Genomic DNA, 42,193 nt, shown 5'->3' with positions numbered 1-42,193 from the left:
TGGGGCCGTGTCCCTTTTTCTCCTCGTCCCTCTGGGAGGGGGGGTGCGCCCTGTTCGGCACCCGTGGGGCACCCGCCCCCCCCCTGCCTGACGGACCCGGCCCGGGTCCTGCTCGCCAGGGGCGGCGGGCGTCCGCGCCGCCCCTGGGTGGTGCCCTCGAACTGCCCTTTGGGCCCTCGTGGGCAACCGCGCTGGGACCGTAGTCTCGGCTCCTCGGGTCCGGGCAACGACACGGGAGGGCAGGAAAGAGTGCGAAAGACCGTGACACCTTCGGCGCCGCAGACGCCTGAGGCCGCACCGAGGAGGCGCCCGGTGCAGGGCACGGCTCCGGTGCCGGCCGGCCCGGGAAGGGCCCCGCACCCTGCCGAACTCCTGGCCCTCCAGCGGACGGTGGGCAACGCGGCCGTGACACGCCGGCTGCAACGACAGGAGGACCCCGGGGTCAGGGAGCAGGCGCGGCGCGACGCGGCCGACCCCACCGCGCACGGCGAGTGGGACACCTTCCGCGAGGACATGGCCCGGGCGGGCTTTCCCGCGGACGTCACGGAGATCGCCTGGCAGCTCGTCCTCGGCGGCATCGCCGAACAGGGGCAGCTCAACGACGAGGCCACGGCGCGGTTCACCGAGCGCCAGGCCCAGCGCGACCACCGCGCGTCGAACAGCTGGTACCAGGAGCTGGTGAAGGTCGTCGGCGACTACCTGGAGATCGACACGCCGACGCTGGCCCTGTGGTCGGGCGGCCGGGAGGTCAGCGACTACGCCCGCGGCAAGGGTCACACACCGCTGGAGTCCACCCCCTTCGGCGGCGTTGTCGACAAGCTGACGCTGACCTCGGACTGGAAGCTCAAGACGCCGATGTGGAACGTCCTGTCCAAGGCCTTCGTGAGCCGTGCCCGGGGCCCCGTCCACATCTTCCTGCGGGCCTACGATCCGGACAGCGTCCTCATCGCCCAGGAGGTACCGCAGTTGCGCGTGGTCATGGCACTCAATCCCGCGGTGCGGCTCATCTGGCACCCGGTGTACGCCGCGGCCGACGGGAGGCTGATGGAGATCACCAAGGGCCTGGAACTGACCGCCGACGCCCCCTGCAACACCCGGGACGAGTGCGTACGAATCCTCTATGACTACCTGCGCCTCATCCACGACCCGGCCAACGCCCACTCCGAGCGTGCTCACGCGGAGATGACCGCCCGTCTCGCCGCCAACAGCCGCCCCCAGTAGCGCCCGCTGGGTAACCCGGACTCTGAGCTTCGCTTGCGCTCAGGACGTGGTCTTCGGTGCGTGAACATTTGCCGGGTGGCGGCGACGGGCGGGTAGGTCCGTCGCCGCCACCCGGCAGCTGTTCGTCACCGGCGCGACTTCTAGCTCAGGCGGGCGTCGGCATAGGCAGCCATGGCGTCGCGCTGGTACTCGGCCAGGCCCGGTGCGATCCGTTCGTAGTTCACCTTGAACCGCTCGTCGTCGACATACATCCGGCCGAGGTTGCGGTAGGCCGCCGCGTCCGGGGTCCAGAAGTTGCAGACCCAGCGGTACTGCTGGTCGACCTCGTCCAGAACGGCCGGGTCGTCCGCCGGAACGCCGGCGACCATGAACTCGGCCATCCGGATCATCGCAGCGGTGCTCTCCTTCTGCATCCGCTCGGTGTCCTCCGGGGTCAGCGTCGCGGCGAACTTCTGGGCCTTGTCGTAGTCCTGCGGCCAGCGTTCGCGAGCCTCGGCGTCGTACTGCGTGGCGTCGAAACCCTCGAACAGGTTCTCGGGACGGTTGATGGTGGCCATGGTCGGTCCTCCTCGCGTCGTTTCGAGCTCGGAGATGGTGCGCGTGACCGTCGCGATGACCGCGCCGAGCCGGTCCTGCTCGACGAGCAGCCGCTCGAGGTGACCACGCAACGCCTCGACCTGGTCGGTCTGCCGGCCGAGGATCTCGATGATCTGGGGCAGTCCGAGGTCGAGCCTGCGCAGGACCAGGATCTGCTGAAGCCGCAACAGCTGGTCCATCTCGTAGTAGCGGTAGCCGTTCGTCCCGACACGGGCGGGGGCGAGCAGGCCGATCTCGTCGTAGTGCCGCAACGTCCGGGAGGTGACCCCGGACATCCGGGCGACTTCTGCGATCGACCAGGCCATGGCGCCTTCCATCTTCGCTCTTGCAGGCCGGTCCCTCCGGCCCGCGTCTTCGACGGTAGAAGTTGACGTTACGGCAAGGTCAAGCCGGTAACCCCCCATGACCGGGACCACAACGGCTCTCAGACGACGGTGCCGGCCTTCACCACGTGCCTGAGGTGCTTCTCCGGGCGGGTCAGCACGGTGAGGTCGGCCAGCGGGTCGCCGTCCACGACGAGCAGGTCGGCGTGCGCGCCGGGGGCGAGGGTGCCGATCTCCCCCTCCAGGCCGAGCAGGCGGGCCGCCGTGGTGGTCGCCGAGCGGAGCACGTCGGCGGCCGGCTGGACCTGGGCGCGCAGGGTGAACTCCTCCAGCTGGGCCGGGTGCAGTGGGCCCAGCAGGTCGCTGCCGTAGACCAGGTTGACGCCCGCGCGGTGGGCGCGTTCCAGCGCCTCCAGGCCCCGGTCGCGGACCTCGGCGAGCTTGCCGACGGAGGCCGGCGGCAGGCCCGAGGCGGCGCCGAGCCGGGCGGTCTGCTCGTAGGCGACCAGGGTGGGGACCAGGAAGGCGTCCTTCTCCAGCAGCAGCGCGACCGTGGTGTCGTCCAGCAGGTTTCCGTGCTCGACGCAGCGCACCCCGGCCCGCAGGGCGCGGTCGATCGCCCGCGGGTGGTAGGCGTGCACGGTGACGTAGCGGTTGTGGTTCTCCGCCTCCTCGACGGCCGCCCGGATCTCCTCCTCGCTGTACTGGACGGCGGCGATCTCGTCGTGCGGGGAGGCGACGCCGCCGGAGAGCAGCACCTTGAGGTGTTTGGCGCCCTTGCGGAACTCGTCCCGGGCGGCGGCGCGCACGGCATCCACACCGTCGGCGATCCGGCCGAAGTTCGGGCGGGCCTCGCAGCAGGGCAGCGCGTCGTCGCCGAGCGGGCGCAGGTCGCCGTGCCCGCCGGTCTGGGAGAGCGCCTTGCCTCCGTGCAGCAGACGGGGGCCGGGCACCAGGCCCTCGGCCAGGGCGCGGGCCATGCCGTGGTCGGCGCCGCCGACGTCGCGGACGGTGGTGAAGCCGCGGCGCAGCATGCGTTCGGCCTCGGCGAGGGCGCGGACGGTGGCGTAGCCCGGGGTCCAGTTCGCGAAGTCGTGCAGGTCGAGGGAGGTGACCAGCAGGTGGACGTGGGCGTCGATCAGGCCGGGCAGGACGGTGCCGCCCTGCGCGTCGACGACGCGGACCCCGTCGGTGGCGGCGGGCGGGCGGCCGGTGCCGGAGGCGGCGATCCGGCCGTCGGCGGTCTCCAGCCAGCCCGGGTCGGTGCGGGTGCCGTCCTCGGGGTGGAGCAGGTGGGCGTTGGTGATCAGCAGTCGGTTCATGCCGTGGTCCCTCCGGTTCAGTACGGGCCGTATTGAATACGGCTCGTACTGAATACACCATGTATCGTTCTCCTGTGAACCCACCCCCCACCGATCCCGCCGCGCCCCGGCCGCCCCGCCGCCGCGTCCACACCCGGGCCCGGCTGCTCGCCGCGGCGAGCGAACTGTTCCTCACCGTCGGCTTCGCGCGGACGAGCATCGAGGACGTCTGCGCCGCCGCCGGGTACACCCGCGGGGCGTTCTACTCGAACTTCGGCAGCAAGGAGGACCTGCTGCTGGCGCTCTTCGACGCCCGGGCCGTCGAACGGACGGCCGAGCTGGAGCGGCTCGCCGCCGCGTGCGAGGCGCTGGCGCCGCGGGAGCGGGCCCGGCTGCTGGTCGAGGCGCTGCTGCGGGTCGAGCCCGCGGAGACCGGGTGGATCCTGCTGTTCCTGGAGTTCCGGCTGGTCGCGGCCCGTTCCCCGGCGCTGGCCGAACAGGTCGCCGAGCACGACCGGACGCTGGCGCGGGCGGTGGCGGACGTCCTGGAGCGGGCCCTGCCCGAGCTGGTGCCCGCGGGGGCGGACGCCCGTCAGGCGGCGGCGGTGATCCTGGCGGCGCGCGAGGGGCTGCTGGCCCGGACGGCGGCGGGCGGCGCGGTCGCCGAGGAACTGCTGGCGGCGACGGCGGCGGTGCTGTCGGGTCTGCTGGGACACTGACCTGAAACGGTGCCGACCGCACCGGCACGCGCCCGGAACGTTCCGGCACCGCCTGGCACCGCCTGGCACTGCGCCTGGCACCGCACCGCCCGGCGCACCCCGACCGTCGGGCTCACCCGATCGAGCGATACCGCCAACCGCCGTTCCGACAGGCCCTGGTGACAGCATGGCGCCTCATGAACTACCAGCAGTGCACGGACCACCTCTGCGACCTGTACCGGCTCCCGCGGACGGAGCGCGACGCGAGACGCGACAACCTGCCCGCGCTACTGGCGGCGCTCGGCCGCCCGCAGGACGGGCTGCGTGGGGCCATGGTGGTCGGGACCAACGGCAAGGGCTCCACCGCCGCGTTCGCCGTCGCGGCGCTGTCCGCGTCCGGGCACCGCGTGGGCAGCATGCCGAGCCCGCACCTGCAGGAGCCGCGTGAGCGGGTCCGGATCGACGGACGGCCGGTCAGCCGGGCCGAGTTCACGACAGCCTTCACCGAGGTGGTGGCGGCGATCGAGGAGCACCGCCTGCCGCTGTCCGCCGCCGGCATGTGCACCGCGGTCGCCGTCGCCCACTTCCGGCGGGCCGGCGTCACCCATGTCGTGGCCGAGGCATCCATCGGCGGGAGCAGGTCCGCAGTCCGGGCCCTGGACCTCGACGTCAAGGTGATCACCGGCGTCGGACTCGACCACACCGACGTCCTCGGCGACACCTTGGCCGAGATCGCCAAAGCCAAGGCCGGGGCGGTGACCGACGGCGACCACGTCGTACTCGGCCGCCTTCACCCACAGGCCCAAACGGCCGTCGAAGAAGTCCTGGCCGGCCGAACCGGCCTCACGATCTGGCAAGTCGACCGGCACATCCACTGCACGACCCGCCCCGGCGCCACGGCCGACGCCATCGTGCTCGACGTCGCAACGCCGCGCGGCGAGCACCGCGCCCTGCCCTGCCCCCTGCCCGGCACCCACCAGCACCACAACCTCGCCCTCGGCCTCGCCACAGCGGCCGCGCTCGCCGAACGCGGCCACGCCCGCACTCCGACGGACGAACTCCTGCGCCCGGCACTGGCCGCCACCCGCTGGCCCGGACGGCTCGAACTGCTCACCGACGCCCGGCTGGACGGCTGGCACGGCCGGGTCCTCCTGGACGGAGCCCACAACCCGCAGGGCGTCGCCACCGTGATGCCCGAGATCGAACGCATCGCCGGAGCGACCCGCCGCCCCGACATCCCGCCGGCCGCCGTCGTCTTCGCCGTGACGCACAGCAAGGACGCGCCCGCCATGCTCGCCCTGCTGCCCGACCCGTGGCCGCTGGTCCTCACCCGCACCAGCTCACCCGACGCCACCGATCCCGCCACGCTGCACGCCCACCTGCCCCCCGCCCGGCGTGCCGGCGCCGTCACCGCCCCCGACACCGCCACCGCGCTGCGCCGGGCAGCCGACCTGGTGGGCCACGGCGGCCTGGTCGTGGTGCTGGGATCGCTGCGGCTGGTGGGCGAGAGCCGTACCGCACTCGGCCTGCCCCCGGTGTGACGGCCCGGATCGAAGCGGGCGTCGGCAGCCTGGACGGGTGGGGCGGCGCCGGGGGAGATCTCCCGGCCGCAGGCCCCGGCGGGGCCCCGCCGTCGCGGGTCGGGGCCCCGTCGTGACGCGGCGGTCAGAAGTGTGACGGCACGTACGTGTAGCAGTAGTTCGTGCCCCCGTAGTACGAGTCGCCGTCGAGGAGGAGGTCGCCTCCGGTGTCCTTGCCGACGATGCCGTCCTGCGCCCTTCCGTCGATGCCCTGGTACCAGGTGACCCACTTCTTGGTGTTGGGCCCCCACAGGCCGTCCTCGGCGAGCGGGCGCCCCTTGCCGTGGCCGGCGGCCACGTCGTTGACCAGGTGCTGCACGCACCAGACGCCGTGGGTGTTGTTGCCGTAGCCGTCCCCGATGTAGCCCGCGCTCGGGGACGCCTGTGCCGGCCCGGCACACACCCCCGCGCCCAGCAGCCCCGTGACCACCAGCAGCGCCGCGCGCTTGCCGATACGGTTCAGCCCCATGAGATTTCCTCCATCGCGGTGTTCGGACAGGTTCCTCGGCGGTGACGCGTGGACGCCACCGCGGTGTGCTGCCGCCCTTCGCGCACGGTGCTTGTCCTGATCGCCCGTGTCCTGGCGTCGTCGGCGCTGCCATACTCGGGACAGTCGCCTGCGATCGGCAATCCGTTCGGCCTGGACCGAACGATGTGGCCGTTCCACGTCACCGAGAAGGGACATGCATGCTGCGATTACACTTCTCCGCCGACGATCTCCTCCGGGTCACGTTCCTCCCCGCTCCCGCGCCGATGATGGAACTCGCCCTGGCGGTAGCGCAGTTGCAGCAGCCGCCACAGCTCGCCGACGTGGGGCGGTGGCAGAAGGCGACGCGCCGGGCCTTCCCCGCGACAGGGCGCCCTCTGCTGGATCTGGTGCCGCCCTCCGGCAAGGGGCCGATGTTCCTCGACCCGGTCGGCCGCGACTTCGACTCCGGTCTCGACCTGGTCCTGCACACACCGGCCGCCACGATCCGCGCCGATCTGGAGCCCGTGTGCCCCACGTTCCGTCCGGTGACGCCCTTCACGCGCGACCTGGTCCGCCGCGACCGCGAGGGCCTCCACCTGCTCGAGAACGCCCTGCGTACGACGTGGACCGCGCTGCTCGCCCACCAGTGGCCGCGGATCGAGGCCGCTTACGATGCCGAACTCGCCTGGCGCACCCGCCTGCTGGCGCAGCAGGGCCTGCGTGCCGCCCTCGCCGGTCTCGCGCCCGGTGGCCGCTGGGAAAGCAGTACGACACTGGTGTACGACCGCGTCGGTGATGTCGACGTACCGCTGGCCGGCCACGGGCTGTGCCTGTTGCCGTCGGCCGTCTGGAGGGACCGTCCGCTGATCGCCCACCACGCGGACGCGCCCACCGTCCTGATCTACCCGATGGCGGCGGCGCCCCTGCGATTCATCGAGGACGACGCGCCCGACGACCCGTTGGGGACGCTGCTCGGCGGCACGCGTTGCGCGGTCCTGCAGTTGCTGACCGCCCACCGGACCACCACGGAGATCGCCCGCAGCCTCGGCATCAGCAAGGCGTCCGCTTCCGAACACGCCAGAGCACTTCGGCACGCGCGCTTGATCACCTCGCGCAGATCGGGCAAGGCGGTGTTCCACGCCTGCAGCGGCTTGGGGCTGGAACTCCTCACCGCCGTCGAAGGACCGTCGCAGGCCGCCGCCGTCAACCGGCCGGGCGAGCCTGCGCGTTCACCCTCCTGGTGACGAGACGACGGGTGCAGCACGGGCGGGGCCGCCGGCTGATCACAGCCCGCTGATCGACAGATCCTTTCGCACCTGGTCGAAGATCTCCTGTCCCTCGGCTGCCTGGTCGGCGGCGGAGGGGAAGGAGACTTCCAGCTTGAAGCCGGCGCCGTCCTTGCGGATCAGGTCCAGTTCCAGTGACCGCTGGTCCTTCTGGTGGCTGTAGTCGGACGTGTCGTGGTAGGTCACGTCCAGCAGAGCAGCGCTCTTGCCCTGCTGCCGGGTCTCGGTCACCTTCCCCGCCGGCTTCGGATCCTGGTAGTAGTGATCCTTGTACCAGGCCAGGTCGCCGTTGGCCACGGACAGCGGACTGCGGCTCTCCCCGGTCCACTTGGAGAATTTGATGACGAAGACCTGGGTCGGGTCCGTGTAGCTGACCGAACCGTCGTTCTCGCTGCGGACGTAGCCGGCCGGCGCGGCGAGCGAGGCGTCCAGCCGGGGCTCCTGGTAGGCCTTCCAGCCGGCCGGCAGCGGATCGTCGCCACCGCCGAACACCAGTACGGCCGCCACCGTCACGGCCAGCACGGCGGCACCCAGGGCGAGCTGGATCCGCCGGCTGCCGGTCAGCACCCGCCGCACCCGCCGCGCCGGGCCGGCCGCCCGGGTCGGCGGGGGCAGCACCCGAGTCGCAGACGCAGCGGCCGGTTCGGCCACGGCCCGAAGGCGCTGCCTCAGCGCGCTCGGGCCGGGCCGTGACTGCGGTTCCTTGCGCAGGACCTCGGCGAGCACCTCGCCCAGCGGCCCGGCGTTCGCGGCCCGTGGCAGCTCGGCCAGCAGGATCGCCTGCAGGGTGGACGCGGTGGTCTGGCGGCGGAACGGCGAAACTCCCTCGACGGCCTCGTAGAGCACCACTCCCAGGGACCACAGGTCCGACTCCGGGCCCGGCCGGTGGCCCAGCACCCGTTCCGGTGCCAGGTATTCGGGCGAGCCGATGAAGGTCCCGGTCTCGGTGAGCTTCTGCTCGCCCTCCACCTGCGCGATCCCGAAGTCGGTCAGCACCACCCGCCCGTGCCGTCCGATCAGGATGTTGGCAGGCTTCACGTCCCGGTGCAGCACCCCCGCCTCGTGCGCGCTGACCAGCGCCTCCAGCACCGCCAGCCCGATCCGGGCCGCCTCCTGGGCCGGGAGCGTGCCCTCCTGCAGCACCTCCGCCAGCGACCGCCCGCGGATCAGCTCCATCACGATCCACGGGCTGTCCTCGACCGTGACCACGTCGTGGACGGTGACCACCGAGGGATGGTCGACCCGGGCGGCGGCCCGGGCCTCGCGCTGCATGCGCAGGTACGCCGTCTGCCGCTCCGCGTCGGTCAACTGCTCGGGCAGCCGAGGCTCTTTGACCGCGACGTCCCGGTCCACGGTCTCGTCGTGCGCCCGCCAGACCGTGCCCATGCCGCCGAAGCCGAGCCGCTCCAGCAGCCGGTAGCGGCCGCCGATCAGCCGCCCCGCGCCCGGCTGCGGCGCCGCGGTGAACTCCGCCACAGTCTGCTCGGGAACCGTGCGCCGTTTCGCAAGGTCGGTCCCCGGGCTCGCCAGCCCCCAGCTCGTCGGCTCGTCCGCCGACCCCCCGTTGATCGTCATGGCTGCATCATGGCAGCCCACCTCTGCGGTTCACAGCCCCAGGTCCGGTTCCCGTCCGGGCCCTGGCCGTGGACGCCCGGGCGTCCCGGCTCGGTGGGTCGGGCCGCGCGGGTTGTCGTGGTGTGACACGTGCCGCAGTTGTGCCGTCGCGGCGGTCGCTTCGGTGTGGGCGGGCGGGTCAGGGGCGGCAGGTGAGGCGGATGGGGGCGGCGGCGATGTGGGCGTGGGTGGGCTGGCCGGAGCCGGTCCAGTCCTGGCCGCGGTTGTGGAGGCGGACGACCAGTGGGCCGCTCGCCGGGCGGAAGGTGCCGGCGTCGACCCAGGTGCCGCGGTGGCCGGGCTGGTCGACGGTGAAGGAACCGAGATCGGCGCCGGCGGCCCCGGCCACCGTGTAGTAGGCGGGTGCGCCGCCGACCTGCTGGATCGAGCCGGACGACGGCACGTACACCGAGACGCCGCAACTGGCCGGGCCCGCGCCGACGTCGAAGGTCCACAGGGCGTAGGTGCTGTTGTCGTCCTTGTTCCTGTCGCCGGACATCGGCACGGCCTCGTAGCGCCCGTCGCAGGAGTCCCCGCCGTAGCCGCCGCTGTTGACCGTCACCCAGCCGTCCGTGCCCTGGTGGAACGCCCCCACCTCCTGGAAGTGGCCGCCCGCACCTGAGCAGCCGAACCCGGCCACCGCCTGGAACGCGGGCTGCGGAGCCGGCGGAGCGGGCGCGGGCTGCGCCGGTGCGGCGGGTGGTGCGGACGGAGCCGGGGGCGGGGCCGCCGGCGTGGCGACGGCGGAGCGGGCAGTGGCCGAGGCCGTGGTGCGGCCGGCCGTGGGGGAGGGTGGCGTCGACTCGGTGGCCGTCGGCGTGGCGTCGGGGGACTCCGACGGGGTGGCGCTCGCCGAGGACGGCTGGTCGGTCGGCGATTCGGTGGCCGCAGGGCGTTGCCGGCCGTGGGTGCCCAGCGGTGAGCGGCCGTCCGGCGCCGTCGCGGCGGCCGGGTCACCGGGGGCGGCGTCGGGCTTCAGGAACGGTGCGAGCAGCAGCAGGACCGCGCCGCAACCCATCGCCGCCACCATGGTGATCCGCCGGGCGTCCCAGCGGGCACGGGTGCCCTGCCCGAGCGGGCGGCGGGCCGTGAAGCGCGGGAGGCGCCCGCGCAGGGGCCCCGGTCGGCCGGGCAGGCGCCGTGCGGCCGCTTCCAGCGCGGCCGCACCGAGCACGGCGGAGCGCCGACGGGCCTGCCGCAGGGCGGCCCGCAGGCGTGCGGCGACGCCCGGCGCCGAGGGGACGACCGGTTCGGCGTTCACCCAGGGGAGTTGAAGGCCCGGCCCTGGATCGGCGGAGGCGGAGGCGGAGGTGGAGGTCGGGGAAGGGTCGGGTGCGCCGTTTCGCCGCTCGGTCACCGGAGGCCCTCCCCGCCGGCCAGCAGGACCGCGTCGGCCGGGGCACCCGCGCCCGGCAGCAGCCCCCGGACTCCGGTGCGCGAGGTGTCCGACGGCCGCAGGACCGGATCGTACGTCACCAAGGGCCCCATTTCGCTCGGATGTGCCTGGACGGGGCGCGAGGGTGGCGGGACGTGCACCGCGAGGGCGCCCGCCGCGACGAGGCCGAGGATCGCCGCGGCGCAGAGCAGGGCAGTCCGCCGTGGTGTCGCCGTGCTGGTCACGTTCGTCTCTCCAGAAGCTGTCGCCGGCTCGGGCCGGGTACGGGAGGCCGCAGCGCTGTGCGGGCCGGGGATCGCCCCGTTGAACGGACGCCGTGCGCCGAGGGGTTCAGGCCGGTTCCGAGCGGATCGAACCCCGGAGGGGCCGCCGTCCGTGGTACCGGCTGAGGCCGGTCGGCAGTCGGCACGAGGACGGACGCGGGAGGACAGCGATGGCCTGGTACCAGGGGCCGAGCCGGATCACGGTGACGGCGGTGGAAGGGCGGTTCCCGCAGCGGGCGGTGGTGACCGCCCGGGGCGCCGCACCCGTGGAGATCCCCGGTGAGGTCGGCGCCGCCCACCTCGTCGACGCGGAGAGCTGGCAGCTCGATCTGGAGCACCGGCACCTGGACGAGTGGTGCCCCAACGTCCGCGCCGTACAGGGCCGCTGGCAGGAGATCCGCGGCGTGCTGACGCAGGTCGTGCACAGCCGCAACCGCGACCGGCTCGGCGACCGTCAGGACCGCAACCTGGTGCTGCGGATCGAACGGGTGCAGCCGGACGGCGAGGACGCTCCGGCGGCCGCAGCTCCGGCCGTGCGGCGGACGACCGGCGCCCAGCCGGCTCCGGCCGCCACGACGAGCCCGGCGGCGCTGCGCACCTCGGCCGGCCCGGCGGGCGGCGCCGCGGCTCCGGGCGTGCGGACGACCACCTCGGGCTCCGATGCCGGCTTCCTGCGGCCCGCGGCCCCGGGCAGCCGGGTCACCGGTTCGGGAGGCGCCACCCGGACGGCCACCAGCCCGTCCACTCCGACCACCTCGGCAACCTCCTGGAGCGGCTGACCCGGCCGCCGGTCACGGCCTGCAGCGCGCCAGCCGGGCCTGCACCAGCTCGACCTGCCGGGTGAGCCGCCCCTGCTCGGCGGCGAGTTCCACGGCCCGCTCCCAGTACCGGCGCGCCTCGGCCGTGCGCCCGCGGTCGTACATGACCTGCCCGATGAAGTCGGCGAAGTCGAACTCCGCGTGGGCCTGGTTGCCCTGGGCCCGGCCGAGTTCCAGCACCCGGTGGATCTGGACCACCGCCTCGTCCGTACGGCCGACAGCGCGCAGGACCTGGGCGTAGGTCTTGGTGGAGACCACCAGGTACGGGTCCGACTCCCGCCCGGCCAGGAGGGCGAGCGACTCCTCGATCGGGCCCAGGGCCTCCGCCGGCAGGCCGGCCCGGTACAGGGTGTGCGCCAGGTTGTTGAGGGCCTGGGAGAGCAGCCGGGGATCGCCGTGCTCCCGGGCGTGCTCCACGGACTCGGCGAATCCCTCCAGGGCCCTCCCCGGCTCGCCGTAGTCGTCGGCGAAGCTGGTCCGCATGCTGAGGTAGCGGTGTCTGAAGACCGGCAGGCTCGCCGGGTCGGCGGCGGCGACGGCGCGCTCGGACTGTTCCAGGGCCTCGCGCCGCCGGCCCAGCCAGCCCAGCGCGAGGCTGTGGTTGGAGTACAGGTGGGGCCGGCCGGCGGCGGTGCCGGCGGCCTCGGCGGCGGTCAGTGCCTGCCGCGCCGCCTCCTCCCAGGCGCGGAACAGGCCCGCGTCGAGGTAGAGGTAGCCGGCGTTCTCGACCATCCGGCAGGCGTGTTCGTGGGCTCCCCACCGGCAGGCCAGGCCGATCAGGGCGCGGACGGTCGGCTCCTCGTCCCGGAACCAGGCCAGGGCGTCCGCCGAAGTCGCGAACTCCGGGGTGCCGCCGGTCGGTCGGTGGAGAGGTCGGTGGTGGTGCGCCTCCGGCCGGGCCAGGACGAGCCCGGCGGCGGTCGCGGCGATGTAGTGGTCGAACAGCCGGGCCAGGGCAGCTTCCCGGGTGGCGGCCGGCAGTTCCTCGGCGGCGTGCCGCGCGTGCAGCCGGACCAGGTCGTGGCGTTCGAAGCGGCCCGGAGCGCTCTCCTCGACCAGGTGGGCCAGGTGCAGCAGCTCCAGTGAGGCGGCCGCCGCCCGCCGGTCGGTACCGGCCAGGGTGGCCGCCGCCGCGGTGTCGACCTGTTGGCCCGGGTGGACGCCGAGCAACCGGAACAGCGCGACGGCCGGCTCCGGCAGGGCGCGGACGGTGAGTTCGAGGGCCGCCGCGACGCTCAGCGCGCCCTGGGTGGCCAGTGCGGCCAGCCGGGAACGCTCGTCGGACAGCTCGTCGGCCAGGGTGACGACCCGCCAGTGCGGCCGGGTGGCCAGGCGCGAGCCCGCGATCCGCAGGGCCAGCGGCAGCCCCTCGCACAGGTCGACCACCCGCTCGGCGGCCTCCCGTTCGGCCTCCAGGCGCGGCCGGCCCGCGGCTCCGGCGAGGACCCCGAAGGCCGCCTCGGCGTCGAGCGAGCGCAGGGTCAGGGCCCGGGCGCCCGGGATCGACGACAGCCCGGTGAGACGGTGGCGACTGGTCACCACGACGACGCAGCCCGGCTCGGCCGGCAGCAGCGGGAGCACCTGCTCGGCGTCCCGCGCGTTCTCCAGCACCAGCAGCACCCGGCGGCCGGTCAACAGCGCGCGGTAGGCGGCGAGGAGTTCCTCCCGGTCGGTCGGGAGGGCGGCGCCGTCGTCGGCCCCGAGGCCCCGCAGGAGTTCGGTGAGCGCCTCGTCCGGGCTGAGCGGCTCGGTCTCGTCGAAGCCCCGGAGGTTGACGCCGACCCTTCCGTCCGGGAAGGCGGCGGCGTTCCGGTGCGCCCAGCGCAGCACGAGCGCCGTCTTCCCGACTCCGGCGGGCCCGGTCACCAGGAGCAGCCGCCGCTCGCCGCCGCTGGCGGTGGCGCCGCCGCCGTCCGGGCCGCTGCCCTGCGCACCGGCCTCCGTACGGCCCAGCGCGGCGCTCTGCCCGCCCAGCCAGGCGAGTTCGGCCTCCCGGCCGACGAAACGCCCGGGTTCGCGCGGCAGCCGGGCCGGGACGGGCTGCTCGGCCGAGAGCGAGGAGAGGAGCGAGGGCGAGGGCGACGACGAGGCCGAGCCCCGGTCCGGGGCCGCGGACCGGATCCGGTCGATCGCCTGCTGGAGCGCGGCGCCGGGATCGATCCCGGCCTCCTCGGCCAGCCGCCGGCGGGTCGCCTCGTACACGGCGAGGGCCTCCGTGAGCCGGTCCTCCTGGTGCAGGCAGAGCACGGTGAGCCGCACCAGCGACTCACGCAGCGGGTGCTCGGCCACCGCCGCGACGAGGGCGGCGGTCACCGTCCGGGCCTGGCCGGTGCGCAGCAGCCGGTCGGCGAGCTGCTCCAGGGCCTCGATCCGGAGGGTCTCCAGCCGTGGCGCGGCGCCCTCGGCCAGCGCGGTGGACCCGCAGTCGCCGAGCGCGGGGCCGCGTCGGAGCGCGACGGCCTCGCGCAGCAGCGGCAGCGCCGCCTCGTCGGCGGGCTCGCTCCGGGCGTGGTCGAGCAGTCGGGTCAGCCGGTGGGCGTCGATCAGGTCGGGGTCGGCGTGCAGCACGTAGCCCGGCGCGCGGGTCTCCAGGAGGAGCCCGTCGTCGAGGAGCACGCGCAGCCTGGCGATGTGGCCTTGGAGCGCGGCGCGGGCGGTGGGTGGCGGCGTGTGGTTCCAGGCGAGGTCGAGCAGCCGCTCGACCGGTACGACCCGGTTGGCCTCCAGCGCGAGGGCGGCCAGCACCGCGCGGCGCCGGGCGCCTCCGATGTGCACGGTGGCGCCCTCGGTGGTCCGCAGCTCCATCGGCCCCAGCAGCAGAATCCGCACGACGCTCCCGTGCTCTCGTCCGTCCTCGCCCCCGGGCCCGCACCCTACCGGGCCGGTGGGCGGCGCCATGAGCCGGTCCGGGGGCTGGTCGTGGTCCGCGCCCGCCGGCCGGCGGTCATGCGGTGACCTTGGCGACGAAGGCGGTGAGGTTGGCCACCGTGCGGCGGATCTTCTCCTCGACGGTGAGTGACTCGTGCAGCCGGGTGCCCACCTCGCGTTTGCCGCGCACGTAGAGCGAGCAGGCGAGGTCGCTGCAGATGTACGCGCCCACCGAGTTGCCCTGCTTGCCGGCCTGCCCGGCCATGGGTGCCACCAGCAGTGAGACGCCCCCGGTGTGGGTGGTCACGCAGAGTGAGCAGATGCTCCGGCGGGCCTGCCAGGAGGCGGCGCTGGAGGAGCGCAGCGCCACCGCCACCGTACGGCCGTCCATCTCGGCGGCGAGGTAGCCGCGGTCGGGGGCCTGGGGGTCGCGCCACCCGAGGAAGTCCAGGTCCTCCCAGGGCCGTTCGGCCAGGTCGCGGGGGACGTGCAGGCGCTTGGCCTCCCCCTTGCTGCAGTTGACGAAGGCGGCGCGGATCTCTTGTTCGGTCAAGGGCTTCATAGGATGAATAGTAAATAACCTAGAGACTCTAGGCAAACGTATACTGACCTCAGGCGATCGAAGGGAAGCACATGGCACGCGTGGGGCTGAACGCGGAACGACTCGCAAGGGCGGGGGCGGAGCTGGCCGACGAGGTGGGCTTCGACAAGGTCACCGTCTCGGCGCTGGCGCGACACTTCGGGGTGAAGGACGCGAGCCTGTACTCGCACGTCAAGAACTCCCAGGACCTCAAGACCAGGATCGCGCTGCTCGCGCTCGAGGAACTCGCCGACCGGGTCGCCGCCGCCGTGGCCGGGCGGGCCGGCAAGGACGCCCTGGCCGCCTTCGCCAACGCCTACCGCGACTACGCCCGCGAACACCCCGGCCGCTATGCCGCCGCGCAGCTCGAACTCGACTACGAGACCGCGGTCAACAGCGCCGCCGTCCGGCACTCCCGGATGACCCGCGCCATCCTGCGCGGCTACGACCTCGCGGAGCCCGACGAGACGGACGCCGTCCGGCTGCTCGGCAGCACCTTCCACGGCTACGTGGCGCTGGAGCGGGCGGGCGCCTTCCAGCACACCCCGCGCGACACCGAGGACACCTGGGCGCGCATCCTCGACGCCCTCGACGCCCTGCTGCGCAACTGGCCGGCGGCCTGACGCCGGTGCGGTCCACCGGCGGTACGGACCGGCTCCGATCGGGCCGGGCCGAGCTGCGTCGGTCCCGCCCCGGCCCGGCGCCGTCAGCTCGGTCGGCCCGGAACCGCGGCCGGCGGACGGGCCCGGCGGCGCGGACGCCCTGCGGATCTCAGCAGTCGGCGGCCAGGGCGAGCTGGCGTTCGCGGTCCTGCTTCAGCAGTTGGGGGATGGCGCTGCTCGGCGCGACGCCGAGCTCCGAGGAGAGCAGTTCCCGGTAGCGGCGGTACCGCCGGTGCGCGTCCGCGACCTCGCCGACGCGCAGGCAGGACTGGACGGCGATCCGCCGCGGGCCCTCGCGCAGCGGGTCGGCTTGGGCCGCGGCGTCGGCCAGTTCGAGCACCGCGGAGTGCTGCCGCCGCCGCAGGAACGCCTCCGCGAGGCTCTCCAGGGCCTGCACCCGCTGCAGCTCCCACTTGCCCTGGAACGGCACCAGCCAGTCGTCGTCCCAGCCGTGCAGCAGCGGATGCCGGAGCACGCTCCACGCCGGGGGCAGCTGGCCGCCGCCCAGCAGCGCCTCCCCGTCGGTCCGGGACGCCGAGATCAGCCCGGCCGCCGTCCGGTAGTCCACTTCGACGTGCTCGGCCAGGGCGACGGTGGTGTGCGAGGTCCGGAGCAGTTCCCCGACCGTCACCTGGTTCAGCCGCCACAGGGTCTGGCGCAGCCTGGCGGCGGCCCGCACGGGTGGGACGTCCGGCCACAGCCGCGCCGCGAGGTCGTGGCGTCCCATCGGGCGGTCGTCGAGCGCCACGGCCGCGACGAGCCGCTGCTGGATGTCGCTGAGGTCGACGACCCGCCCGCCCAGGCGGCAGACGAAGTCCGGCAGGAGGGATACGTGCACGGTGTCGAAGTCGGTGGGTCTCATCGCACCTCTCGGGTTGTCCGACGGGACCGTCAGGCTGGGGCACCAACGATCACCGCTGCGAACAGCAGTTTTGATGCCAGGTCAGCTCAACTCTGACTAGAGATGAGACCTCAGCCGACCGAGATCGTCAACACCCACGACGAGGCCCGCCGACGGGGAAAATCCGCTTCCGGACCGTTGACGGCGCTTCACGTTCCGTGCGTACTATCTGCCCGCAGACGCCACGACAACCCATAATCGTGGGGTTGTTTCACAAGTCCGCCACGCAGCAGTCTCGGTGGTAGCCCCAGCTAGCCCGCGACAGCGAAAGGTGGAGGAATGACCTTCAACTCCCTGGAGGCCCTTCGTGAAGCCGGAATCCTCGGCGGCACGATGGCACCCGAGCTCGAGGAGTTCTACGCCAGCCTGACCCCCGAGGAGACCCGGGTCCTGATCTCGACCAAGACCCGTCTCATGGCCGTCCTGCCGGACGTGGTGGCGCACTCCCAGGAGTGGGCCGCGCCCGAGTCCACCCAGGAGGGCTTCGACGCCGCGATGCTGTGTGCGTGCGGCGCGTGGTCCGGCGCCGGAAACGCCAACTAGTCCCGTAGTCCCGACAGTCCACAGGTGCGGCCCGGCGGTGAGGCTCGTCGGGTCGCGCGTGTGCAAGCCCGGATGGGAGGCAGGATGCGAGGACAGCTGGTCCGGAACCTGTCGTTGTTCGACGTACCGGCGGACCTGACGTACTTCGTGCATGACGGGGAACACCTCGTGGTCAACCCCGAGGCGGGCGCCCGGTGCGTCCTCGACCGACGCGAGTTCGACGTTCTCCAGGCCCTGGCCGGCCTCCGGGAGAGCGGCGAAGGGACCGGCGGGCCACGGGCACCGGAGCTCGAGCCGAACGACGGGACGGAACGCATCCTCGCCAAGCTCATCCTGAACTGGATCGTCTACTACAACGGCAACCGGCCCGCGGTGAAGGTCGCCGAAGCCCCGCTGAACTTCGTGTACTACGCCGTCACCGACGGCTGCAACCTCCGCTGCCCCTACTGCTACGCCTCGTCCGAGAAGTGCCTCCCGGGCGAGCTCGACACCGCCGAGTCGCTCGACCTGATCTCCCAGATCGCCGGCCTCGGCGCCCGGACCCTGGTGTTCACCGGCGGCGAGCCGATGCTGCGCAAGGACCTGTTCCGGCTCGTCGAGCACGCCAACCGCAGCGGCCTGAAGTCGAACATCATCACCAACGCGACGATGATCCGCACCGAGGCCACCGCCCGGCGGTTCGCCGAACTCTTCAACGCCGTCACCGTCAGCCTCGACGGAGGCACCGCCGAGACGCACGACCGCACCCGCGGCAAGGGCGCGTTCGCCCGGACCCACCGGGCGATCCGGCTGCTCAACGACGCCGGGGTGGCGCCGGCCGTCAACCACATCGTCACCTCGGACAACATCGACGAGCTGGAGGACTTCGCGTCCTTCCTCGACGGGATCGAGATCCACAGCATCCGCCTGATGAACCACAACGACCTCGGCCGGGGCGTCGGCGACGCGTACGACTTCGGCTGGCAGGACCACCTGCGGGTGCAGCAGATCGTCTGGACCTCGCCGGTCGCCGGCAAGCTCCTGCCGGACGGGCCGCGGCCGGTGACGCCGTGCTCGGTCAAGGGCAACTGCGGGATGGGCGGCAACGAGATCTACATCAACTCCCTCGGCGACGTCTACCCGTGCAAGCTGGTCACGGGCCAGGGCGAGCACGCGGGCAACGTCCGGCGCCAGCCGCTCGCGGAGGTGTTCGCCGGTCCGGTGCTGTCGGCGATGCGCCGCAGCACCGTCTTCGGCGGGGAGTTCCACGCGGACTGCGCGCAGTGCTACATCAAGGCGAACTGCGGCGGCGGCTGCCGGGCCTCCCACCTGGCGGAGTCCGGTGACGTCCGCCGCAACAGCCGCCACCTGTGCCGGATCCTGCGGCACGGCGTCACCTCCCAACTCTGGCAGGAGGCCGGGGTCAGCCGCGCGGAGCTGGCCGCCGGGAGCCTCGACATGACCGTCCCCCGGCTGGTCGCCACGGGCGAGGTGCACCCGGTGCACGACCAGTGGAAGACCTACGTGCCCACCCCGAAGTCCGCCATCAAGGTCGGTGAGCTCATCCCCATCACGCCGGTGAACAGGAGGTCGGGCGTTGTCCCTGCACATCAGTGACGCGGTGATCTGGCAGGAGAGCGCGGGCGGGATCTCGCTCTACCACACCGAGTCCGGCGACTTCCGGACCCTGAACGCGACCGCCGCCCAGATCTGGGCGCTGGTGGAGAGCACCGGTGACCGGGCGGAGGTCATCGAGCGGCTGTCGCTGCTGTTCGCCGGACACAACGCCGCGCTGGGGGAGCGCGTCCGCACCGAAGTGGACTCCTTCATCAGCTCGATGGTCGAGGCCGGTCTGCTCCAGGAGACCGGAGCCGCGCCGGCCGCGCGGTCGTGACCCGGGCGGTCGTCCTCGGCGGGGGCTTCGCGGGCATCCTGGTGGCCAAGGTGCTCTCCGGGCACGTCGACGAGGTCACGGTGGTCGAGGGCGGCCGGTACCCGGCGGGCCCGGGCGCCCGGACCGGGCTGCCCCAGGCCTTCCACAGCCACGTGCTGGTGACGGCGGGCGCCGAGGCCCTGGACACCGTGCTCCCGGGCACCCTGGACGCGCTCCTCGCCGCCGGCGCGCACCGGCGGGGCCTGCCGGGCGACGCGCTGATCCTCACCGCGGGCGGCTGGTTCCGCCGCCACGACACCGGCGCCTTCCTGGTCTCGTGCAGCCGCTGGCTCACCGACCACGTCATCCGGCAGCGGGCACTGGCCGACGGCGCGGTGTCGGTGCGCCAGGGCACCCGGGCACTGCGCCTGCTCGGGAACGCCGCACGGGTCACCGGAGTCGTCGTCGGGCGGGAGGACGGCGCCCGCGAGACGCTCCACGCCGACCTGGTGGTGGACACCACCGGCCGGCGCTCGCGGGCGGCGCACTGGCTGGCCGAACTCGGCGGTCCCCGCGTCCAGGAGGAGACCGTCGACCCCGGGCTCGCGTACTCCACCCGGGTCTACCGGGCGCCCGGGGCCCTCGCCGACGGCCTCCCGGCGGTCATGGTGCACCCGCGCCCGGCGGACGGCCGCCCCGGCTACGGCGCGACGCTGTTCCCGATCGAGGGCGGCCGGTGGATCGTCACCCTGACCGGCACGCGCGCCGCGGCGCCACCGGCCGACGCGGGCGGATTCACCGCCTGCGCCCGCACACTGGGCTCACCGATCATCGCGGAGCTGACGGCCGCCGCCGAACCCCTCGGCGGGGTGCGGCCGTTCCGCGCCACCGCGAACCGCAGACGGTACTACGAACGCGGGCCCCGCCCCGACGGCTTCCTCGTCCTCGGCGACGCCCTGGCGGCGATGAACCCGGTCTACTCGCACGGCATGTCGGTCGCCCTGCTGAGCGCGGTGCGCCTCGGCCGCGAACTGGCCCGGCGCGGCGCCGACCCGTCCGCCCTGCCCGAACTCCAGCTCGCCATGGCCGAGGTGGCCGAGCGGGCCTGGCGGATGGCCACCGACCGGGACCGGCCGTCGGACGGCCGCGCCCCCGCACCCCCGGCGAGGACCGGGATGTCCCGGGCCGTGCTCGGCAGCCCGGCGCTCATGACGGCGCTCTTCCGGGCCCAGACGCTCGTCCCCCCGCGCCGCGGCGCGGACCGGCCGCTCCTGCGCGGGCCGTCCGCCGACCCGACCCCGCCGCGGGACGCCAACCCGTCGTGCGACCCGCACCACCCCCGCGACACCGACGAGGCGGTCGCGCAGTACCCGGGGCTCGCCCAGTGGTGGCGCTCCGGGCGCCCACGCCAGCCAGCTACCCGGGGAGTGAGCCGTGACGGCTGAACCCGTACCGCCGATCCCGCACTCCCTCCTCTTCGGCAACCCGTCCCGCCTCCTGCCACGGGTCTCGCCGGACGGCACCAGACTGCTGTTCCTCGCCCCGCAGGACGGGGTGATGAACGTCTGGACGGCCCCGGTGGAGCGCCCCGACGAGGCGACGGTGCTGACCCGGGACCGCGGGCGGGGCATCCGCACCTACGGCCTCTGCCACGACGACCGCACGCTGCTGTACCTGCGGGACGAACACGGCGACGAGAGCTGGCGGGTGCACCTCCTGGACCTCGTCACCGGCGAGGAGCACTGCGCCACGCCCTTCGAGGGCGTCCAGGCACGCCTGCTGGCCCACAACCGGTGGCATCCGACCACGGTGCTGATCGGACTCAACAAGGACCGGCGCGACCTCCACGACGTCCACCGCCTGGACCTGGCGACGGGCCGGCTCGACCAGGTCGCGCGGAACCCCGGCTACCTGAGCTGGATCATCGACACCGACCTGCGGGTGCGCGGCGGCTCGGCGATGAAGCCCGACGGCGGCACGGCCATCCACCTGGACCCGCCCCGGGGCCCGGCGGACACCGAGCCCCGGCTCGACGCGCCGTGGCTGGACGTGCCCTACGAGGACGTCATGGGCACCAGGGTGATCGGCTTCGACCGGGACGGCGCCACCTGTCACCTGCTGTCCTCCATCGGGGCCAACAGCAGCCGCCTGCTCGCCGTCGACCTCGCGACCGGGCGGCGCACCGTGCTCGCCGAGGACCCGGTCCACGACGTCAAGCAGGTCGAGACGGATCCGCTGAGCCATACCCCGCAGGCCGTGCTGTTCGCCAAGGACCGCGATGAATGGGTGTTCCTCGACGAGGAGTTCGGCAAGGACCTCGGCCGGATCCGCGGCGAGCTCGCACTCCGGGCGATCGACGGCGAGGTCTACGTCGACCGCGGCGACCGCTCCGACCGGCGCTGGACGGTCTCGGTGGTGACCGGTGCCGGCCCGGTCCTCTACTACCTGTACGACCGGGCGGACGGCGGGCTGCGGTACCTCTTCAGCCACCAGCCGGAACTGGAGAGGTACCGGCTCGCCCGGATGGAACCCTTCGAGTTCACCGCGCGCGACGGCGTCGCCGTGCACGGCTACGTGACCTGGCCGCCCGGCGCGGACCGCCGGCGTCTGCCGGCCGTGGTGAACGTCCACGGCGGGCCGTGGGCCCGGCACACCTTCGCCTTCGACGAGGAGGCGCAGCTGCTGGCCAACCGCGGCTACGCCTGCGTCCAGATCAACTACCGGGGCTCGACGGGCTACGGCAAGCGGTTCCGCAACCTGGGCGCCAAGCAGTGGGGCGCCGCGATGCACACCGACCTGCTCGACGCCGTCGACCACCTGGTCGCGGACGGCACGGTCGACGCCTCCCGGGTCGCGATCATGGGCTGCTCGTACGGCGGCTACGCGGCGCTCGTCGGCGCGGCCTTCACCCCCTCCGTCTTCCGCTGCGCGATAGCGCTGTGCGCCCCGTCGAACCTGCTGACCCTGCTGGCGGCCGGAGCCCCGTACCGGACTCCGCTGCGGGCGTTCATGAACGCGAACGTGGGGGACCCGGAGACGGAGCGCGAGCTGCTGTGGGAGCGGTCGCCGCTGTCCCGGGTCGACGACATCCGCATCCCCGTCCTGGTGGCCCAGGGTGCCAACGACGTCCGGGTGCCCCGGGCGGAGGCCGAGCAGGTCGTCGCGGCGCTGGCCGCCAAGGGACTGCCGCACGAGTACCTGCTGTTCCCCGACGAGGGCCACGGGCTGGCGAGGCCCGGCAACCGCGAGACCTACTACCGGGCGGTGGAGCGCTTCCTCGCCCAGCACCTGGGGTGACGCACCCGCCCGCCGACCTGCTGCCCGCAGGCATGCCCGCCCGCCGAACCTCAGAGAGCCGAGCCGTCACACCGGAGCCGCGACCAGGATCCGCACCGCCGAGGCCGCCAACCGCCGGGTGACGTCGACGAGTCGGAAGCCGCCCTCGGCGAGCAGCGCCCCGAACTCGCCCCGGTCGCGCTCCCGGCCACCGGTGTAGACCAGCATCGCGATGTCGCTCATGACGACCCCGGCGGCCTCCGGGTCGTCCAGCCGGTCCGGCAGGACGGGCTCCACCACCAGCAGCCGTCCGTCCGGGGCGATCGCCGCACGGCAGTTGCGCAGCAGTGCGGCGCACCGCTCGTCGTCCCAGTCGTGCAGGACGCCCTTCAGCAGCAGCACGTCGCCCGGCGGCACGGCCGTGAAGAAGTCGCCCGTCTCGACCGACCAGCGGTCCGGGGCGAGCCCGGCCCGCCGGAACGTCCCGGCGGCGGCCGCCGCGCCCCGGGCACTGTCGAACAGGACGCCCCGCGCGCCGGGCGCGGCCCGGAGCACGGCCGCCAGCAGGGTGCCGTTCCCACCGCCGATGTCGACGACGGTGCGGGCGCCGGTGAAGTCGTAGGCGCGGGGGAGGTCCCGGGCGGTCCAGCCGGTGCCCTCGCCCATGGCGGCGTTGAAGAGGTCGGACAGCCCGGGATCGTCGGCCAGGTGGTTGAAGAGCGGACGGCCGTGGGCCCGGTCGAAGGCCGCGCCGCCGGTGCGCACCCCGTCGGTCAGCGCACCCCACGCGCGCCACGTCACCGGATCGCCGAGCAGCAGCACGCTGGCGCGGATCGAGCGCGGATGGCCGGCGCAGAGCTGCCGGCCCGGCCCGGTCAGGGCGACCCGGCCCGGCGCGCCCTCGCCGAGCACCCCCGGCACCTTCGGCACCTCCAACACTCCGAGCACCGTCAGAGCGCGGAGCAGCCGGGTGAGTCCGTCCGGATCGCAGTCGAGCGACCGGGCCAGCTCGGCCGGCTCCATCGGGCCGCCCGCGAGGGCCTCCGGCACCCCGAGCCGGACGGCGGCGTAGAGGATCTGCGAGGTGGCGTGGCCGAACGCCATCAGGGGGAGGTTCCCGGGCACCTTCGGATCGTTCACGTGGTCATTCCCTTCCCAGTGGTTCCCAGCGAGACCGGTAGGCGGCGCACCCCGTGCAGGAACAGGTCCGGCGTCCACTCCAGGTCGGCCGGATCGACGGCCAGCGCCAGTCGGGGGAAGCGGTGCACCAGGGCCCCGACGGCGGCGCGGGCCTGGAGCCGGGCCAGCGCCGCGCCGAGGCAGTAGTGGATGCCGTGGCCGAATCCGAGGTGCCGGTTGGGGCTTCGGGCGATGTCGAAGGCGTCCGGATCGGCGAAGACGGCCGGGTCCCGGTTGGCCGCCAGCAGCACGGGCACCACGGTGTCGCCACGTGGGATGACCACTCCGCCGATCTCCACGTCGGCGAGCGCGTACACCGGGCGGGTGTGTCCCACCGGGCCGTTGAAGCGGATCACCTCCTCGACCGCGGGCTCCAGCAGCTCGGGCCGCTCGCGCAGCCGGGCCAGCTCCTCCGGGTGCCGCAGCAGTTCGAGCACCGCGTTGCCGATGAGGTTGACGGTCGTCTCGTCACCGGCGAGCAGCAGTTGGAAGACGCCGGAGACCAGCTCGGCCCGGCTGAGCGCGCGCTCGTCCTCGGCCCGGACGAGCCGGGAGAGCAGGTCCGGGCCGGGGCGGGCCCGCCGCTCCGCGATCCGCTCCTCGACGTGGGCGACGAACTCCAGACCCGCGCGGCGCACCCGGACCGGGTCCCCGGTCCGGAGCATCTCGTCGCTCCACCGGCGCAGCGAGGCCAGGTCGTCGGTCGGGAAGCCGACCAGCTCGGCGACGACCACGACCGGCAGCGGCAGGGCCAGGTCCGCGATCACGTCGATCACGCCTGCGGTGCCCCGGGCCGCGTCCACCAGTGCGTCGACGGCCCGTTCGACGCGCCGGTGGACCGCGGCCACCGTGCGGGCGCCGAAGGCGGGAGCGATCAGGCGGCGCAGCCGGGTGTGGTCAGGGGGGTCCAGGTTGAAGACGTTGCGCCGCACCATCGCCAGCGGGTCGAACTCCCAGCGGCGCCGCTCGGCGGCCAACCCCGCGGGGAGCCGGTCGAGTTGCCGGCCGAGGTCGGGGTCGAGCAGGGCGCGCTGGACGTCGGCGTACCGGGTCAGGTACCAGGACGCGCGGCCGCTCACCCGGTTCACCCGGCGGTGGACCGGGTCGAGTTGGCGCATCCGGTGCAGCAGCGGGTACGGGTCGGCGCGGTGCTCGGGGGCGGTCGGATCGAGGGTGGCCGTCATGGTGATCCGGGGAGGTCGGGGCGGGTCCGCAGCAGCGCCCGCAGCAGGTTCGGCAGGTGCAGGCGCGTGCCGGGCTCCTCGTGACAGGCGCGGACCAGCCCGTGGCCCACCAGCCGGCAGACGTCGTCGACCACGTCGTTGCGCGGCCGGTCCAGGGCGGCGGCGACCTCGGCGACGGTCGGCGCCCCCTCGGGCCGTGCCAGCTCCCCGAGGATCGCGCGACGGGCGGCGTCCAGCCGGTCGACCTCGGTGCCCAGCAGGCCGCCGAGCGTCCCGGGCGCGCCGGCGGACCGCGCCGGCACCGGTAGGTCGAGCAGGCCCGGTGCGGGCTCCTCGGCCAGTTGGCGCAGGCCCAGCACCCCGAACCGCTCGGCCGCGGCCTCCAGGGCGAGCGGCAGGCCGTCCAGTCGACGGCACACCCGGGCCGCCGCCCACGCGTCGGCCCGGCCGAGCGCGAAACCCGGCCGGACCTCCGACAGCCGGTCCAGCAGCAGCCGCACCGACGGCACGTCGGCGAGCCCCTCCGGTGATCCGGAGGCGTCCCACTCCGCCCCCGGCACGGCCAGCGGCGGGAGCACCGTCGCCTGGACGCCCGCGACCCGCCAGGGCACCCGGGAGGTGCTGACCACGCGGACCCCCGGGCAGTACGCGAGCAGTTCCTCCACTCCGGCCGGGGGCCCGGCGTCGGCGATCCCGTCGAGCACCAGCAGTGCCTCGTGGTGGCCGATCAGCCGGCGGACCGCGGAGACGTCCTCGGCCTCCGACTCGATCAGCAGGCGCAGCGACTTCGTCAGCGGGCCGAACGCCGTACCGCTCCCGCCGTCGGGGCGCGGGCCGGTGCCGATCCACAGCACCGGCCAGCCACGGCCCGCGCTGAGCCGGGCGGCCAGCTCCGCGGCCACCCGCGACTTCCCCACCCCGGGGAGGCCGGAGACGGAGACCAGCCGGCGGTGGCCCGACTCCAGGGCCTGGGCCATCGCCCGGACCTCGGTATCGCGGCCCAGCAGGGGAGTGACGGGTCGTGGCGGGGCGAAACCCGGGTCGGCCGCCTCCGGACCTGCCCGGCGGTCGCCCGTGCCCGTGCTGATGAACACCTCGCGGGTCAGGCCGTGCAGCCGCAGAGCGTCCGCGAGCAGGCGGAGGGTCTGCATCCGGGCCTGCGCCCGGCCGGATTCCAGGTCCCGGATGGTCCGGGGGCTGATCGTGGACAGGTCGGCGAGCGTCCGCTGGGTGAGTCCGGCTCGGACCCGCTGGTGGCGGAGCAGTCGGGGGAACGGCGCGTCGGTCTCGGCACTGTGCACCATGGCGCAGGACGGTAGGGCAGGCCCGTTCCGTGCGCGTCTCCGGCGCGTCGCCGACCCGTCTGTGCTGCGTCTGCGCACTGTCCAGGATCTGACGGTGCTCCGGCTGTGTGGTCCGACTGTGTGCTCCGGCTGCGCGGTGTCCCCGCCCGCCGTCACGCCCTCACGCCGACTCGGCGGCCGGCTGGGCGCGTTGGTCCAGCAGCTCCAGCGAGATGCTGAGCAGCGCGGCGGCCAACGGGTCGGAGGCGTCCGTGACGGCGTGCTCCGACAGCCGTGCCACCAGCTCGCCCAGCCGAGGCGCGGCGCCGGCCGTCCGCTCGCCGCGCCGGAGCAGGGCGAGGCTCAACGCGGCCTGGGTGGCGAGCAGCCCCAGCAGCTCGATGTCGTCGAGCTCCCGGCTGGGGTCGTTCGCCGGCCGGACGTGGCGGTCCAGCACCTCGATCACGCCGATGCACTCCCCGTCCGCGATGAGCGGAGCGGCCAGGATGCTGGTGGGCACGTAGCCGGTCGAGGCGGCGGCGTCGTGGGCGAACCGGTCGCTATCGGCCACGTTGTCCGTGATCAGCGGCTGGCCGCTGGCCGCCACCCAGCCGGCTATACCGGTGCCGGGTTCGAACCGCTTGCCGACCAGGCCCTGTTCGCCCTCGCCCGCGACCGCCGCGAAGACCAGCTCGCCGGTGTCGGGGCTCACCATGAACACCGAGGAGGCGGCGGCCCCGTACACGTACCGGGCCACCGACACCACGGACTGCAGCAGTTGACGCTCGGTCGCCCCGCCGAGGGGACGGGCTGGCAAGGGGTTCATTCTCCGCCTCCTGGGGCCGGTAGGTTCGCGGCGCAGTGGTACAGCACGGTCTTGAGCTGGAACGGCGTGAGCCAGGGGTGCTTGCTCAGCACGAGGGCCGCGATCGCGGCGATGTGCGGTGCCGCGAAGCTGTTCCCGGTGCTGCGGACGGTGCCGCCGCCCGGTCGCGCCACCGGGACGCGCACCCCGCGGGCGCGGAACTCCACCGGCGGCGCGGGGTTGTAGTAGAAGCGCATGCTGTCCGGCTCGGCGTGGCTGGCCACCGAGATCACCGACGCGAAGTTCCACGGGAAGCTCTCGATCGGCAGGTTGTGCGCCGCCGCCACCACCGTGGTGCGGCGGAAGTAGGCGCGGTCGCACAGCTCGCTGAGCCGGCCGCGGAACTCCAGCCGCGCCGTCGACACGCTCATGCTGACCACGTCGAACCCCTCCTCGATCGCGAAGGCGAGCCCGGCGACCAGCGCGGCGGCGCTGCCGGACCGCCCGTCCCCGAGGACCTTCAGCGAACTGAGCGAGACCTGCGGCGCGATCGCGCGGATGATGCCCGCGCACGCGGTGCCGTGCCCGGCGCCGTCGTACGGCTCGCACGCCTCCACCCGTGGCGCCCGCCCCTCGGCCGTCACCACCTGCCACGCCCGCTCCACCGGGCCGACCAGCGGATGGCTCCCGTCCACGCCGCTGTCCAGCACGCAGACCCGGACGCCCGCGCCGCTCGCGCCCGCCCACGCCCACCGGGAGTCGACCCCGTCGAACAGGCTCGCCGGCAGGGGCTCGCCGAGGTCGCCGTCGGCGGGCATGCTCCAGGCGGGCATGCCGGAGAAGTGCCGCGGCCGCTCACGCCGCCAGGGCGCGCCGTTCAGATCCATGCGCGCACCGCTTCCCGAGGTCTCGTCGCACCGACCGCCGCGTAGTCGTCGACGGCCGCCCGGGCCATCGCCCGGGCCCCGGGCTCGTCGCCGAGCAGCCGGGCGGCCCGGGCCAGGTCGAAGCGGGCCTCGCCGCGCAGGCAGGGGTCGTCGACGCCGTCGAGCAGGGCGGTGGCCTCGGTGAGCAGCGGATCGGCGCGACGCCCCTGCCCGGCGGCGGTCAGCGCCGCCGCCGACAGGCACAGGAGCCGGCCGCGGACGTCCATCTCCCCTCGCCGGGCGAGGAGTTCGGCGATCCGGCCGGCCGCCTCGTCCGTCCGGCCCCGGCGGGCGCACTCCCGGGCCTCCTGCACCCGCAGCCCGAGCGGGACGGACGTGTAGCCGGCCCGTTCGAGGGCGTCGGCCGCCCGGCCGAAGTGCCGCTCGGCCCGGGCGTGGTCGCCCCGCAGCGAGCAGGCCATCCCGGCCACCTGGTCGACCAGGACGCCGCCCACGGTCAGCCGGAGCTGCTCCACGACGGACCGGGCCTCGGCCAGGGCGGCGCGGGCGCCGTCGTCGTCGCCGGTCAAGGCCAGGCAGCGGGCCCGCGCGGCCAGCGCGGGCAGCAGCAGGAACCGGTCGGCGGCGAACCGGTCCAGGAGTTCGGCGCAGCCCGCCAGCTTCCGGTCCACCGGGGTCGGCGACCACTGCCGGACCTCGCACAGGGCCACCAGCAGCCGGTCCTCCTCGTACCCGTCACCGCCCGCCCGGGCGTGCTCCAGCGCGGCGCACGCCGCCGCCTCGGCGGCCCCGAAGCGGCCGTGCGCCAGGTGGAGCAGCATCCGCAGCTGCTCGAACCGGCACCAGGCGAAGCGGTCGGTCCCGTCGCCGTCGAGTTCGGCCCGCAGCTCCTCGACGCCCGCCTCGCAGACCGTGCCGAGGCGGGCCGCCAGCACGGCCCGCTGCACCAGGCACAGCCGCCTGCCGGGGCCGTCGGCGGCGTGCCGCAGGCCGTCCGCGACCACCTCCACGGCGCGCCGGGTGTCCCCGGAGAGCATGAGGGCGTCGCTGAGGCGGACGGCCGCCACCTGCCGCCAGCGGCCCGGCCCCCGTGCCGCCGGGACCAGTGCCCGCTCCAGCAGTTCGACCGCGGTCGGCAGGTCCCGCTGGCGCAGAGCGGCCGTCCCTTCGGCCAGCAGCGCCTCGGCCGCCCGCCCGGCCAGCCGCGGCAGCTCCGCGTCGTCCGGGCGGAGGCCGCCGAGCAGGTGCGCGGCGGCCTCGAAGTGGAAGCCGGGGCTGAAGCCCCGCTCGGCCAGGCGCCGGTGCCACGCGATGCGCTGCTGCTTCTCCAGCCGCCCGTACGCCACCTCGTGGACCGGCTGCTGGACGAAGCGGTAGCCGCCGCCGTCGTCGGTGGTGGCGCTCAGCAGCTGCCGGCGGGTGAGCGTGTCGGCGGTCGACGGCGGCAAGGTCTCGCCCAGCAGGGCGAGTTGCTCCACCGTGAAGGTGGGGCCGATCACCGCGGCCGCGCCGAGCAGCCGCCGCTCGGGCGGCGGGAGCCGGTCGATCATCGCGCCCACCGCGGCGGTGATCGTCGGCGGCAGCTCGTCCACCGCCCGGCCGGTGCCCAGCCACTCCACCATCAGCCGGATGAACCTCGGATTGCCCGCCCCGTACAGGGCGACCCGGTCGGCCAGGCCGAGGTCGTGCGGCTGCACCTCGGCCGGTCCGGGGCCCGTGGCCAGCGAGGCCGCCAGCTGGGCGCTGTCGGCCGGGTCCAGCGCGCCGAGGTCGATCAGCTCGTCGTACCGGAACCCGGGCCCGTCCGGTCCGCCGATCTCCGGTCTCGCCACGCAGAGTGTCAGCAGCGGGAACTCCCGCAGGCCCCGGGAGAGTTCGGCGATGAGCCGGAGCAGCGAGGGCCCCGCCCACTCCAGGTCGTCCCACACCACGACGAGCGGGCGGACGGCCGCGGCGGCGGCGAGTAGTTCCCGAGCGGCCCAGCACACCTCCTCCACCCCCGGGCCGGGCCCGGCGGCGGTGGGGCGGCAGGACGCGCCCTCGCGCAGAGCGGCGAGCACCGCGCCGACGCGGGGGTCCGTCCGCAGCAGCTCCGCGCAGCCGGGTACCTGCCGCTCCAAGCCGTCCAGCACGTCGACGAGCGCGGCGTAGGCGCCCTTCGCCCCGTAGGACGGGCAGCTCCCGAACACGGCGATGGCCCCGGCCCCGGCGAGTTCGTCGACGGTCTCCCTGACCAGCCGCGTCTTGCCGATGCCCGCCGGCCCCAGCACCGCCACCAGCGCCGCTGCCCGGTCCGCGACCACCCGGCGGTAGGCCCGGCGCAGCCGACGGCGTTCGTCCCGGCGATCCACCATGCGCGGCTCGTCGCCGGCCCGGCGGGCGGCGGCCTCGCCGATCACGCGCAGCGCGGCCACCGGCTCGGCCTTGCCCTTCAGCGTCAGCGGCGGCACCGCGGCCATCGCGTAGTCCGGGCCCGCCAGCTGGGCCACGGTCTCGTTCACGACGATCTCGCCGGCGGCGGCCGACGACTGCAGGCGGGCGGCGAGGTTGACCACGTCGCCGACGATCCGCAGACCGGCCCGCTCGGATCGCGTCACCAGGGCCTCGCCGGCGGCGATGCCGCAGTGGACCTCCACCGGAACGGCTTCGGCGGTGGGTGCGCGCAGCCGGCCGACCCCGGTGCGGATCAGCACCGCCGTGCGCAGCGCCCGCAGGGCGTCGTCCTCCCGCGAGGTGTCCGCCCCGAAGACGGCCATGACGGCGTCGCCGATGAACTTCTCCACCGTTCCGCCGTGCTCCTCCACGGTGGTCGAGCAGATCTCGTAGTACTGCTCCAGCAGTTGCTGCAGCGGCTCGGGATCGACGCGCTCGGCGAGCCGTGTCCACCCGACGAGGTCGAGGAACAGCACCACCACCAGTCTGCGACTCATGTGCGGTCCTCCCCCCGGGGGCTCGGTCGTGGTGCGCGTCGGCGGCGCGGCCCGGCGACGCGGTTCCTGACGCCGGTCAGAGCAGCTTCAGGTCGTGGGCCCACACCTCGGCGTCCGTCTCGGCCTCCGCCCGGGCGAGCCGGCGCTGCACCGAGGCGACGACGGCCGTCTCCTCTTCGCTCAGACCGGCCAGCACCTCGCGCTGGGCCTCGCTCAACTGGTCGACCGGCAGCCCCGCCTCGCGCAGACTCTCCAGCGGATCGAACATGTCATCCGTTCCCTTCGCGACGGCCGCACGGCGGCGGCCAGATGCCGATCGGCAGCAGCCGGTGGACGTAGCAGTAGGCCACCAGCTCCGCCCGGTTGCGGCAGTTGAACCGCCCGAGCAGGACGCTGATCTCCTCGCCGACGGTGTGCCGGCTCAGCCGCAGTTCGCGGGCCACGCGGTCGGTGGTGTGCCCCCGCGCGAGCAGGGCCACCAGCACCATGTCCCGGGCGGAGACCTCGTCACCCCGGGTCGCTGTCATCGGCGCGGCCTCCTCACGACGTCCTCCGTAGTCGTCCGTACGAACAGCTCGCGGACCATCACGGCGGCCATGAACGAGACGCCGTGCCAACGCGCCCGGCGCTCGAACCAGAGCCAGTCGCCGTCCGGATTGGCCTCCAGGAACACCGGCTCCCCGGTGTCCGGGACGAGCAGGTCGAACGCCCCGTAGTGCAGGCCCCACGCGGCGCACAGGGTGCGCACCGCGTCGGCGGCGCGCGGCGGGCACTCCACCCGCCGCACCGTGACGCGGTCCGGCTCCGTCACCGGGCTCGACGGATCCGGCTTGTCGACCTCGAAGGCGCAGATCCCGCCGCCGAGGTGGTACACCCGCAACTCCCGGGCACCGGCCAGGTACTCCTGGACGACGACCGGGTGGTCGGCGGCCGCCGCCCCGACCGGCGGACGGCCCACGGCAGCGGCGTCCGCGCCGATGACCGACGGCAGCCACCTCGACCAGTTCCGCCGGTCCGGCTCGAACAACCGGAAGTCCTGGGACTTGACGATCACGTGCGGCGTGCCGAGCCCGCGCGTGCCCGTCGGGACGTCGTTGGTGACGACCGTACGGAGCGTCCGCACGCCCAGCCGCGTGGCCTGCGCCAGCTGCGCCGGCCCGACCAGCGTGCTGCCGGGCAGCGCGGCGGACGCCGTCGACGCCACCTGCCGGAGGAACCGCGACCAGGCCGCGGCCTGGAGCGGTGTCACCGAGCCCGTCGGCCGCGCCTGCGCCAGCAGCGCGCAGGCCGACGCGTGGCGGACCCAGACGACGGCCGGCCGCACCCGGTGACCGGCGACGTCCAGCAGCCCGGTGTCCACGTCGAGCGCCATCGGCGTCGAGCGCAGATCGGCCTGCCGGAGCAGTATCGTGGGCGTTTCCAGCGGCCCCGTCAATATCTCGCGCACGGTCTCCAGTTCGCGGCCGCCGGCGCAATCCAGCAGTATCACGGCGGCTTTTCCGTCACGGCTCCCCGGCTGTCCCGAACGGCTCACGCCGTGAATGCTAGCCACCCGCTCCGGGCACCGGGCGGCAGTTCGGAGGCAGCTCGACGGCAGCTTCCGCACGGGCCGGTCGGGCGGGTCACTGGCGGCGTAAGGTCCACCGGGAACACCTCGACCGGCGATTCCGAAAGAGCCCGAAAGAGTCCGAAAGAACCCCGAAGAACCCCTGAGAGACCGATCGTGATGTGCGGAATGCGGAGGGAGGGATCGTGGCGAATGCCGTGGTGCACGCCGAAGAACTGACCAAGCGCTACCGGGGGAAAACGACACCGGCCGTCGACGGGATTTCGTTCGACATCGCCGAGGGCGAGACCATCGGGCTGCTGGGCCCCAACGGCGCCGGCAAGACGACCCTGATGAAGATGGTCTGCGGCGTCACCCCTCCCACCACCGGGAGGATCCGGGTGTTCGGCGCGGACCCGAGCCGGGACCCGGTCGCCGCCAAGAGCGGCATCGGCGCGATGCACCAGTCCGCCCCGTACGACGAGATGCTGTCGGCGCTGGACAACCTGCAGATCGCCGCCCGCTTCCGGGGCCTGACCTGGCGCGCCGCCCGGCCCTGGGCGCTGGAGGTCGCCGAGTACCTCGGCCTGAAGGACGCGCTGCCGCAGCTCGTCTTCCAGCTGTCCGGCGGACAGCGCCAACGCCTCCAGCTGGTACGGGCGTTGCTGACCATCCCGGCCCTGCTGATCCTCGACGAGCCCTCCGCGGGGCTGGACGTGGCGGGCCGGCACCAGATCGAGCGCTTCGTGCGGTGGCTGCGCGAGGAGAACGGCATGACGGTGATCTGGACCAGCCACATCATCGAGGAGCTGGAGCGCAACGCCCAGCGGGTCCTGGTCGTCAACCGGGGCAAGGTCGTCCGCTTCGCCCGACCGAGCGAGCTGGTCCGGGAGTTCGGCGCCGCGCACGTGCTGGTGACGGCGGACGACCCGGTCGGGGCGAAGGTCGTCAAGGAGTGGGCCGACACGGCCGGACTGACCACCGTCGTCGAGGACACCGAAGTCCGCATCGAGAACGCGCAGGTCCGGGACGTGCTGCCGCCACTGTCCCGGCACTGTCAGGACGCCGGAGTGGCGATCTCGGGGATCTCCACCGTCACCGACTCGCTGGAACAGGCGTTCCTGCGCATGACCGGGAGCGAGGACTGACCCGTGAGCGTGCCCGCATTCCAGAACACCGCACCGGTCGCCACCAGGCGCACGGCCGACTTCGCCGCCGTCTTCTACCGCGAGTACGCCCTCCTCGCCCGCAACCGGGTGAACCTCATCCTCGGCCTGACGCCCATGCTCGTCTACCTGCTGCTGGTGAACACCTCGCTCGGCAACGTCGTCGGGGACATCAGCTACCGCGGCGACCGGCTGCCGTTCTCGGTCTTCCTGCTGCCCATGGTGCTGGCCATGTCGGTGGTCAGCGCGTCCGGCACCACCGGCATGGCGATGTTCCAGGAGGAGATGAGCGGGGTCTCGACCCAGTTGTGGAGCTGGCCGCTGCGCCGCTCGCGCTTCCTGGCCGGCAAACTGCTCGCCGGCGTCTCGCTGGTGCTGGCGCAGAGCCTGCTGGCCCTGGCCGTCGCCGCCGTCCTCTTCGACTACCCCTTCGGCGTCGGGCAGTGGACCTGGCTGCTGGTGGCGCTGATGCTGTCGTCGGTGGCCTTCAACGGGCTGTACCTCGCGGCCGCGATCCTGATCAGCGACTACCGCACCTTCATGGTGCTCACCAGCGTGTCCGTCCCCGTCCTCGTCTTCTCCGCGCCGTCGCTGTCCACCACCCAGCAGCTGCCCGAGGTGCTCCGCTGGATCTCGACGGTCAACCCGGTGACGTACGCGGTCGACGGGATGCGCGACGCCGCGATCTTCGGCTTCGGGAAGGCCTGGCCCGCCCTGGTGGTGCTGGCCGCCGTCGCCCTCGTCGCCAACGCCGTCGCCGGGCGGGCACTGCTGCGCCGTACCCGGAACCTCTGACCCCAGGGAGGCCCTTCCCCGTGCAGACCCACGACGCGGCCGACGACACGGCGCGCACCGACGACCCGACCCTGTCCTGGGCGGCCTCGCGGCAGGACCGCGCCGTGCTCAGGCTGCCGGGCACGAACCGGGCCCGGCCCCCGGAGGCCACCTGGGCGATGGTCCGCCGGGCGGCCGCCGCGGTGGGCGTCACCCGGATCGCCGACATCACCCGGCTCGACACCATCGGCATCCCCACCTTCCAGGCCGTCCGACCGCTGTCCCGGACCCTCGCCGTGTCCCAGGGCAAGGGCATCACGGCCGAGTTGGCGCGACTGTCGGCGGTGATGGAGTCCGTCGAGACCTGGCACGTCGAGCAGCCCGTGGCAAGCGTGCTGACGGCTGCCCCGCGCGACCTCGGACGGGACCTGGGCTACGACGTGTCCGCGCTCGCCCCCTCCGACCCGAGCGTGCTGCACGACGGCCTGCCGCTGGAGTGGACGGAGGCCAGGTCGCTGGTCGACGGCGCGCGGACGCTCGTCCCGGTGGACGCCGTGCGGCTGACGCTGGTGGAGCACACCGGCTGGAACCCGCCGGCCTTCTTCGAGTCCACCAACGGCCTCGCCGGCGGCAACACCGTGGTGGAGGCCGCGCTCCACGCGCTCTGCGAGGTGATCGAGCGGGACGCGATGACGGCGGCGGTGAAGGCGGGCGGCGAACTGGGCGTGCGGGTCGACCCGAGGACCTCCGGGTCGGCCGTGGCCGGGGAGCTCTGCGAGCTGATCGAGCGGGCCGGCGTCACCCTGGAGGTCCGCCTGGTGCCGTCGCCCACCGGCCTGCCGTGCTTCCTGGCCTGGGTCGCCTGCCACGACTACCCCGCCGCGATGTTCGGCTTCGGCTGCCACGTCGAGCCGTCGATCGCGCTGACCCGCGCCGTCACCGAGGCGGCGCAGGCCAGGCTCGCGTACATCTCGGGCGCTCGGGACGACCTCCAGGACGACTTCGACCAGGTGGACGTCGGCCGGCTGAGCCGCGACCGCGGGCCGGCCGCGGACCTCGGCGACCTGCTCGACGAGCCGGTGCGGCGCGCCGGCCTGGTCGACGACCTCGGCTACGTCGTCCGGCGCGCGGCCGAGGCCTTCGCCAACCCGCCGCTCCTGGTCGACCTGACCCGGGAGGACATCGGCGTCCCCGTCGTCAAGGTCGTGGCACCCGGGAGCCGCGTCTGTCCGGAGGTGTTGTAGTGAGCGCATCCAGGATCGTGGTCTACACCGGACCGACGCTGTCCGCGGCCGAGGTCCACGCCGTCCTCCCGGACGCCGAGGTGCGGCCGCCCGCCGGACGGGGGGACCTGCTGGCCGACCGGTGGAGCCCCGGGGACGTCGCCGTGATCATCGACGGCTACTTCCGGGAACGGCGGTCCGTCGGGCACAAGGAGATCCTCCAGGTCATCACCGAGGGCGCGCACGTCCTCGGCGCCGCGAGCATGGGCGCGCTGCGAGCCGCCGAACTCGCCCCGTGCGGCATGCGCGGCGTCGGCGCCGTCTACGAGATGTACGCCTCGGGCGAGATCGACGGGGACGACGAGGTGGGCGTGCTGCACGGGCCCGCCCAGGTCGGGTATCCGGCGCAGACCGTGGCGCTGGTGAACCTGCGGCACGGCTGCCGGGAGGGCGCGGAGACGGACCTCGTCCCGGAGGAGTCCGGGCGGCGGATCGTGGCGGCGGCCAAGGCCCTGCCGTTCACCCACCGCGGCTGGAAGGACCTGGAACGGGCCGTCGGCGAGGAGGACCACGAGGCGCTGTGCACCCTGGAGGAGATGATCGCCGCAGGGGCCTGGGACCTGAAGCGGCAGGACGCGGTCGTGGCCCTGCGCGTGGTCCGCGACGGCGCCGCGGCACCCGGCCGGGTCGGGCCGGTCGGCCCGGTCGGCCCGGTCGGCCAGGTCGGCCAGGTCGGGCCGGAAGTGCCCGTCACCGGGATCAGCCGCACCCAGGCCCTCGCCCGGCGGACCCGGCGCGAGCACGCCCCCGGCCGCTGGATGTCCGACCTCGACGTCCTGGACGCCGCCCGGCTGTTCGACGACGACTACCCGGCGCTGCACGAGGCCGTCCTGCGCGGCCTGCTGGACGACCACGCCGCCGCCGAGGGCGTCACCGCCGACGCCTACGCCCGGGCCCGGCTTGGCCTCGACGACGACTCGCCGCTGCCGGAGGCGCTCACCCGCTGGTTCACCGCCCCGGAGCTGTCCGGGCTCACCGCTGTGGACCGCCGGCTGCTCCTCATGGTGCGGGTGTGGCCGACGTGGCAGTCCGCCGACTGGCGGCCCGCCGTGCTGGCCCGGCTGCGCGAGCACGAGCGCTGGAACGAGTGGTGCGGTCTGGTCGCCCGCGCGGACGCGGCCGCGGAGGAGGCCCGGCACCGGCTCGTGGTTCCGCCGCCGGCCGTGTGCGCCACGCTCTTCCTGCGCCACTGGCGCCGGCCCGACACCTCCCCGACGGTCGAAACGGCTCGCCGGGGGTTCAGCGGACCGGAGGAACTCGGCCGTGCCGTCCGGCGGTTCTTCGCCTTCGACGTGCTTCGCGCCCGGGAGCGGGCCGCCGTGCGGTGAGCGCATGGCCGGCGTGGCCGGCCGGGTGCGATCGGGGTCGGGCGTGGACCGGGCGGGCCGGGCGCCGGAGCCGCCTCAGGACCGGCGCGGCAGCCGGTGGAGGTGGAGGTCGGTGAGGCGGCCGCCCTCCGCACGGGCGGTCAGGTAGGTGGCGAAGGGCTGGCGCCGCCGGTCGGTGGGGGAGCCCGGGTTGAGCAGCCGCAGGCCGCCCGGGGCACGGCTGTCCCACGGGATGTGGCTGTGGCCGAACACCAGGACGTCCGTGTCGGGGAAGCGCTCCGCGCACCGCTGTTCGCGGCCCCGCGCCGGGCCGGTCTCGTGCACGACGGCGAAGCGCAGGCCGCCCAGCTCGGCGCGGGCCACCTCGGGCAGCCGCTCCCGCAGCGCCGGCCCGTCGTTGTTGCCGTACACGGCGACCAGCCGCCGGGCCCGGTCCTCGAACAGGTCGAGCGTGGCGGTGTCGACCCAGTCACCGGCGTGGAACACCGCATCGGCCTCGTCGAGGGCCCGCAGCAGCGGTTCGGGCAGGGCGCGCGCCCGGGTGGGGACGTGGGTGTCCGTGGTCAGCAGCAGTCGCACGCCGCGCTCCGGTTCTCGTACGCGATCAGGTGGGCAGCAGGGACCGCAGGGCGTGCGGCAGGATGCCGCCGTGCCGGTAGTACTCGGCCTCGGTGGGGGTGTCGAGCCGGATGCGGGCGGTGAAGCGCGTGCTGCCGGCCGGCCCGGTGGCCTCGACCTCGGCCGTGCCGCCCGGCTCGGTGAGCCCGTGGACGGCGTAGGTCTCCTCGCCGGTGAGCCCCAGCGACCGCGCGTTCTGGCCGGGCTGGAACTGCAGCGGCAGGACGCCCATGCCGACGAGGTTGGAGCGGTGGATGCGCTCGAAGGACTCCGCCAGCACGGCCTTGACGCCGAGCAGCGCGGTGCCCTTGGCCGCCCAGTCCCGGGAGGATCCGGAGCCGTACTCCTTGCCCGCGATCACCAGCAGGGGCACGCCCTCCTCGGCGTACCGCACGGCCGCGCCGTGGATGGTGGTCTGCTCGCCGTCGGGCAGGTGGCGGGTGAAGCCGCCCTCGGTGCCGGGCGCGAGCAGGTTGCGCAGGCGGACGTTGGCGAAGGTGCCGCGGATCATCACCTCGTGGTTGCCGCGCCGGGAGCCGTAGGAGTTGAACTCCCGGGGTGCGACCCCGTGGGCCTGGAGGTACTCGCCGGCGGGGGAGTCGGGCCGGATCGCGCCGGCGGGGGAGATGTGGTCGGTGGTGACCGAGTCGCCCAGCAGTGCGAGCACCCGCGCGCCGGTCAGATCGCCTGGAGCAACCGGCCGTTGGGGAAGGCCCTGGAAGTACGGGGGGCACCGCACGTAGGTCGAGTCGGCGTCCCAGGTGAACAGGTCGCTGCTGGGCGCGGGCAGGGCGCGCCAGCGCTCGTCACCGGTGAAGAGGTCGGCGTAGCCGGCCGTGAACATCTCCGGCCGCAGGCTGGCGGTGACCACCTGCTGGATCTCCTCCGGCGTCGGCCAGATGTCGCTCAGGTGGACGGGCCGGCCGTCGTCGCCGATGCCGAGCGGGTCGCGGGTGAGGTCGACGGCCATCGATCCGGCGAGGGCGTAGGCGACCACGAGCGGCGGCGAGGCCAGGTAGTTGAGCTTGATCTCCGGGTGGATGCGGCCCTCGAAGTTCCGGTTGCCGGAGAGCACGGACACCACGGTGAGGTCGTCGGCGGCCACGGCCCGCGACACCTCCTCGATCAGCGGCCCGGAGTTGCCGATGCAGGTCGTGCAGCCGTAGCCGACCAGGTCGAAGCCGAGCGCCTCCAGGGGCGGCAGCAGTCCGGCGTGTGCGAGGTAGTCCATCACGATCCGGGAGCCGGGCGCGAGGCTGGTCTTGACCCACGGCTTGGAGCACAGGCCGCGCTCGGCGGCCTTCCGGGCCAGCAGCCCGGCGGCGACCATGACCTGCGGATTGGAGGTGTTGGTGCAGGAGGTGATCGCCGCGATGACTACCGCGCCGTGGCCGATCCGGTCGACGGTGCCGTCCTGCCCCGGGGCGCAGAGCGGGCCGGGCGGCGGGGGCGGCGCCCCGTCGGCCCGGGGCGCCCGGGGCTCGGCCGGTCGGTCGCCGGGGTGGTCGCCGGTCACCGACAGCGGGTCCGAGGCGGGGAAGGACTCCTCGTCTCCCTCGTCCACTCCGGCCGGCGCACCGGCGCCCACCGCCCCGCCGGTGCCGAGGGCGGCGAACAGGGCGGCGGGCGCGTCGGTCAGGGCGATGCGGTCCTGCGGCCGCTTCGGCCCGGCGATGGAGGGCACGACGGCGGACAGGTCGATGTCAAGGGTCTCGCTGTAGTCGGCGGTGTGCCCGGGGTCGTGCCACAGCCCCTGCTCCTTGGCGTAGGCCTCCACCAGGGCCACGTGCCGCTCGTCGCGGCCGGTGAGCCGAAGGTAGGCGAGCGTCTCGGCGTCGATCGGGAAGATGGCGCAGGTGGCGCCGTACTCGGGGCTCATGTTGCCGATGGTGGCCCGGTTGGCCACCGGCACCTCGGCGACGCCCGGCCCGTGGAACTCGACGAAGGAACCCACCACGCCGTGGGCCCGGAGCCGTTCGGCGATCGTCAGCACCAGGTCGGTGGCGGTGCTGCCGGCGGGGAGCGCCCCGGTGAGCCGCACGCCCACGACCTTGGGCAGCAGCATGCTGACCGGGCGGCCGAGCATCGCGGCCTCCGCCTCGATCCCGCCGACGCCCCACCCCAGCACGCCGAGCCCGTTGACCATCGGCGTGTGGGAGTCGGTGCCGACCAGGGTGTCGGGGAAGGCCAGCCCGTCCTCGTCGAACACCACCCGGGCCAGGTGCTCCAGGTTGACCTGGTGACAGATGCCCGTCCCCGGCGGGACGACGCGCAGGTTCCGCAGGGCGCCCTGCCCCCACCGCAGGAACTCGTAGCGCTCCCGGTTGCGTTCGTACTCGAGCTCCACGTTGCGGTCGAACGCCTCGCGGGAGCCGAAGCGGTCGGCGATCACGGAGTGGTCGATCACCAGCTCCACGGGCCGCCGGGTGTCGATCAGCGACGGATCACCGCCGCGTTCGGTCATCGCCTCCCTCATCGCGACCAGATCCACCAGGCACGGCACTCCCGTGAAGTCCTGCATCAGCACCCGGGCGGGCGTGAACTGGATCTCGGTCGCCGGCTCGGCGCGCGGGTCCCAGTCGGCGACCGCGCTGATCTGGTCACCGGTGACGCCGTGCCCGCCCTCGTTGCGCAGCAGGTTCTCCAGCAGCACCTTCAGGCTGTACGGGAGCCGGTCGGCGCCGGGCACGGCGTCGAGCCGGTAGAGCGTGTGGGACGAGCCCAGGACCTCGAAGGTCCCACGGGCGGCGAAGCTGTCCGACGGCATGGTTGTGACTCCTCCCGGGGACGCGGCGGCCCGCACGGGCCGGGGACCGCACGCGGCGGCTACCCGGGGGCGGCGGGGCCAACCGGGACGACCGGAGCCGGGTGAACGGGCCCGCCCCGGGTAGGCGCGGGCACCGACCGAAGGAGGCCACCATGTCCGATCAGCTGCCGCCCGACCGCGGCCCCGAGGAGGAATCAGCGCCCCGGATGCCGGACAGCGCCCGGGAGGGGCAGGAGCAGGACCCCGAGGCGCCGCCGGAGACGGGCTGGCACGACGCCGACGGCACCCCGTACGAGGGCGACGACGCCCCTGAAGCCGAGGGCGGGTGAATCCAGCCCGGGGCTTCACCCACCCACCGTCAGCGGCGCCTGCGGGCGAACAGCGCCGCGCCCGCCGCCAGCGCCCCGCCGGCCACGGCGGTGACGGCCGCGGCGTGCTGGGAGGCCCAGAGTTGGAGGCTGCGCGCGTGCGACCGCTCGTCGAACTCGCCGTGCGCCCCGTGATCGGCGCCCACCGCACCGTCGACCGGGTGCCAGAGGTTGTTCGGCCGGTCCGGCCCGACGCTGTCACCGGTCTGCTGGGAGTCGTAGCCGGTCCGGGCGAGGTAGCGGTCGAGCAGCGGCGCGGCCGCCTTCTGGGCCAGGATGGTGGCGGCCGTGCTCCCGCCGACCCAGTACTGTTTGCGCCCCGGGTGGTCCGCCGCGAAGGCCACCGCCCGGGCGCACACCTCGGGCTGGTAGATGGGCGGCACCGGCTGGGGGTGGCGCGGCAGCCGGGAGAGCACCCAGGAGAACTGCGGGGTGTTGGCGGCCGGCATCTGGACGACGGTGATCCGGACCTTGCTGCCGGTGTGCAGCAGCTCGCAGCGCAGGGACTCGGTGAACCCGTTGACGGCGTGCTTGGCGCCGCAGTACGCGGACTGCAGGGGAATCGCGCGGGCGCCCAGCGCCGAGCCGACCTGGACGATCGTGCCCCGGTCGCGCGGCTTCATCCGCTCCAGCGCGGCCATCGTGCCGTACACGAAGCCCAGGTACGTCACCTCGGTGACCCGCCGGAACTCCTCCGGCCGGATCTCGTCGAACGGCGCGAACACGGAGGTGAAGGCGACGTTGATCCACACGTCGATGGCGCCGAACCGCTCCTCCACCCGGCTCGCCGCCGAGGACACCGCCCGGTGGTCGGCGACGTCCGTCGGCAGGACCAGCGCGGTGCCCCCGGCCCGCTCGACCTCCTCGGCCGCCGCCTCCAGGCCTGCGCTGCCCCGGGCGAGCAGCGCCACGTTCGCGCCCCGGCGCCCGTACAGCCGGGCCGTGGCGCGCCCGATGCCGGCGCTCGCCCCGGTGATCACCACGGTCTGGGTCATGTCGCTCCCCGTTCCTCGCTTCGCGCTCCGAGTCGTCCGTCGTCGTCCCTCACTCCGGTGGTCCGCCACTGCGGTCGCCGGGGCAGCGCCCGGCCACCGGACGCCCTGACGGGTTTCCCCAACCGCGCTGCCGAAACGGCCGACCGCCGGCGGCGCCGTTTCGTCGTGGGCGCCCCGGGCAAGCGCGAACGGGATCGAGCGGTCCCGGAGGACGGACGGGAGGAAGAGGGAGTGGCTGCGCTGGAATCCCCTGGACTGGAACTGGAACCCTCTGGACCGACGGCCGCCGACGCGGGAGCACCGAGATGACCGCGGCGACCCCGGCGCCCCCGGTGACCGCTCCCGTCCGGGTGGACCGCCTCGCCGTCCATGCCTTCACCGTCCCCACCGACGGACCGGACGGCACCGAGCAGGACGGCACGCTGGAATGGGCCTCGACCACCATGGTCCTGGTCGAGGCCCACGCCGGAGCCCGCACCGGCATCGGTTACACCTACGGCGACGTCTCCACCGCCGCCTTCATCGAGTCCCAACTCGCGCCCGTCGTCGTCGGCGCCGACGCGCTCGCCCCGCCCGCCGTCTGGCGCCGGATGCGGCGCGCCGTCCGCAACGCCGGGCAACCGGGCGTCGGCGCCCTGGCCGTCTCCGCCGTCGACCTCGCGCTGTGGGACCTGAAGGCGCGGCTGCTGGACCTCCCGGTCGTGGACCTGCTGCCGTCCTTCCACGACCGGGTGCCCGTCTACGGCAGCGGCGGCTTCACCAACTACCCCCTGGCCCGCCTGGCGGACCAGCTGTCCGGTTGGGCCGCCCAGGGCATCCCGCGCGTCAAACT

General features: G+C 74.2%; 38 protein-coding genes. 17 read left to right on the top strand and 21 right to left on the bottom strand.

Annotated elements, in window-relative coordinates; genetic code table 11:
* The first annotated feature begins 312 nt into the window (after positions 1 to 312).
* The gene (locus ACZ4WV_RS14940) at positions 313 to 1,221 is read left to right on the top strand and encodes a hypothetical protein (RefSeq protein WP_465746556.1); all 909 of its coding nucleotides are present in this window, start codon (positions 313 to 315) and stop codon (positions 1,219 to 1,221) included.
* A 140-nt stretch (positions 1,222 to 1,361) separates the two neighbouring features.
* Here ACZ4WV_RS14940 and ACZ4WV_RS14935 read toward each other — a convergent pair whose 3' ends face one another.
* Complete coding sequence (locus tag ACZ4WV_RS14935) at positions 1,362 to 2,123, bottom strand: MerR family transcriptional regulator (protein WP_465746554.1); 762 nt, start codon at positions 2,121 to 2,123, stop codon at positions 1,362 to 1,364.
* 119 nt (positions 2,124 to 2,242) lie between these two features.
* Positions 2,243 to 3,463, bottom strand: coding sequence for a metal-dependent hydrolase family protein (locus ACZ4WV_RS14930; RefSeq protein WP_465746552.1), 1,221 nt, complete (start codon positions 3,461 to 3,463; stop codon positions 2,243 to 2,245).
* A 74-nt stretch (positions 3,464 to 3,537) separates the two neighbouring features.
* Between ACZ4WV_RS14930 and ACZ4WV_RS14925 the strand changes: the two genes are divergently transcribed.
* Positions 3,538 to 4,161, top strand: a complete 624-nt coding sequence (locus ACZ4WV_RS14925; protein ID WP_465746550.1) for a TetR/AcrR family transcriptional regulator — start codon at positions 3,538 to 3,540, stop codon at positions 4,159 to 4,161.
* Between the two features lie 176 nt (positions 4,162 to 4,337).
* Positions 4,338 to 5,681, top strand: coding sequence for a bifunctional folylpolyglutamate synthase/dihydrofolate synthase (locus ACZ4WV_RS14920; RefSeq protein WP_465746548.1), 1,344 nt, complete (start codon positions 4,338 to 4,340; stop codon positions 5,679 to 5,681).
* A 124-nt stretch (positions 5,682 to 5,805) separates the two neighbouring features.
* On the opposite strand, the gene ACZ4WV_RS14915 is transcribed toward ACZ4WV_RS14920, so the two are convergent.
* A complete protein-coding gene (locus ACZ4WV_RS14915) occupies positions 5,806 to 6,189 on the bottom strand; it encodes a peptidoglycan-binding domain-containing protein (protein ID WP_465746546.1) in 384 nt (127 codons plus the stop codon).
* A gap of 218 nt (positions 6,190 to 6,407) precedes the next feature.
* Here ACZ4WV_RS14915 and ACZ4WV_RS14910 point away from each other — a divergent pair, with 218 nt between their 5' ends.
* Positions 6,408 to 7,433 (top strand): ArsR/SmtB family transcription factor, encoded by a 1,026-nt coding sequence (locus ACZ4WV_RS14910; protein ID WP_465746544.1) that lies wholly within the window; start codon positions 6,408 to 6,410, stop codon positions 7,431 to 7,433.
* Positions 7,434 to 7,472: 39 nt separating this feature from the next.
* On the opposite strand, the gene ACZ4WV_RS14905 is transcribed toward ACZ4WV_RS14910, so the two are convergent.
* From ACZ4WV_RS14905 to ACZ4WV_RS14895, 3 genes are all read right to left on the bottom strand, one after another.
* A complete protein-coding gene (locus ACZ4WV_RS14905; protein WP_465746542.1) occupies positions 7,473 to 9,050 on the bottom strand; it encodes a serine/threonine-protein kinase in 1,578 nt (525 codons plus the stop codon).
* A gap of 178 nt (positions 9,051 to 9,228) precedes the next feature.
* Entirely contained in the window at positions 9,229 to 10,350 is a 1,122-nt protein-coding gene (locus tag ACZ4WV_RS14900) for a hypothetical protein (RefSeq protein WP_465746541.1), read from the bottom strand.
* Between the two features lie 92 nt (positions 10,351 to 10,442).
* Positions 10,443 to 10,709 (bottom strand): hypothetical protein, encoded by a 267-nt coding sequence (locus ACZ4WV_RS14895; RefSeq protein ID WP_465746539.1) that lies wholly within the window; start codon positions 10,707 to 10,709, stop codon positions 10,443 to 10,445.
* Between the two features lie 209 nt (positions 10,710 to 10,918).
* Between ACZ4WV_RS14895 and ACZ4WV_RS14890 the strand changes: the two genes are divergently transcribed.
* The gene (locus ACZ4WV_RS14890; RefSeq protein WP_465746537.1) at positions 10,919 to 11,527 is read left to right on the top strand and encodes a hypothetical protein; all 609 of its coding nucleotides are present in this window, start codon (positions 10,919 to 10,921) and stop codon (positions 11,525 to 11,527) included.
* A gap of 12 nt (positions 11,528 to 11,539) precedes the next feature.
* Here ACZ4WV_RS14890 and ACZ4WV_RS14885 read toward each other — a convergent pair whose 3' ends face one another.
* Together ACZ4WV_RS14885 and ACZ4WV_RS14880 are read right to left on the bottom strand one after the other, a co-directional pair.
* On the bottom strand, positions 11,540 to 14,395 hold the full coding sequence (locus ACZ4WV_RS14885) for an AfsR/SARP family transcriptional regulator (RefSeq protein WP_465746535.1): 2,856 nt from the start codon (positions 14,393 to 14,395) through the stop codon (positions 11,540 to 11,542).
* 115 nt (positions 14,396 to 14,510) lie between these two features.
* Positions 14,511 to 14,996, bottom strand: coding sequence for an FBP domain-containing protein (locus ACZ4WV_RS14880; protein WP_465746533.1), 486 nt, complete (start codon positions 14,994 to 14,996; stop codon positions 14,511 to 14,513).
* Between the two features lie 71 nt (positions 14,997 to 15,067).
* Between ACZ4WV_RS14880 and ACZ4WV_RS14875 the strand changes: the two genes are divergently transcribed.
* Positions 15,068 to 15,637 carry a TetR/AcrR family transcriptional regulator gene (locus tag ACZ4WV_RS14875; RefSeq protein ID WP_465746531.1) on the top strand — a complete coding sequence of 190 codons (570 nt, stop codon included), beginning with the start codon at positions 15,068 to 15,070 and terminating at the stop codon, positions 15,635 to 15,637.
* A 148-nt stretch (positions 15,638 to 15,785) separates the two neighbouring features.
* Here ACZ4WV_RS14875 and ACZ4WV_RS14870 read toward each other — a convergent pair whose 3' ends face one another.
* Positions 15,786 to 16,538 (bottom strand): AfsR/SARP family transcriptional regulator, encoded by a 753-nt coding sequence (locus ACZ4WV_RS14870; RefSeq protein ID WP_465746529.1) that lies wholly within the window; start codon positions 16,536 to 16,538, stop codon positions 15,786 to 15,788.
* A 318-nt stretch (positions 16,539 to 16,856) separates the two neighbouring features.
* On the opposite strand from ACZ4WV_RS14870, the gene ACZ4WV_RS14865 reads away from it, so the two are divergent.
* The 5 genes from ACZ4WV_RS14865 (at position 16,857) to ACZ4WV_RS14845 (ending at position 22,269) form a co-directional block, all read left to right on the top strand.
* Positions 16,857 to 17,120, top strand: a complete 264-nt coding sequence (locus ACZ4WV_RS14865; protein WP_465746527.1) for a StsA-related sactipeptide RiPP — start codon at positions 16,857 to 16,859, stop codon at positions 17,118 to 17,120.
* A gap of 84 nt (positions 17,121 to 17,204) precedes the next feature.
* Positions 17,205 to 18,716, top strand: coding sequence for a StsB family radical SAM/SPASM domain sactipeptide maturase (gene stsB / locus ACZ4WV_RS14860; RefSeq protein WP_465746525.1), 1,512 nt, complete (start codon positions 17,205 to 17,207; stop codon positions 18,714 to 18,716).
* Complete coding sequence (locus ACZ4WV_RS14855) at positions 18,697 to 18,993, top strand: PqqD family protein (RefSeq protein WP_465746523.1); 297 nt, start codon at positions 18,697 to 18,699, stop codon at positions 18,991 to 18,993. Before stsB ends, ACZ4WV_RS14855 begins: the two co-directional genes overlap by 20 nt.
* Entirely contained in the window at positions 18,990 to 20,417 is a 1,428-nt protein-coding gene (locus tag ACZ4WV_RS14850; protein WP_465746521.1) for an NAD(P)/FAD-dependent oxidoreductase, read from the top strand. Before ACZ4WV_RS14855 ends, ACZ4WV_RS14850 begins: the two co-directional genes overlap by 4 nt.
* On the top strand, positions 20,407 to 22,269 hold the full coding sequence (locus ACZ4WV_RS14845; protein WP_465746519.1) for a S9 family peptidase: 1,863 nt from the start codon (positions 20,407 to 20,409) through the stop codon (positions 22,267 to 22,269). The genes ACZ4WV_RS14850 and ACZ4WV_RS14845 overlap by 11 nt, the downstream gene beginning before the upstream one ends.
* A 66-nt stretch (positions 22,270 to 22,335) precedes the next feature.
* On the opposite strand, the gene ACZ4WV_RS14840 is transcribed toward ACZ4WV_RS14845, so the two are convergent.
* From ACZ4WV_RS14840 to ACZ4WV_RS14800, 9 genes are all read right to left on the bottom strand, one after another.
* Entirely contained in the window at positions 22,336 to 23,388 is a 1,053-nt protein-coding gene (locus tag ACZ4WV_RS14840; protein ID WP_465746517.1) for a methyltransferase, read from the bottom strand.
* The gene (locus ACZ4WV_RS14835) at positions 23,385 to 24,611 is read right to left on the bottom strand and encodes a cytochrome P450 family protein (RefSeq protein WP_465746515.1); all 1,227 of its coding nucleotides are present in this window, start codon (positions 24,609 to 24,611) and stop codon (positions 23,385 to 23,387) included. Before ACZ4WV_RS14835 ends, ACZ4WV_RS14840 begins: the two co-directional genes overlap by 4 nt.
* A complete protein-coding gene (locus ACZ4WV_RS14830; RefSeq protein WP_465746513.1) occupies positions 24,608 to 25,915 on the bottom strand; it encodes an AAA family ATPase in 1,308 nt (435 codons plus the stop codon). The genes ACZ4WV_RS14835 and ACZ4WV_RS14830 overlap by 4 nt, the downstream gene beginning before the upstream one ends.
* 160 nt (positions 25,916 to 26,075) lie before the next feature.
* Positions 26,076 to 26,720, bottom strand: a complete 645-nt coding sequence (locus tag ACZ4WV_RS14825) for a GAF domain-containing protein (RefSeq protein ID WP_465746511.1) — start codon at positions 26,718 to 26,720, stop codon at positions 26,076 to 26,078.
* Positions 26,717 to 27,586, bottom strand: a complete 870-nt coding sequence (locus ACZ4WV_RS14820) for a S8 family serine peptidase (protein ID WP_465746509.1) — start codon at positions 27,584 to 27,586, stop codon at positions 26,717 to 26,719. Before ACZ4WV_RS14820 ends, ACZ4WV_RS14825 begins: the two co-directional genes overlap by 4 nt.
* Positions 27,577 to 30,516 carry an AAA family ATPase gene (locus ACZ4WV_RS14815; RefSeq protein WP_465746507.1) on the bottom strand — a complete coding sequence of 980 codons (2,940 nt, stop codon included), beginning with the start codon at positions 30,514 to 30,516 and terminating at the stop codon, positions 27,577 to 27,579. The genes ACZ4WV_RS14820 and ACZ4WV_RS14815 overlap by 10 nt, the downstream gene beginning before the upstream one ends.
* A 76-nt stretch (positions 30,517 to 30,592) precedes the next feature.
* Entirely contained in the window at positions 30,593 to 30,784 is a 192-nt protein-coding gene (locus tag ACZ4WV_RS14810; RefSeq protein ID WP_465746505.1) for an aroma-sacti cluster domain-containing protein, read from the bottom strand.
* A 1-nt stretch (position 30,785) separates the two neighbouring features.
* A complete protein-coding gene (locus ACZ4WV_RS14805) occupies positions 30,786 to 31,043 on the bottom strand; it encodes a LuxR C-terminal-related transcriptional regulator (RefSeq protein WP_465746503.1) in 258 nt (85 codons plus the stop codon).
* A complete protein-coding gene (locus ACZ4WV_RS14800; protein ID WP_465746501.1) occupies positions 31,040 to 32,005 on the bottom strand; it encodes an MvdC/MvdD family ATP grasp protein in 966 nt (321 codons plus the stop codon). The genes ACZ4WV_RS14805 and ACZ4WV_RS14800 overlap by 4 nt, the downstream gene beginning before the upstream one ends.
* 263 nt (positions 32,006 to 32,268) lie before the next feature.
* On the opposite strand from ACZ4WV_RS14800, the gene ACZ4WV_RS14795 reads away from it, so the two are divergent.
* From ACZ4WV_RS14795 to ACZ4WV_RS14780, 4 genes are read left to right on the top strand one after another with little or no spacing between them, the layout of a single operon-like run.
* Positions 32,269 to 33,210, top strand: coding sequence for an ABC transporter ATP-binding protein (locus ACZ4WV_RS14795; protein WP_465746499.1), 942 nt, complete (start codon positions 32,269 to 32,271; stop codon positions 33,208 to 33,210).
* Positions 33,211 to 33,213: 3 nt separating this feature from the next.
* Positions 33,214 to 34,023 carry an ABC transporter permease gene (locus tag ACZ4WV_RS14790; protein WP_465746497.1) on the top strand — a complete coding sequence of 270 codons (810 nt, stop codon included), beginning with the start codon at positions 33,214 to 33,216 and terminating at the stop codon, positions 34,021 to 34,023.
* 20 nt (positions 34,024 to 34,043) lie between these two features.
* Complete coding sequence (locus tag ACZ4WV_RS14785) at positions 34,044 to 35,246, top strand: YcaO-like family protein (protein WP_465746495.1); 1,203 nt, start codon at positions 34,044 to 34,046, stop codon at positions 35,244 to 35,246.
* Entirely contained in the window at positions 35,246 to 36,613 is a 1,368-nt protein-coding gene (locus tag ACZ4WV_RS14780) for a TfuA-like protein (RefSeq protein WP_465746493.1), read from the top strand. The genes ACZ4WV_RS14785 and ACZ4WV_RS14780 overlap by 1 nt, the downstream gene beginning before the upstream one ends.
* Positions 36,614 to 36,688: 75 nt before the next feature.
* Here ACZ4WV_RS14780 and ACZ4WV_RS14775 read toward each other — a convergent pair whose 3' ends face one another.
* Positions 36,689 to 37,192 carry a metallophosphoesterase family protein gene (locus ACZ4WV_RS14775; RefSeq protein ID WP_465746491.1) on the bottom strand — a complete coding sequence of 168 codons (504 nt, stop codon included), beginning with the start codon at positions 37,190 to 37,192 and terminating at the stop codon, positions 36,689 to 36,691.
* Between the two features lie 25 nt (positions 37,193 to 37,217).
* Entirely contained in the window at positions 37,218 to 39,998 is a 2,781-nt protein-coding gene (locus ACZ4WV_RS14770; RefSeq protein WP_465746489.1) for an aconitate hydratase, read from the bottom strand.
* A 152-nt stretch (positions 39,999 to 40,150) separates the two neighbouring features.
* Here ACZ4WV_RS14770 and ACZ4WV_RS14765 point away from each other — a divergent pair, with 152 nt between their 5' ends.
* Positions 40,151 to 40,327, top strand: a complete 177-nt coding sequence (locus tag ACZ4WV_RS14765; RefSeq protein ID WP_465746487.1) for a hypothetical protein — start codon at positions 40,151 to 40,153, stop codon at positions 40,325 to 40,327.
* Positions 40,328 to 40,356: 29 nt separating this feature from the next.
* On the opposite strand, the gene ACZ4WV_RS14760 is transcribed toward ACZ4WV_RS14765, so the two are convergent.
* Positions 40,357 to 41,361: an SDR family oxidoreductase gene (locus ACZ4WV_RS14760; protein WP_465746485.1), complete on the bottom strand. Its 1,005-nt coding sequence runs from the start codon at positions 41,359 to 41,361 to the stop codon at positions 40,357 to 40,359.
* 305 nt (positions 41,362 to 41,666) lie between these two features.
* Between ACZ4WV_RS14760 and ACZ4WV_RS14755 the strand changes: the two genes are divergently transcribed.
* A partial coding sequence (locus ACZ4WV_RS14755; RefSeq protein WP_465746483.1) for an enolase-like domain-containing protein occupies positions 41,667 to 42,193 on the top strand: 527 nt, incomplete at its 3' end.

Source organism: Kitasatospora sp. NPDC029312 (assembly GCF_055569215.1).
This window is presented reverse-complemented; position numbering and strand designations above follow the sequence as displayed.

Excerpts from the sequence above, each read along its gene's own strand:
- ACZ4WV_RS14935 (WP_465746554.1), bottom strand. The coding sequence starts at position 2,123 with ATGGCCTGGTCGATCGCAGAAGTCGCCCGGATGTCCGGGGTCACCTCC.
- ACZ4WV_RS14930 (WP_465746552.1), bottom strand. The coding sequence starts at position 3,463 with ATGAACCGACTGCTGATCACCAACGCCCACCTGCTCCACCCCGAGGAC.
- ACZ4WV_RS14920 (WP_465746548.1), top strand. The coding sequence starts at position 4,338 with ATGAACTACCAGCAGTGCACGGACCACCTCTGCGACCTGTACCGGCTC.
- ACZ4WV_RS14915 (WP_465746546.1), bottom strand. The coding sequence starts at position 6,189 with ATGGGGCTGAACCGTATCGGCAAGCGCGCGGCGCTGCTGGTGGTCACG.
- ACZ4WV_RS14910 (WP_465746544.1), top strand. The coding sequence starts at position 6,408 with ATGCTGCGATTACACTTCTCCGCCGACGATCTCCTCCGGGTCACGTTC.
- ACZ4WV_RS14905 (WP_465746542.1), bottom strand. The coding sequence starts at position 9,050 with ATGACGATCAACGGGGGGTCGGCGGACGAGCCGACGAGCTGGGGGCTG.
- ACZ4WV_RS14890 (WP_465746537.1), top strand. The coding sequence starts at position 10,919 with ATGGCCTGGTACCAGGGGCCGAGCCGGATCACGGTGACGGCGGTGGAA.
- ACZ4WV_RS14880 (WP_465746533.1), bottom strand. The coding sequence starts at position 14,996 with ATGAAGCCCTTGACCGAACAAGAGATCCGCGCCGCCTTCGTCAACTGC.
- ACZ4WV_RS14875 (WP_465746531.1), top strand. The coding sequence starts at position 15,068 with ATGGCACGCGTGGGGCTGAACGCGGAACGACTCGCAAGGGCGGGGGCG.
- ACZ4WV_RS14870 (WP_465746529.1), bottom strand. The coding sequence starts at position 16,538 with ATGAGACCCACCGACTTCGACACCGTGCACGTATCCCTCCTGCCGGAC.
- ACZ4WV_RS14865 (WP_465746527.1), top strand. The coding sequence starts at position 16,857 with ATGACCTTCAACTCCCTGGAGGCCCTTCGTGAAGCCGGAATCCTCGGC.
- stsB (WP_465746525.1), top strand. The coding sequence starts at position 17,205 with ATGCGAGGACAGCTGGTCCGGAACCTGTCGTTGTTCGACGTACCGGCG.
- ACZ4WV_RS14835 (WP_465746515.1), bottom strand. The coding sequence starts at position 24,611 with ATGACGGCCACCCTCGATCCGACCGCCCCCGAGCACCGCGCCGACCCG.
- ACZ4WV_RS14830 (WP_465746513.1), bottom strand. The coding sequence starts at position 25,915 with ATGGTGCACAGTGCCGAGACCGACGCGCCGTTCCCCCGACTGCTCCGC.
- ACZ4WV_RS14825 (WP_465746511.1), bottom strand. The coding sequence starts at position 26,720 with ATGAACCCCTTGCCAGCCCGTCCCCTCGGCGGGGCGACCGAGCGTCAA.
- ACZ4WV_RS14820 (WP_465746509.1), bottom strand. The coding sequence starts at position 27,586 with ATGGATCTGAACGGCGCGCCCTGGCGGCGTGAGCGGCCGCGGCACTTC.
- ACZ4WV_RS14815 (WP_465746507.1), bottom strand. The coding sequence starts at position 30,516 with ATGAGTCGCAGACTGGTGGTGGTGCTGTTCCTCGACCTCGTCGGGTGG.
- ACZ4WV_RS14810 (WP_465746505.1), bottom strand. The coding sequence starts at position 30,784 with ATGTTCGATCCGCTGGAGAGTCTGCGCGAGGCGGGGCTGCCGGTCGAC.
- ACZ4WV_RS14805 (WP_465746503.1), bottom strand. The coding sequence starts at position 31,043 with ATGACAGCGACCCGGGGTGACGAGGTCTCCGCCCGGGACATGGTGCTG.
- ACZ4WV_RS14770 (WP_465746489.1), bottom strand. The coding sequence starts at position 39,998 with ATGCCGTCGGACAGCTTCGCCGCCCGTGGGACCTTCGAGGTCCTGGGC.
- ACZ4WV_RS14765 (WP_465746487.1), top strand. The coding sequence starts at position 40,151 with ATGTCCGATCAGCTGCCGCCCGACCGCGGCCCCGAGGAGGAATCAGCG.
- ACZ4WV_RS14760 (WP_465746485.1), bottom strand. The coding sequence starts at position 41,361 with ATGACCCAGACCGTGGTGATCACCGGGGCGAGCGCCGGCATCGGGCGC.